The organism is Pseudogemmobacter sp. W21_MBD1_M6 (assembly GCF_052119585.1).
In the GTDB taxonomy this organism is placed as follows: Bacteria; Pseudomonadota; Alphaproteobacteria; order Rhodobacterales; family Rhodobacteraceae; genus JBGQOJ01.
The window spans coordinates 1-57,671 of record NZ_JBGQOJ010000021.1 but is presented as its reverse complement, the minus strand read 5'-3'; the positions used below and the strand labels follow the sequence as shown (position 1 = coordinate 57,671).

Here is a 57,671-nt window from a genome sequence, read left to right as displayed (position 1 = left end):
TTATAACATAAACATCGCGGGTGACGGCACGCTGGCGCTTTACACAGGCGCGGCCGGAGAGACGGCTGTCGCGACGTCCTTGACCTATGCCTACAACGGGGCCGGAACGATCATTGAGATTGCGATTCCGAAATCGGACTTTTCCACGGTTCCCTCGGCTCTCAGGCTTTATGCAGACGTGAATGATACCGTGCTCTTGCCAAATAGTACGGCCAGTTACGCCAATACGAATTTCTTCGTGTCGGCCCATGCCGTGACGACCGGCCCCGAGATGCGCGTCGCGATTGTTTATTCGGAAACCTCGGCGAATGCGTTTTACGATCTGACAAACTATGGCCAGTTGTTCATGTCCGCGCAAAACCAGGCGATGCAGGCCGGTATTCCCTTTGACGTTCTGTCAGAGGCGGACCTGACCAACGTCGACAACCTGATCGGCTATGACGCGATTATTTTCCCCAGCTTTTCGCATGTGAACAGCGCCGATCTTTCGGCAATCACCGCTGCCCTGACGATCGCGTCGCAGAATTACGGTGTCGGGCTGATCGCCGCTGGCAACTTTATGACCAACGACGAGACAGGCGCGGCCTTGCCCGCGACCTATGCGCTGATGAACGCGTTGCTTGGGGTCGGGTACAACGCCGGATTTGGCAGCACTGATGGCGTCCAGTTGGTGGCGACAAATGCGGCCAACCCGGTGCTTGACACCTATGCTGCGGGCGAGGTCGTCGGGGATTATTCGAACACTGGGTATCAATATTTCTTCGACACGACCGGCACCGGCGAGGTTCTGTTCAGCCAGAATGTCACGGGTGCCAATGCCGGCACCTATGACGCCGTAATCGCAACCACCACGTCCGCACGCAACGTCCATTTCGCGAGTGAGGCCCTGCTGGGCAACAACAACATTCTGGGCGAGGTGATTGACTGGGTGGTCAGTGGCAATGAAATCGACGTCTCGCTGGCGATGACGCGCGGCACGTCGCTGTTCTTTTCGCGCACAGACATGGACCAGTCGCAAGTGTCGGGTGAAATTCTGTCGCCCGGTATTTATGACGCGATGCTGCCGATTATCGAGAATTGGTATAACACCTACGGGTTTGTGGGGTCTTATTACATCAATATCGGGGCGGACGCGCCGGGGGTCGGCAACGACTATACCGATTGGGCGGTGTCGGGGCCGTTCTATGAGCAGTTGCTTGCGCTGGAAGGCGAGATTGGCACGCACAGCTGGACCCATCCCGATGACACCAACCTGTTGGTCGCGGATACGCCAGCGATATCGGCCGCGCTGGCAAAGCTTGATCCGCAGACTTTGGACCTGTCCGTTCTGGATGATACGGAAAAGGCGCTGTTGCTGACCTCTTTCACCTTCCAGTTCGAATATTCCAAGCGAAAGATCGAACAGGAACTGGGCATCATCACAACCGGAACGGCCGTGCCCGGCGCGCCTGAAAAGCTGGACGCATCGCAGCCGATCATCCAGTTTTTCGATTACATGAGCGGGGGATATTCGGCAACCGGCGCGGGGTTTCCGGGGGGCTTCGGGTTCCTGACGCCCGCATTGGACGACAAGGTCTACCTGGCCCCGAACATGTCGTTCGACTTTACCCTTGTCGGGTTTCAAATGTTGACGGCAGAGCAGGCGTCCGCAGTCTGGGCGGCGGAATATGCCGAAATCCTAAGCCACGCGACAACGCCGATCATCGCCTTTCCGTGGCACGATTACGGCGTGACGAACTCGCTTAACGATCCAAACCAGATTTACACGCAGGCCATGTTCGAAACGATCATTGCGCAGGCTGCGGCGGATGGAACGGAATTTGTAACCGGCGAAGAGCTCGCCTCGCGGATCGAGAGCTTTTCGAACAGCACGCTGAGCGTGGCGCGCAATGGCAATGTCATGACCGCCACGGTCGGGTCGTCCGATGCGGGCTCTTTCGCGCTGACCGTCGGGGATGCAAACACGGTCATTTCAAGCGTGGCAAACTGGTATGCCTACAACGGCAATCAGGTGTTCCTGCCATCCCTTGGTGGCACCTTCGAGATCACCACCGGCCTGCCCGTTGCGGATGTGACGCATATCACCGGCCTTCCGACACGGGCCGATCTGCTAAGCCTGACGGGGGACGGTGGCGACCTTGGCTTTACCTTCAACGGCAAGGGCAATGTTACGGTCGACCTTCGGGCGCAATCGGGCGAGTCCATTGTCATCACCGGCGCGGATGGCGTGACATTGGTTGATGATCATGTGACGCTGGCCTTCGATGCGGTGGCGGATCACACGGTTATCGTCGATTACTCGACCGGCACGGCCCTGGTGGGCACATCGGGTGGCGACATTATTCTTGGCGGAAATGCGTCTGAAACCATAACCGGCAATGCTGGCAACGATATCATCGGCGGCGGCGGCGGGCAGGACAGCATTCAGGGTGGCGCGGGAAACGACGTGATCTCGGACAGTGGCGGCGCTTCGGTTTCCGGCGGTTCGGGGAATGACCAGGTCATCAGCCTGACAAATGACAGCACCCTGACGGACGAGCAGGACGCAGGCGTCAGCGCGACCTCTCTGGCGGTGAACGACGTCTATGTCGGGGGGATCGGGGCGGATACGATCCGGGGATTCAACGGCAACGATATTCTGATCGGCGACGCCTCTAAGAACTTCGGCGGTAATGACGTGATCGACGGCGGCATCGGCCTTGACCTATTGGAAGGGCGCGGCGGGGCGGATGTGTTTATCTTCCGCGAAAATGACAGCCAAGTCGATGACGGCACCGGCACCCTTGTCATAATGGGCGGCGGCGATGTGATCGGCGCGTTCGATTTCGGCACGGGTTTCGGCGCTTCGGTTATGGATATTACGGCAGTGACCCCCGTGGGTGCCGATTTTCAGGTTGGGCTGGATAAGGTCCAGTTGATCGGTTTTACAAATGCCGCCGATATTCAAAGCAATCTGGGGAGTTACCTGACCGAGGTTGCTGGCAACGCCGTGTTCGAGGATTCAGGGACGCGGATCACCTTCTTTGGCGTGACCGTTGCCGAACTGTCGATTGATGATTTCACCTTTATATAGAGGCCATAATTTTATGACGTATTTTATTGAACACCTTTCGCCGCGCGGATTTCTCAAGGCCATTGCAGTTGGTTCCGTCGGGGTTCTGTCGGCATGCGGTGGCGGCGGGAACCCGTTGGGAACTGGCGGCACCCCCGTTGCCCTGACGGGAACGGTCGATGTTCTGGCGCTGGACAATGGAACACTGACGCCATCGGCGACGCAGGGTTTGTATGATGCGGTTGCCGACACGGTCACGATTGCGGGCACGACGTATCCTGTCGACCGCAACGGCAACCTTTATTCCGGTCTGATCGAGGGGGGTGCACCCAATCAGGTCGGAATGATCCAAACGCCCGTCGCCTCTATGCCGACGATGGGGACCGCCAGTTACACTGTCGGAAAAGGGCGCGCGTTTGTGACCGATGCGGTCAATGGAACGGCCTATGATGTTACAATGTCAGCGACGCTGAATGCTGTGTTCAGCGGCGTCGGGGCGGGCGTGGACCTGGCGATGTCCAACCCCGCTGGGACGCAGATAACAGGCCAGACCATTGTTCCCTATCCAGCTGGCGCTGGCGGCACGATTACGGTGAACGATATGGCAATCTCGGGCGCGAGTTTCACCGATGCGCCGGGAACAACGGTGTCGGTCGCCGGATTTGGAGCAGGTGGTATACTGATCCAGGACGGTGTGACCGTCACGCTGAATGCCTTGGGCAACTTCGCGGGCCCGTCGGCGAATGAAGTCGGCGTTGTCGGCGGCGTCAGGGATTTAAACACAGGCAACGAGGCTGTGTTCAACGCCATTGCGAGGTAATGCGGCATTAAGGTAATGCGATCAGCCCACCCGTGAATTTCGGGCGGGCTGCACCATAGGCGCCTTCCGGTCTTAGTGGTTGCCCCACGGTCCGTGGTGGGCGCCCGTTTCGCCGATCCGCTCAAACCCGTGGGCGCCGAAAAAGTCGCGCTGCGCCTGAATCATGTTTGCGGTCGACCGGCCCGTGCGCATGATGTCGAAGTAGGACAGGGCGGCGGACAACGCCGGAACCGGCAGGCCGTTGGTCATGCTGGTGGCGACCACGCGGCGCAGCGCGCCGTGGTTCGCCTGTAGCAGGCCTGTGAAAAACGGCGCGAACATCAGGTTGCGGTCGGGCGCGTCGGACAGCGCGCTTGCCATGTCGTTCAGCATCGACGAGCGGATGATGCAGCCTTCGCGCCAGACGCGCGCCACCTCTGGCAGGGGCAGATCCCACCCGAAGGCGGGGTTGGCGGCGGACAGCAAGGCGAAGCCCTGCGTGTAGCACAGGATCTTGCCCGCGATCAAAGCGGCCTCCAGATCATCCAGCGACAGCGCATCTGCGGCAAGACGCTGTGGCGCGGCCCCGAACAGCGCCTCGCCCTCGGTGCGGGTGTCAAGCTGTGCGGACAGGTTGCGCGCGGTTACGGCGGCCTCGATCACGGGGATCGGGGCAGCCAGATGCTGCGCCTCGATCGCGGTCCAGCGGCCTGTGCCCTTTTGCCCCGCGCGGTCAAGGATCACATCCAGCATCGCCTTGCCGGTTTTCGCGTCGGTTGCCGCGGCGACCTTACCGGAAATCTCGGTCAGGTAGGATTGCAGCGGGCCCTTGTTCCAGCGGTCGAAGGTCGCGGCGCAGTTTGCCGCGGTCATGCCAAAACCGTCACGCATGACGCCGTATGCCTCTGCAATCATTTGCATATCGGCGTATTCAATGCCGTTGTGCACGGTTTTGACGAAATGCCCGGCCCCGCCCTTACCCATCCATGTGGCGCAGGGGGTTCCGTCGTATTTTGCGGAAATCGCCCGCAGGATATGGGCAACGCGGTCCCAGTGCGCCTTGTCGCCGCCGCCCATGATCGATGGGCCGTGCCGCGCCCCTTCTTCGCCCCCCGAAACGCCGATCCCAAGAAACGGAACGCCTGCGGTTGCGGCTTCTGCCGCACGGCGGTTGGTGTCGTTGAAATTGGCGTTGCCTGCGTCGATGATCAGATCGTCTTTGTCCAGAAGCGGGCGCAGGGCCGCGATCTGTTCGTCCACGGCTTCGCCTGCGGGAACCATCAGAATGATCGCGCGGGGCCTGGCGATTGAGGCGATCAACGCCTCCAGTGTGTCGCACGGTGTGATGCGCTGGGCCAGATCCCCCGAGGCGTCAAAGAAGGATTTTGTTGTCGCGGTGGTGCGGTTGAATACGGAAATGGCAAAGCCTTTTTCCGCAATATTCAACGCAAGCATCGCGCCCATTGTGCCCAGGCCGATCAAGCCGATTTCGGATTTAGTCATGGGTGGTTCACTCCTGCACGGTTCGGTTCAATCGAATGCGGCCGGTCGTCGTGGTGATGCACCGCGGTTAACGTCTATCCCCGCCTTGGACGAAATTGTATACCAAACGGGGTGTCCTTGCGCTCGGGATTAACCTGCCTGACCGCGTGATGCAATCCACCCCGAAGTCTGGGGGTTTGATCCGGCGTGCCTGCCACGCAGCGGCTTTGACGCTTTGTTGGATTTCCGCCCTTGACTGCACAGGCGGGCCATACAGATAACTGTCACACTTGGCACCACAGCCAGACGAATACGGAGATACGCGGTGACGGCTGACGGCCCTTCAAATGATCCGGTGGCCCCGCGTGCCCCTGTGGCCGCGCGGTTGATCGTGCTGATGGGGGTCGCGGGATGCGGAAAGTCGTCTGTGGGGCTGGCCTTGGCCCCGCACCTGAACTCTGTCTATCTTGACGGTGACGACCTGCATCCGCCCGCGAACATCGCCAAGATGAGCCGGGGACAGCCGCTGGTGGACGATGACCGCTGGCCCTGGCTTGACCTTGTCGGGAACAGGTTGCGGCAACAAAAAGGCCCGATCATCATCGGGTGTTCTGCCTTGCGCCGCGCCTATCGCGACAGGATCAGACAGGCGGCAGGCGGGGCGGTGACGTTTATTCACCTGAACGGCAGTCGCGCGGTGATAGAGCGGCGCATGTCGGCACGCGCAGGGCATTTCATGCCGGTGGCCCTGCTGGACAGCCAGTTCGCAACGCTGGAGGCACCAAGCCCGGACGAGCCCGCGATCAGCGTCGAGATCGACCAGCCGATGGAGGCGATCCTGACCGAGATCCTGGATCTGCTTCACAAGGATCGGGACATTCCTGCAACGCTTTGATCCCGCAGCTTTTTTAGATTCCCCTTTTTTGGCTTGGTGCGTATTGTGGTCAAAAGGCTTCGTCGCCACGCGGAATTTTCAAGTAGCAAGTAACATGAATAGGGCCATCCAATGATTGAAGCGCTGCGACTGTGCCAAGAACAGAATTTGGATTTCAAGGCCTTGTTCCGGTTTCAATATATCCTGTCCCGTAAAAAATGTGATGCTCCCGGAATGAACCATAGGGCGGTCGGGCGTCACCATCTTTACACGGGGCAATCGGTTCATCTTGCCAATTTACTGGACGGCAAGGGGCAGGCGATCGGTGTCGTGATCGGGATAGCGGTCGACCGGACGGGGCTGATCGAAGGGGATTGGACCATTCCCGGCATCGACGCAGATCTGCCGGATTTTTTCGACCGGTTCGAGGCTTATATTCGGGATGTCGCAGGGCGCTATACCTTCGTTTTGACCATCGGAACAGAAGAGCGTGTCTATGGCGATCCCGTCGGTATGAACGGGCTGGTCTATCATCGGGGCGCCGCGCGCGTTGCGTCATCGCTGCACCTTTGCCTTGATCGGGAAGTCCGGGAGCATCCTCTGTACGATCATGCGCGGATGGAAAAAACGGGCGGAAAATACTCGCTGCTGCACACGCGCGACGCAGAGGTGCGGCGGGTGAACCCGAATTTTTATCTGGATTTGGACAATTTCCACGAAACACGGTTCTGGCCGCGTGACGAAGTGTTCCATCATGATCCGGCGGATTACAGTCGGGTGGTCGATGAAATCATGTCAACCACGCGCCATGTTGTCGGGGCCATAGCCGACCGCTTTACTTGCGCGATGCCGGTTTCCGGCGGGCGGGACAGTCGGCTTTTGGTTGCGATGTCGGGCGATCAGGCCACTAAAATCGAACAGATTTATACACATATCACAAATTACTCGACGCGTAAGGACGCCGGGGTGGCGGCGCTGGTCACGCAGGAACTTGGTTTGCCTCACGAAGTCCATTCGTGGAGAGATTTTGCAAAGAAGCAAACACCCGACGAGTTGGCTGAAATGCTAAAAGAGTTCCGGGTGTCGGCGGGCACCAAAGCGGCCTTGCCCAACGAATTGCAGTCGGGTGTGTTCAACGCGCTGACAGACGGCGCTGTGATGCTGCGCGGGCATCAAACAGATTTGCTACGTGCGGTTTTCGTTGTCACAACGGACAAGAAAAGGTGGAAGAACTTTTTTTGGCAGGTCCGCAAACTTGGAATACTGCCGGGCAAAGATTTCGATGCTGTTCAATTCGCCCATTTCTTACCCGACTACGAGGCGTGGTTGAAAACCTTGCCGCGCAATGCGCTGAACAAGCAGATAGATTTCATGTTTCTCGAACTTTACTATTCATCCACGTTGGGCGTCACATTCCCTGCGCTATCGCGCAACTTCTATATGTCCCCGTTCAACAGTCGCCGTCTTATTACGCTGGCATTGGGATTCGACGACGATTACCGGGTCAATGAAGGGCCGGTCCGTGATATTTTGGAACGGGTGAACCCGAAGCTGAACACGATCCCCTATGCCTATGAGTTTTCCGATATGAAAGCGCTTGAGAGCGATGGTTCGACGGCCGATGAGGCCACCCGTGAGATGCAGGGCAGTGCCGCGGTGAACGTCGGGCAATAGAACCAGTGCGGGCGGCTTCTCTCTTATCAATGTGCAAATTTGCGGATGACGCGGCGCAAAATAGTCGCATTGTGCAAATTGCTGGCATGTTGAAATCTTTTGCTATAAAAAAACTCCGATGACTTACGTCATCGGAGCATTGGTCATAGAAATCTTGAGGCACCACCACTCACGAAAGTGTCTCAGGGAAGAGGTAATAACCTAAGACTACGGCAAGTATAAAAATTGTCAAGATTGACAGCTTTCGAGCGGACTATTTAATCGAGAGATCGGCAGTACGGGGTGTATTTGATGGACAAGTTCAAAGAGATTTTCGAGCTTCGCGCGATCTTGATGCGAATGGAACGTGACGTTGGGCTTGATGGCCTGACAAGTGCGGAAAAAGATGTATTTCTGGCTGTGCAAAGCCTTTCCGCAAAAGTCGGTGCCGTGGTCGCGTCGAACGAGATACGAAACCATCAGAATGTAAGATCCCTGTCACAGGCGACGTATCATCGCATATTGCGAACGTTGCTGGAACGCGGGCTGCTGGGGCGCGCTGCCGGGTCCAAGGCAAATTCTTACGTTGTCACGGCGGGTCGAATCTGAACTTTGTTCGGCGACGACACCATCATGCTATGGTTTTTGTAATATTGTGGCGATTTCGAACTTGAAGTCGTGATCGTTCGGTTCGGTTGGTTTGCATAGTTTGACCCGCCTCGGTCATGTCGGGCCTGATTTTTTATAAATCCAGAGTTGTCAGGATGATCCGATCATGAGGGAAGACCACAACATAGCGCCGTCGTGCAAGCCAGTGACCGGAAAAACGAATTCCGGTCTTTTGATCTGGTTCAGGGGGGGGGCGGGCAAGGCCGTGATGGTCGTGCTTGCCTATGCCCTGTGTCACGGTGCGACTGCGCTATTTGTATACCCCCTTCAAAGCTTTCTTCTGGCGGATATTACTGTCTTTGCAAGTCTGGTTTACCTGCCTCATGGCGTCAGGGTGCTTTCCACGTTCTTTTGGGGGTGGAAGGCGGTGCCCGTTCTGTTTGTCGCCGGCCTGATCTCGGACCTTGTTTTTATGCCCGCGGGTGTACATCTTTATGATGAGCCGACGATTTATATTTCACTACTGGTGGGCGCGGCATCCGCATTCCTCGGGTTCGAAGCCCTGCGGTTTCTGGGTCTGAACTATTACTCCGGCCAGAATCGGGCGATGAATTGGACGCAAATTGTCAGTGTCGGCATTGTGGCATCGCTTTTCAACTCGGTCGGGCAAAGCATAACATTCAGCGGACGAATTCTGCCCGAGGATGGAGTCGCCACATTTGTGACCTATGTCATCGGTGATGTCGTGGGGCTGGTCGTGGCGATGTTTGTGCTGATGTTGATCTTCAGGTGGATCCGTTTCGCAACCGCACCCGAAGGGACGTGACCCGCATATGTGGTGGGGCAACCATTGAACACCCCTGCGGATTTGACCCTGTGTAGAATGGAAAACGGCGGCCCGGGCATTACCCGAACCGCCGTTTCCAAATTCTTGACTGACGGAATGTTCCGTCAGGACCAGCTTACGCCAGTGCGAGATCGCCAGCAGATTGCTTGCCGTCACGACCTGTTTCCAGCTCGTACGTTACTTTCTGGTTGTCGTCCAAACCGGACAGACCTGCACGCTCGACAGCAGAAATGTGCACAAACACATCGTTGCCGCCGTTGTCGGGCGAAATAAAGCCGAAGCCTTTAGTAGAGTTGAACCATTTTACGGTGCCGTTTGCCATCCGTTTATCTCCTGATAACTACCACCCGCAAAACGCGGTGGCCTTGGTGCAGTGGGATCTTAATTTGAAAACCGTCCATCTGCAGTAGGCGTCGGAGAATTCGGTGAAAGATTACTTCACCCCCCTCACATAGCCTTGAACGGGGGAAATACAACCCACAGAAACGATTTAGGCCGTATGTTGCCATATTACTTGGTCTTTTCCGGCAAGGTTTGTGCCAACCCCCTATTTGAAAAGGGAATCCGCCAGAAGCCGCACAACCGTTTCTTGATTGAGAAACCCCGTGACAGGCAGGTCGCGTGCCTGTTGATACCTGCGGATCGCGCGGCGCGTGTCGTCGTCGAATGCGCCATCAACTGCACCGGGCCGCAACCCGACCGCATCAAGCCGGTTCTCGATCAGTTTCTGCGTCTGGATGTTCAGGCCAAGCTGTTCTTCGACACGGCGGGCGGCGGCGTTGGTGTCCGCGTTGGATTTTTCTGCGGTCAACGCATCAATCCGGGCCTGCGCTTCGTCGGAAAACGCGCCATTGGGAAAGGCGGCAAGATATGCCCGATAGCCTTCTTCGGACCCCGCTGTTGCGGCCGCATCCCAGGCTTGCCGGTCTTGTGCAGCAGCGGCGGCGCGCTTGTCATCCTCCAGGGCATCAAGCTTGATCTGCGCCTCTTCGGCAAAGACCCCGTCGGGAAAACGTTTGACATAGGCCCGCAATCCGACCTCGTCCCCGGCGGCGCCGGTGTCCTTCCAATAGGCGCGATCCAGACGTTCCTGTTCGATGCGGCGCAGCTCTGCCTCGGTCTCCAGTTCGGTCGCGCGGCGTTGCGCCTGTGTGTCCAGGCGGTTGATTTGTTCGCGGGTCAGAAAGCCCGTTGCGTCGAAACCGTTCTGGCTTTGCCATGTCGAAATCGCACCGCGCGATGCGGGGCCGAACAATCCGTCAATGCCGCGCGGGTTGATGTCCAGAATGGACAGGTCGCGCTGGATCTCGCGCCGCTGGTCCCGTGTCAGCCCAAGCGCGTCTTCGGCAAGCCGCGCCTGACGGTTTGGGTCATTGCGGATTTCAGCCATCAGGCGGTTCGCGTCCGCGGCATGTGCGCCATCCGGAAACCGCATGAGGTAATCCTGATATCCGGCGATCACATCGGCGCGCTGCGCCTCGTCCCAGGCTGCCTGCTCGTTGCTGTCTGGAACCTCTGGCTTTGCGGGGGTGGTCCGCACGCCCTCCAGAAACCGGTAATCCTCTGGCAGGTAACCCTCGGCCTGCAAACCCTGGCGACGCGCCGCCTGCACCGTGAGGGAAAGCGCGGGAAGGGCAATGGCGTCTTTGGCAAAAGAGGCAATGGCGCGGGTGCCACCTTTGAAAACAGTGACGCCCTGCGGTATGCTCAGGCGGCCCAGACCGCGTTCCAGATAGGGGCCGGCAGAGACGCCCGCGTCATCATCATCTGCGACCAGAAGAAGGGCGCGCCCGGGATGCTGCTTCATGACCGCCAGCACGGTGGACAGCGCCAATGCCTCGGATGGCAGGCGTGACAGGCCGGGGGAGGCAGGGCTATCGACCCCCAATAGCCAACTGTCTTGAGAACTGTTCAGAAACCGCCCCGCAAGGACGACAAGAATGCGGTCCGCCTCGGTCGCGCCCGCAACGAATTGCTCGATCGCGTCCACAAGTTCAACGCGCGACGCATCTGTGCGGCCAACCACGTCAAAGCCCAGACCTTCGAATACCGGCGCCGCTGCGACAACATCGGCACCCCCCCGAAGATCCCGTTGCGCGGCGTATTCGGCGTTTCCGATGATCAGCGCGATATCCGCCCCAAAAGCCGGACCGCACAGGATCATCCACGCGGCTGTCGTCCATAGGAAACGCGTCATCATTGTTTCTCCCCCCTGATGCCCGACGCAAGACTGCGCGCCAGAGCAAGTCATAATTCCAGATCATCGTAACATGGATTGTCCGGGGGGCACGCAGAAGTGTTGGCGGCTGGCGATGTATGGCCACCGAGGGGGCGGGGCCAGCCGAATTGGGTTACTTCATTTTTTCGCCTTCGCGGACTTCTCTTCCTTGGTCAGCTTGTTGTTCCAGCTGTTGTTGCTGATCCCAAGCTCGCTGGGCATGGGTTTGGTTTTGCCGACACTGACATTTCCCCCTTTTTCCAGATACTGTTTTATCAGGTCTTCATCGGTATTCTTTTTGGGTATCTGTTTCATCGTCGTGACGCTGTCCTTCACTTCTCTGTTTCAGGCAGACCTAGACTATTGGTTTATCTTGCCAATGTCTGCCGACACCGGCATTGGTAACGATTATACGGGATCAATGACACACTGTTATGAAACCGGCCCCGCGCATTCAGGCCGGGTTTTGCCGAAGGGCCGCCAAATGCCACGCATCCCGCCTTTTTCAATGCTTCATATGCTATGCGGTTGCAGATTCCCATGCTAAGATGGGGCATCGAAAAGAGGCGTATTCTATGGCTTCAAATGGCATTTCGGTCCTTGTCGGCACCACAAAGGGGGCGTTCCTGATTTCTGGCGGGGGCGACCGTAGCAATTGGGCCATCACAGGCCCGCTGTGTGATGGATGGCCGATCAACCACTTTATCGGCGACGCGGCCACCGGAACGCTTTGGGCGGCTGGTGGCGGCGAGTGGCACGGCGCCGGGGTCTGGCGGTCTGAAGACGGCGGCGAGAGTTGGGACATCGCGAAGCTTTCCAAAGGCACTGTCGATGACTGGGCCGCGACTGATCCCGACTTTGCGAAGATGATCGGCTGGACCGATGCGCCGCTGCCCTTTACCGATGAATTCTCCAGTGTCTGGTCGCTGTGCCACGCGCACGGGGTTCTTTATGCGGGCACAAAGCCGGCCTGCCTTTTGTCCAGCAGGGACGGTGGTGCAAGCTGGGAGCGGGTGCAGGGGCTGACCGACCATCCCTCTGCGAACAGCTGGAACCCCGGTGCCGCAGGGCTTGTCTTGCACAGTATCGTGCCCGCCCCGGACACCCCCGAAAAGCTGTGGGTCGGCATTTCGGCGGCGGGTGTGTTTGCAACCGAGGACGGCGGAGCAACCTGGGAGAGGCGCAACCGTCTTTCAAACGCGGAACCCTGTGCGCAGCACGACCATCCTGCCGCACCACGCGACGGGGAAATCGGCCACTGTGTTCACAACATGGTGCGGGCGCCCGGCCAGCCCGATCTGCTGTATCAGCAGAACCATCACGGCGTCTGGCGGTCGACGGATGGCGGTCGAAGTTGGGAAAACATAACCGACGGTTTGCCATCCACCTTCGGCTTTCCGGTCCGGGTGCATCCGCGCGACCCCGATACGATCTGGACGCTGCCGCTCAACGGTGACAGCAGCGGGCGCTTTCCCCCGGACGCGGCAGCGGCGGTCTGGCGCTCTCGCGATGGCGGGCAAAGCTGGCAGGCCATGCGCCGCGGATTGCCGCAAGAGGGTTGTTTTTTCACCGTGCTTCGTCAGGGCATGGCCGGGGATACGCGCGACCCGGCCGGGGTTTACTTCGGCACCAATAGCGGTTCCGTATTCGCAAGCCGTGACGAGGGGGAAACCTGGGAAGAAATCGCGCGGCACCTTCCGACGATCCTTGCCGTCGAGGTGCTTGATCGCGGTTGAGGTTTGCGGCCAACACCAATGCCGCAGGTCTTAGGCACTTTTCTTCTGAACGTTCCGGTGGCAAAACAGGCGCATGTCGAAGAAAACCCTGAACAAAGACAATTTGACGGCTCTTGGCGCGGATCGCCTTGCCGATCTGTTGCTGGAGGTCAGCACCGGCAGTGCAGAAATCAAGCGGCGTCTGCGGCTTGAACTCAGCCACAACCTTGGCCCGGAAGAACTTGCGCGTGATGTGCGCAAACGTTTGGCGTCCTTGCGCAAATCCACCAGTTTTATTGGCTGGCGAAAGCGCAAGGCGCTGATCAAGGATCTGGCGACGCAGGTCGGGATGATCACCGAAAAGATTGCGCCGGATAGCCCGACAGAGGCGTTCGATCTGCTGTGGCAGTTCATCGAACTGGCGCCGTCTGTCTACCAGCGGGTGGACGACAGCCGCGGCGATGTGGGGGATGTCTTTCGCGGCGCACGTCTGCAGTTCGTGGATATCGCGCCGCGCGCCGTTCTTGATCCGAAGGCGCTTGCCTCGCGGGTTTGGGACGCCATGCAAGGCAATGGATACGGCGAGTTCGACGGGATCATCGGCCTGCTTGCGCCCGCCATGGGGGATGCGGGCCTGAACCACCTGAAAACGCTGGTGCAGACCTTTGAGGATGCGCCTGTTCAGGACGAACCGGAGGAACACGCCGCGCTTCGCTTTTTGCGTGACTTGCGAAGTGCCAGCGGAACCTACGCCGCCGATCAAAAAACGCGGCTTGTCAAACTGTGCCGACAGGAAATTGCAGAGGCGCAGGGCGATACCGGCGCCTATATCGCGCAGTATTCAGAACAAGACCTGCAACGACCGAAGGTTGCAGCAGAGGTGGCCGAGCTTTTGCTTGCCGGGGGACGCGCGGACGACGCGTTGCACATATTGACCTGCGCCGACCAAAGCGGCAGAGCGGTCGGGCAGGCGCAATGGGACGCCAGCTATATCGCCTGCCTGATCGCGCTTGGCCGGTTGGATGACGCGCAAACGCACCGCTGGGCCTGTTTTACCCGGACGTTAAGCCGCCAGCACCTGTGCGACTACCTGAAGGTCTTGCCCGACTTCGACGACATAGACGCCGAGGACAGGGCGAAGGCGCATGCCTTGACGGCTCCGAACCTGACAGCGGCGCTGTCCTTCTTTCTTGACGGGTCCGATCTGATAAATGCCGCCCGCCTGATAGAGACGCGGGCGGAAGAACTGAATGGCGATCTTTACCACATCCTGACCCCAGCGGCAGAGGCCCTGCGCGAACGACATCCACTGGCGGCTGTCCTGCTGTGGCGCGCGATGATTGATCATTCTCTTGCCGAAAGCCGGACCACCCGCTACGGGCATGCGGCTGATCACCTGATGGATTGCGCCGCTCTGGACGCTGGTATCCCCGACTACGGGCGGTTCCTGCCACACCAAAAATATCTGGAGGCGCTGCGCACCCGACACGACAGAAAAGCGTCATTCTGGGGCCGGGTCACATAGACGATAGCCGGCTCTTTGCGGCACGTTGGGCTGCGATACCACCGATGCGGTTCCTGGCGCCTTGTTGGCCCGCCTACACCCCGTAATAGGCGCGATACCACGTGACAAACTGCCGGACGCCATCGCGGAATTCGGTGTGCGGGCGATAGCCGGTCAGGGTCTGCAACAGGTCTGCATTGGCCCATGTCGCGGGCACATCGCCCTTTTGCATCTCCATATAATTGCGGATCGCGGGTTTGCCGATCTCGGCCTCGATCGCCTCGATGAAGTCCATCAGACGCACCTTGTCAGAGTTTCCGATATTGACCACGCGGTAGGGGGCCACGGGCGACAGGCTGTCACCGGCGGGAATATCTGCGGGTGTTTCGGGGCGGACGGGGGCCGCGTCGATCAGCAGGCGGATGCCACGCACAAGATCCTCGACATAGGTAAAATCGCGGAACATGTCGCCATGATTGTAGATGTCGATCGGGGTGCCATCAAGGATGCCCTTGGTGAATTTGAACAGCGCCATATCGGGGCGCCCCCACGGCCCGTAAACCGTGAAAAACCGGAACATGGTTGTCGGAAGGTTCCACAGATGGGCGTAGGAATGGCCCATCGCCTCGGCGGCCTTTTTCGTTGCGGCATAGATGGTCAGCGGCGTGTCGGCCTTTTCCGTCTCGATGAATGGCATCACCTCGTTGGCGCCATAAACGGACGAGGTCGAGGCCATCAACAAATGCCGCACCTTCAGTTTGCGCGCCGCCTCCATCACGTTGAATGTGCCGACGATATTGCTGTCAATATAGGCGCGGGGGTTTTCCAGGCTGTAGCGCACACCGGCTTGTGCCGCGAGATGGACAATCACATCGGGCTGGAATTCCTCGGCGGCGCGCCACAGGGTCTCGTTGTCTTCCAGCTGTGCAATGGTGGCGGTAAAGCCTTCGTTTTGCAGCAACATCTGGTGGCGGCGTTCCTTTAGCGTCACGTCGTAATAGTCGGACATGCCATCAAACCCGTGAACGCGAAAGCCCTCGGCAAGCAAGAGCTTGGCAAGGTGAAAGCCGATAAAGCCCGCCGTTCCCGTGATCAACACCCGTGTCATATCAAACCTGCCGTCCTGCAAAAAAGGGGGTAAGCACCTTTCGCAGGTGCCCGCCGGTGTTGGTCATTCGTGTCAGTCTGCGGCCCGCGTGAACCCCGATTGGCCGACGCCGATATAGGCATCAAAACCCGCCGATTTGACATCTTTCGCAGCGTAGATATTGCGTAGATCGGCCATGCGGGGGGTCGCCATCTTTTTCGCCAACCGCTTCAGATCCAATGCGCGGAATTCGTTCCATTCTGTCAGGATCACCAGAATGTCGGCATTCTGCGCCGCCTTATAGGCATCGTCGGACCAATGAACGCCGGGCAGAAGGGCCTCTCCCTCGCGCTTGCCTTGCGGGTCCACCACGCGCACCTTCGCGCCGCCGCCGACAAGGGCGGGCACGATGGTCAGGGATGGCGCGTCGCGCATGTCGTCGGTGTTGGGTTTGAAGGTCACGCCCAGAACGGCGATCGTCTTGCCGTTCACCGAGCCGTCGCACAGATCCATGATCTTGTCGATCATCCGGCGCTTGATCGCCTCGTTGACCTTGATGACCGTCTCGGTGATCTGCATTGGCACCGCATGTTCCTGCCCGATCCGCGCCAGCGCCTGCGTGTCTTTCGGAAAGCAGGACCCGCCATAGCCGGGGCCGGCGTGCAGGAATTTGTTGCCGATCCGCCCGTCAAGGCCAAGGCCCTTGGACACTTGTTTCACATCCGCGCCGACCTTTTCGCACAGCGCTGCGATTTCATTGATAAAGGTGATTTTGGTCGCCAGAAATGCGTTGGCTGCGTATTTGATCATCTCGGCGCTTTCCAGATCGGTGTAGACCACCGGAAAGTCGCGCAAGAACAGCGGGCGATAGATGTCGCCCATCAGATCTGCCGCGCGGTCTGTCTGAATGCCGACAACCACGCGATCCGGTCGCATGAAGTCGTCGATGGCCGCGCCCTCGCGCAGGAATTCCGGGTTCGAGGCAACGTCGAAATCCGCCTGGGGGTTGGCCTTGCGGATGATCTGCTTGACCTGACGGTTGGTGCCAAGCGGCACGGTGGATTTGGTCACAACGACAGTATATCCGGTCAGCGAGGCGGCAATTTCCTCGGCTGCGGCATAGACGAATGTCAGGTCCGCATGCCCGTCGCCGCGCCGTGTCGGCGTGCCCACGGCGATGAATACTGCGTCGGCCTCTGCCACGGCGGCGGCCAGATCGCCGGTGAACGACAGGCGCCCCGCCGCCACGTTTTTCGCCATGAGGTCCTGCAAACCCGGCTCATAGATCGGAACCTCTCCCTGCTCCAGCATCGCAATTTTCTGGGGGTTCTTGTCGACGCAGATCACGTCATGGCCGAAGTCAGAAAAACAGACCCCTGAAACAAGCCCCACGTAACCTGTTCCAATCATTGCAATCTTCATAATTCACGTCCCGCTGTCCGAAGGAAAATAATTAACAAACCAAGGTGTATTTTGATCGGGATATAAAAGCCCGGACATCCCTGATCCGCAGGGGATACCAAGGGCAGGCGGTCAAGCCAATATGTTTGTTCTGTCCGGTCAGGTAAAAAGGCCACCCTGAACGAGCGTGCGGAGTTGCATCGGCGGTCGGGTGTGGCGCATTAGGCATTCGGGGCGAAAATGGGCCGTGCGGACGTCGGACATCCCGCCTCAACTGCGCCCGTATTTATCCTCGAACCGCACAATATCATCCTCACCCAGATAGCTGCCCGACTGCACCTCGATCAGTTCCAGCGGGATCTTTCCGGGGTTTTCCAGTGCGTGGATTTCACCCAGCGGGATATACGTCGACTGGTTCTCTGCCAGCAGGATCGTCTCGTCGCCCCGCGTCACCCGTGCGCAGCCACGCACTACGATCCAGTGCTCGGCGCGGTGGTGGTGTTTTTGCACCGACAATTTCGCGCCGGGGTTCACCGTTATGCGTTTGACCTGATAGCGCTCGCCGATGTCGATGCAATCGTATTTGCCCCAGGGGCGGTAGACCTCGCGGTGATGGTCCAGTTCGGGGCGGTCCTGCGCGGTCATCTGCGCGATCAGGCCCTTTATCTCGGCCACCCGGTCTTTGGGGGCGACGAACACGGTGTCTTTGGTCTCGACCACGACCATATCCGTCAGGCCGACTGCGGCCACCAGACGGCTGCCCGCATTGATGTAATTGCCCGACCCGTTCAGGCTAAGCACATCGCCGATTTCGCAATTCCCGTCGCTGTTCTTGTCAGACGCATCCCACAACGCGGCCCAGGACCCGATATCGCTCCACCCCGCATCCAGCGGCACAACGACCGAGGCGCTGGTTTTTTCCATCACGGCATAGTCGATGGATTCCTCGGGGCAGGCCAGAAACGCCGCCTCATCGAAGCGAAGGAAATGCAGGTCGCTTTCCTTGCCGGCATAGGCCGCGCGGCAGGCGGTCAGGATGTCGGGGCGAAACGACTCCAGCTCTGCCAGATAGCGGCCGGCGCGGAACAGGAAAATACCGCTGTTCCAATAGTGCCCGCCCTTGGCGATATAGGCTTCGGCGGTGGCAAGATCGGGCTTTTCGACAAAGGCATCGACCTTGAACGCATGGCTGTCAGGAACCGCTGCGCCCCGACGGATATAGCCATACCCGGTTTCGGGGCGGGATGGCGTGATCCCGAAGGTCACAAGCTGATCCTTCAGGGCCAAGGGCAGGGCGGACCCGACCGCCGCCGCAAAGGCATCCGCATCGTTGATCTTATGATCCGCAGGCATCACCAGCAGGACCGGATTGCTGCCCTTCGACACGGCCTCTAGCGCGGCCAGTGCAATGGCCGGTGCCGTGTTTCGCCCCGCAGGCTCCAGCAGGATCAACGCCTTGTCCTGCCCGATCTGGCGCATTTGTTCGGCGGCCAGAAACCGCGTTTCCTCGTTGCAGATCACAAATGGCGACGTGCAGGGCAGGGTGCCGATCCGCGCCACCGTTTCCTGCAACATGGTCGTGGTGCCGTCGAGGCTGAGATATTGCTTGGCATAGTGTTTACGCGACAGCGGCCAAAGCCGCGTGCCGGAGCCCCCCGCAAGAATGACAGGCAAAAGGCTGGTCGTGGTCCCGCAGGGCGGCATGGTCACTTGGTTAACCTCTTACCTTGTCGTGATAGCCGGTGGACCGGCCATGGAATGATAAGTACTTCTTTCCAAGGGAAAACTTAACATCAGATTAACGTTGTTGGACCCAATGCCAAGCACGATGGTCTTATGATCCGGGGGCATCCGCCGTTTCACCGAATGTGAATACGATGTCACCCTTCAATAACCCCAGCGCAACCTCGGCCACCTTCTGCACGTTTGCTTCGGCGTCATAGTTGGCGGCCAACCCGAAATACCCCTTGTCGATCATTCCTTCGTGGGACCGTGCGAACAACGCGCCTGCGTCTTTTTCCAGTGCGGCATGGTCAATGCCCGCGTCGGCAATCGCGGCAAGATCAATCCCGTCCTGATATTTATAGATGCCCGGCAGGGATTGATACCACGCGGCACCGAACACAACGGCAGGGCGACCTTTGCGAATGGCCTCCCAGCCGGCTGTGCCTGTAACCGTCGCCACAAGCCGCGCGTTTTCTGTCAGTGCGGCGGTGTTCGCGCTGGATGGTAAAAACCGCACCGAGCGGATGCGGGACATGCGGTGAAAGAACATCGGGCCCCGCGCAAAGGCGCCCTGCTTGGGGTTCTCTTTGACGTAGATTTCCCATCCCTCGGGCAGGTCTCTGGCCAGGGTTTCGATCATCAACACCTGGTCCCGATACCGACCGCCAAGCGAAGATGTCGTCATCTCTGGTTGCAGGTGCAAAGGGACATAGATGTAGGGTTTGGACAGATCGAATTCGGTCTTTTCGAACTCTGCCAGATGTTCAAAATATGCCAGTTCATTCGTGTGGAAAAACCTGGCGAACGGATCGCGCCAGTCGGGCAGGTCTTTGTAAATGCGGTCAATCCGGCGCAATGTCTTCGCGATGTACACCGGGTCGAGCAATTTCAATGGCTGACGCCTGACAACATAGGTCAGAAAGCTGGCCACGGCGCGCGCCGTAATCCGGCCCCGCGCGCTTTCTTTTTGCCAGGCGTTGTTCATATAGAAAAGCTCTGTTCCGGCTCCCTTTTCAATCGGGAATGGCGCGGCGTCCATGCCGGATGGATCAAAACATCCGAAATCCTCGATGCGGGGGGTGGAAAAGAACGTGTCCGGGAAAAACTGGCTGAGAATGACGGTCTTCACCCCCAATGACCGCGCGACGTCATACATGATGCTGTCATAGGCAAGATGGGGGACGTCGAAAAACAACGCGTGGGTGATGCCTTCGTCTATGATTTTACGGGCAAAAACATCGCTTAGAATGTGATAATAGTCGATGTAATCCTGTATGTTCTGCAAGTTGTGCGATCGGTAGCGATAGGTCGAAGAGCTGCGCTGCAACTGATCAATAGCGGTTTCCAGTAGCCGCTGAAAGCCGGGCGACGCGATAAGCGCAAGATTGGCACCGGTCTGCGCGTCACCGTCCATGATGTGGCCGCGCGTACCCTTGCGCACCTCCATGCGGGGGATGCATGGCGCTTCGAAGTCGGCGTCTGTATCGCCCATATGCAGGCCAAGCTGCACATCCGGCCCGGCCAATTCCAGCAGGCGGTCAAGGAAGCGTTTTCTGTATCCACCGCGGGCATCGCATAGCAATCGTATCGACATGGCAGGGTCCGGGCTTTCTTCGCAATTCACACAGGGCACCGTAACGGGTGCGCATTTGTGTAGCACCTAGCCCCATCCGGGCGCCATGGCGAAGATTTTCCATCACCTGGCTGTATTTCGGCGGAAGAGCGTGTCATATATTTTTCACTATGGTAAATCCGATCCGGTTTGTCCTACGAAGGGTCAATGCCTGCGTTTGAAAAGAAGAAGATTACTGATGTTCGAAAATTCCACCATTCTCGTTACCGGCGGCACAGGGTCGTTCGGCAACAAATTTGTGCCCATGACTCTGGAAAAGTATAAACCAAAGAAAATCATCATCTTCTCGCGTGACGAGATGAAGCAATGGGAAATGGCCAAGAAGTTCCAGAACGAGGACCGCGTCCGCTTTTTCATCGGCGATGTGCGCGACCGTGACCGTCTTTACCGCGCGCTGGACGGCGTTGATTACGTTGTGCATGCGGCGGCCACAAAGATTGTGCCTACGGCGGAATACAATCCGTTCGAATGCGTGAAAACCAATGTGATCGGCGCGATGAACCTGATCGACGCCTGCATCGACAAGGGCGTCAAAAGGGTCATCGCCCTGTCGACGGACAAGGCTTCCAGCCCGATCAACCTTTACGGCGCGACCAAGCTGACGTCCGACAAGCTGTTCGTTGCGGGCAATTCTTATGCTGGCGAACATGGCACACGGTTCGGCGTCGTGCGGTATGGCAATGTCATGGGGTCGCGCGGGTCGGTCATCCCGTTTTTCATGTCCCTGCGAGAGACCGGCGTGCTACCGATTACCGATGATCGCATGACCCGCTTCATGATTTCGCTCGACGAGGGTGTGGAACTGGTCTGGCATGCGTTCGAGGATATGGAAGGTGGCGAGATCTATGTGAAAAAGATCCCGTCGATGAAAGTGACCGACATCGCGCGGGTGGTGGCCCCCGAGGCCAGGCAGGACGTTGTGGGCATCCGTCCGGGCGAAAAGCTGCACGAGCAAATGGTCGGATTCGAGGATGCGCCGTTCACCTATGAATATGATGAACATTTCAAAATTCTTCCGGCGATCAACAATTGGGCCACAAGCCCGAAGCGGATCAAGAACGGGCGCAAGGTGGCCGAAGATTTCACCTATGCAAGCGACACCAACCCCGAATGGATGGATGACGCCGCGCTAGAGGCGTGGATCGAGGATCACCGCGCGAATATCGGGACAATCTGATGATCCCTTACGGTCGACAGGACATTACGCAGGCCGACATCGACGCGGTCGCTGCGGTTTTGCGTTCGGATTTCCTGACGCAGGGACCGGCCGTTCCACGGTTCGAGGCGGCCGTCGCGGCCAAAGTGGGGGTGGCCCATGCGGTCGCCGTCAACAGCGCGACCTCGGCGCTGCATATTGCCTGCGTCGCGCTTGACCTTGGGCCGGGTGATCTTTTGTGGACCACGCCGGTCACCTTCGTCGCCTCTGCAAACTGCGCGCTTTATTGCGGTGCCGATGTGGATTTCGTCGATATCGACCCCAGAACCTACAACATGTCGGTCGCCCGGCTAGAGGAAAAGCTGATCGCGGCCAAGACCGCAGGCCGTTTGCCCAAGATCGTCGTTCCCGTCCATCTTTGCGGGCAATCCTGCGACATGGCCGCCATTGGTGCGTTGGCCCAAAAATACGGCTTCAAGGTGATCGAAGACGCCTCGCACGCGATCGGCGGCTCTTACAAGGGCGCACCGGTCGGAGCCTGTCAGTATAGTGACATCACCGTGTTCAGTTTCCATCCGGTCAAGATCATCACAACCGCCGAAGGCGGAATGGCGATGACCCGGAACGCCGAACTGGCGAACCGCATGGCGCGCCTGCGCAGCCACGGCATCACCCGCGATCCGTCAGAGATGACGCAGGCACCGGATGGCCCGTGGTATTACCAGCAGACAGAGCTGGGCTGGAACTACCGCATGACCGATTTGCACGCGGCCCTCGGGTGCAGTCAGCTTGACCGGCTGGAGACCTACGTCGACCGGCGTCACCAGATTGCGGCGCGGTACAACACGGCGCTTGCCGGTCTTGCGCTGGATGTGCCGTGGCAGCAACCCGACACAAGATCCGCACTGCATCTATATGTCATCTGCCTGACGGATTCGACCAGGCACAGGGCCGCCTTTGACGGTCTGCGCCAGCGTGGCATAGGCGTGAACCTGCACTACATCCCGGTTCACCTTCAGCCCCACTACCGCAAACGCGGCTTCGGCCCCGGCGACTTTCCAGAGGCAGAGCGCTATTATTCACGTGCGATCAGCATCCCGATGTATCCGACAATGACAGACGCCGATCAGGACGAGGTCGTAAATATAGTTCGGGAGGTTGTTTAGGTTCGCGCCCGACGGCAGTCTGCATGTCGACATATTTTCCCGCGATCAAAGCCTTTGAATAGACTCAAGGGTGCGTTGATCCCGTCGGTGTCAGACGTGCCCCATCGGTGAAGGTGGCCAAGCGACAGCTTTTGCCAGAGCGTTGAAACGCCGTTGTCAAAGCGGAAAGATCTGAAACTTTTTGCATAAAAGCGCAGAGTTGAAATAATATGGTCGTAAACACATGAACACCCGCATAGCACTTGGATCGGCCAGCTTCGGGATGCCTTACGGCATATCAAATACATCCGGTCGCGTGTCCGAGGCCGCCGTTGCGCAAATCCTTGCGGTTGCGCGGGCGCAGCAAATCGACACCATCGACACCGCGATTGCCTATGGTGACAGCGAAGACACGCTGGGGCGGGTCGGGGTTGGTGGCTGGAACCTGATTTCCAAAGTGGGCGGCGTTCCGGCAGAGGTTGACGATGTGGCGTCATGGATGCGGGGCATGGTCAAAGGCAGCTTGTCGCGCCTGAATGTGCCAAAGCTTCACGGGCTTTTGCTGCACGATCCCGAGCAGCTGACCGGCCCAAAGGGGCAAGACATCGCCGATGCCCTGAAGGTGCTGCAATCCGAAGGGTTGACCGACAAGATCGGTTATTCGATCTATGATCCGAACCGGCTTCCGGCCTTCCTTCAGGTGTGCCGGCCCGACATTGTGCAGGCTCCGTTCAGCATCCTGGACCGGCGCATCGTCGCGTCCGGTTGGGCGAAAACCCTAAAGGACAGCGGCGCCGAGGTGCACACAAGGTCGGCGTTCCTTCAGGGCCTGTTGCTGATGACGCCGCAGGATCGCCCGCCAAAATTTGCCCCGTGGTCTGTGATCTGGGACGAATGGAGCCGTTGGCTGGAAGAGACCGATCTTTCCGCGCTAGAGGCCTGTCTGAGGTTCGTATCGATGCACGATGTGATTGACCGGATCGTTGTGGGTGTGGACAAGGCCGCGCAACTCGCGCAAATCTTGCAGATGTCCGACGCGCCATTGCCCTCGTTGCCGAACTGGCCGGACGCGGGCGATATGGATATCCGGCTTATCAACCCTTCGCATTGGAACTCGCTGTGAAAACTGTTGCTCTTGTTCAGGCCCGTATGGGGTCGTCCCGTCTTCCGGGAAAGGTGATGCGGCGTGTTGGCGGCATTGCGATGATCGAACTGGTCCTGCGTCGCCTGTCGCGCACAACCGAGATTGACGAAATCATTGTGGCCACCTCGGATGATCCCAACAACCGCCCGCTGATTGCGCATGTTCAATCCCTTGGGTTTGGCGTGGAAACCGGAAGCGAAACCGATGTTCTGGACCGCTTTCATCGGGCGGCAAAGGCGCGCGGCGCGGATGTCGTTGTGCGGATCACTGCGGATTGTCCGCTGGTGGATCCGGCGATCGTGGACCGGATGGTGCGGGACTATAAGGCGCTTGGCGTCGATTACCTGTCGAATACCGCGCCGCCGTCTTTCCCCGATGGTCTGGACGTCGAGGTGTTCAGCTTTGCCGCGCTTGACCGCGCCTCGCGCGAGACGAACAGTGCCTACGACCGCGAGCATGTCACGCCCTACCTGCGCGGCGAAGGTTTCCGCACGGCGGGCATAACAAACGCGCAGGATCTTTCCCATCTGCGATGGACCGTGGACGAGGCGACAGATCTTGACGTTATCCGCAAAGTCTACGACCAGTTCCTGCCGGATATCCATTTCACATGGACCGATGTTCTGGACCTTCAGGACACCAAACCAGAGCTGTTTGCCGGCAATGCCGCCATCGCTCGTAACGAAGGAGCGACTATGGGCCGTGGTCAGAAGCTTTGGAAAAGAGCCAAGCAGATTATTCCGGGCGGAAACATGCTTTTGTCCAAAAGGTCGGAAATGTTCCTGCCGGACCAGTGGCCCGCCTATTTTAGCCGTTCAAAAGGCTGCACCGTCTGGGATCTGGACGGTCGCGAACTGACCGACATGAGCCTGATGGGCATCGGCAGCAACATTCTGGGCTATGGTCACCCCGAGGTGGACGATGCCGTGCGCGCCGTGATCGATGCGGGCAACATGAGCACCCTCAACTGCCCCGAAGAGGTCGCCCTTGCCGAACGCCTGATCACCCTTGATCCCTGGGCCGATATGGTGCGGTTCGCCCGTTCCGGAGGAGAGGCCAACGCGATTGCCATCCGCATCGCCCGCGCAGCCTCTGGCCGTGACGGGGTGGCTGTTTGTGGCTATCACGGCTGGCATGACTGGTATCTTTCGGCCAATCTGGGCGATGACGACAGCCTTGCCGGGCATCTTCTGCCGGGCCTTAGCCCCGAGGGTGTGCCAAAGGCACTGCGCGGCTGTGTGCATCCGTTCAACTACAACGACTTTGCGGCACTGGAGGCCATTGTGGCCAAAGGAACCGTCGGAGTGATCAAGATGGAAGTCGTGCGCAACGCCGAGCCGGAGGATAATTTCCTTCAGCGCGTGCGCGATCTGGCCACCAGGAACAACATCGTTCTTGTCTTTGATGAATGCACATCCGGGTTCCGCGAAACCTTTGGTGGATTGCACAAGAAATACGGGGTCGAACCCGACATGGCCGTCTATGGCAAGACCCTTGGAAACGGCTATGCGATCACCGCCGTCGTCGGGCGTCGCGCCGTGATGGAGGCAGCGCAATCGACCTTTATCAGCTCTACCTTCTGGACAGAGCGCATCGGGCCGTCGGCCGCATTGAAGGCGCTGGAGGTCATGGAACGCGAAAAGCCATGGGAGACAATTACGGCCATCGGCACGGACATCCGCCGCCGCTGGCAGGCGTTAGCAGATAAACACAGCCTGACGATCACCCATTCGGGTCTGGCGTCGCTGGCAAACTTCGCATTCAAAAGCGAAAAGGCCCTAGCCTATAAAACGCTATTGACGCAGGAAATGCTGGAAAAAGGCTATCTGGCGGGAACAAGCGTTTACGCCTGCACCGCGCATACGCCTGACGTGGTTGAAACCTATTTCGACCAACTCGATCCGGTTTTTGGCCTGATCCGCGAATGTGAGGACGGGCGCGATGTGATGACGATGCTTAAAGGGCCGATCTGTCACGGGGGCTTCAAGAGGATCAATTGATACAGGGGGCGACCATCTGTTTTCGCTGCGATGCATCTGTCGAGATCGGCACCGGGCACGTCATGCGTTGCCTGACTCTGGCGGATGCGGTGCGACAGGCGGGGGCGCACTGTCATTTCCTGTGCCGTGATCTGCCCGGCAATCTGATCGACGCCATTTCGGCCCGTGGGTTCAGGGTGCATATATTGCCGTCCTCGGGTGCGGACGAGGTCACGCCGACGGGCGACCTTGCCCATGCCGCGTGGTTGGGTGTCAGTTGGCAAACCGACGCGTCAGAATGCGCCGGCATTCTGACGCAGTTGCAGCCTGACTGGTTAATCGTTGATCACTACGCCCTTGATGCCCGCTGGGAAAAGGCGGTTTTGCCCGACGGCGCAAGACTGATGGTGATAGATGATCTGGCCGACAGGGCGCACATCTGCGATCTTTTGCTGGACCAGAATCTGGGGCGCAAGGCGGCGGATTATGACGGTCTGGTGCCTGCGCATTGCATCCGTCTTATCGGACCTGCCTACGCTTTGTTGCGTCCTGAATTCGCTTGGGCGAGAGAGGCAAGCCTTGCGCGGCGCAACGATGCCCGGTTGGATCATATCCTTGTATCCATGGGCGGAATCGACAAGGACGACGCGACCTCTCAGGTCTTGGCGGCGTTGGCGGCAAGCCCCTTGCCGCAGGCCTGCCGCATCACCGTCGTCATGGGCCGCAACGCCCCCTGGCTGGACAGGGTCCGGCAGGTGGCCCGGTCGATGCCCCGACCGACCGGGGTCGTGGTCGAGGTGGCCGATATGGCATCCCTGATGGCAAGCGCCGATCTGGCGATTGGCGGGGCGGGCGGCACATCGTGGGAAAGATGCTGTCTTGGCCTGCCCAGCCTGTTGCTGGTGCTGGCGGACAACCAAGCCCCCGCCGCGCGGGCAATGGAGGACGCAAAGGCCGCCGTCCTGTTGGGGGACATTCGCGCCGACGGGTGGCAGGACCGGCTTTGTGACGCGATTGCGCGCCTGTCGTCGCCGGTCGGGCTGGAACCACTGACCCGCGCCTCGATTGAACTGGTCGACGGGCGCGGTGCCCTGAAAGCCTGCCGGAACATCATGGTGCCTGCCATCTTTGCGCGACGCGCAACCGCGCAAGACGCCGAGCGCATCTTTGACTGGCGCACAGCAGGCGACGCCGCGCGCTACTACAGGAATGCCGGCACGCCGAAGTTCCCGGATCACCTTGCCTGGTTGACGGCCGCATTGACCGACGAGCGCCGCATTTTGCTGATCCTGCAAACGGAAGATGCGCCCGTGGCCCATGTCAGGTTCGACAGGCTCAAGGACGATCATGACGCCGCATCGGTCGGCATCTGCATCTCTCCAGACTGGCGGGGCAAAGGGCTGGGGCCGTCCATTCTTTGCGCGGCATTATCCTATGCCAGAGGCGAAGGCATATCGCGGTTCGACGCAGAGGTGCATCTTGCCAATAGTGCTTCGTTGAAGCTGTTCGAGCGTTGCGGGTTCGAAATGCTGTCCCAAGACACGGATTTCCGGCGTTACGGGCTAACAAGATAACGAATTGTCTTTTAAAGTATGCGCAGACCGCTTTGCGACAGATGGAAGAATAGTGAAATGGAACTACAGATTGCCGGACGCAAGATCGGCGCTGATCACGCGCCCTATGTCATTGCGGAACTGTCCGCCAACCATAACGGCAATTTTCAGACGGCATTGCGCCTGATCGAGGCGGCACAGCGCACCGGCGCTGACGCGGTCAAGATCCAGACCTATCGCCCCGATACCATCACGCTGGACAGCGATGCGGCAGAGTTTCGGATAAACGACGGTCTTTGGGCGGGGCGCACCCTGTTTGAGCTGTATGAGGAGGCGCACACCCCCTGGGACTGGCACAAGCCGATGTTCGAACATGCAAGATCGCTTGGCATCACGATGTTCTCGTCGCCCTTCGATGCGACGGCGGTTGATCTGCTCGAAGACCTCAACGCGCCCGCCTACAAGATCGCCTCGTTCGAGGCGGTGGACCTGCCGCTGATCCGCTATGTGGCCGCCACGGGAAAACCGATGATCATTTCCACCGGCATGGCCGACGCCGAGGAAATCGGCGAGGCGATCCAGGCGGCCCGCGACGGCGGCTGCAAGGAACTGGCGATCCTGCATTGCGTCAGCGGCTATCCCGCGCCGGCGGGCGATTACAACCTGCGCACAATCCCCGACATGGCCCGGCGTTTCGGCGTTGTGACCGGCCTGTCCGACCACACGCTGGACAATACCACCGCAATCGCCAGCGTGGCCCTTGGCGCGGCCATCATCGAGAAACACTTCACCCTTGACCGAAGTGGCGGCGGGCCGGACGACAGCTTTTCACTGGAACCGGCCGAGTTCACCCAACTGTGCGAGGGCGCGCGCACTGCGTGGGACGCCATCGGTCAGGTGGACTATGGCCGCAAGTCAAGCGAGCTGGGAAATATCAAGTTCCGGCGGTCGCTGTATTTTATAAAAGACCTGCCCGCCGGTTCGATCATCACGCCCGACGCGGTGCGCAGCGTTCGCCCGGGCTATGGCGCGGCACCCAAGTTTCTGGACCAGATCATCGGCAAGCGGGTGACGGCGGATACACGGGCGAATACGCCAGTCGTGCTTGCCGACCTGAAGGACATAAATGCCTGACATGACGCAGTATGAAGGCGCTATCACCTACGCCCTGACAAAAAGCGGACTGGATGCCGTTTTGCGGACGGACGCGCCGGAAAGCTGGGCCGCCGTCTGGGCGGCTTTGCCCTACCGGCCTGTGTTAGGCGGCGCGGCCAGTCTTGACTATCAATATGCATATTTCCGTGGTGCGGGATGGTCCATGGCTGACATCAGTCTTGTGCTAAAGCTGGATGGAAAACCCTGCGGGCTGTGGCCGCTTTCGCTTGGCGGACCTGCCGGAAACATCCACCTCTCAAGTGTCGGCGCCCCGGTTGCACCGCCGGTTTTTGTATCCGGCCTTTCCCCGAAATCCATCAAGAGAATTATATCAAAGGCCATCTTGATGCTGAAACAGCTTGGGCTTTTGATCGAAAACCCCTTGGTAATGGCGGAAGAGTTCCACCCGCCCGCGCCAGATCAATTCGGGGCGACGCTTTGGCATCAGCAGCTTCTTGCGAACGGGGCGACGGTCGGTCTCAAGCATGATCTGTATGTCGAACTTGGCCCGGATCTGGCCGACATACGCCTGAATTTCCGCAAAAGCTATCGACCGTTGATCAATGCCGGACTGCGGGAATGGTCTGTTTTCAAGATGGATCAGACCAACGCCAGCACGGATGTGTGGCACGCGTTTCGGCAGGCTCATTTCGAGGCCGCAGGCGGGCGCGCCACCCGTGCCGAGGCAACATGGGATCTGCAATATCAGATGGTGCTGTCCGGTGATGCGTTCCTTGTCGGGCTGCGCAATCCGTCGGATCAGCGGTTTGTCGGCGGCGGGTTCTTCCAGTTCACCCGCGACGAGGGCGTCTATGCTGTCGGGGCCTATGACCGCACGCTATTCGACAAACCCCTTGGCCACGTCGTGCAGATGACCGCCATCGAGGAAATGAAGGCGCGCGGTATCCGGATTTACCGGATCGGGGAACGTGCCTTTCCGCAGGATATTCCGGCGCAAACCGATAAGGAAGTTGCGATCGGGTTCTTCAAGGAAGGCTTTGCCAGCCACATGACATGCAGAACGGTTTTCACCCTGCCGGTCGTGATCTGACATCACATTCGATCCAATCCGCCGGATGCGGCCTGATTTGCTCTCGTCTGGCGCACAATCGCACCTCGTCCTTCCTTGCCTGCCCCCACATTCTGTGGCACACCGGATATTGACCGAAACTAGACGAACGAGTTTAGTCCATGACCGACTATCAAAACCGACGCACTGTTATGGTGGACACTCAGGTCCGCCCTTCTGATGTGACCAAATTCCCGATTATCGAGGCGATGCTGGCCGTCCCGCGCGAGGCCTATGTGCCTGCGGCAAAGCGTGAAGCGGCCTATGTGGGCGAAAATATCGCCCTTGGCCGGAACCGTGTGCTGCTGGAACCCAGAACGCTGGCCAAGATGCTGGATGCGCTGGATATTCAGCCGGACGAACTGGTGCTTGATCTGGGGTGCGCCTACGGATACTCGACCGCCGTTATCGCGCGACTGGCGCAGGCCGTCGTCGCCGTGGAAGAGGACGAGGGGATGGCCGCCGATGCCCAGCAGACCCTGTCCGAAAATGCGGTCGACAATGCGGCTGTCATGCAGGGTGCAATGACAGCGGGCAATGCGAAGAACGGCCCCTATGATGTAATCGTCGTGCAAGGCGCGGTCGAGCAGGTGCCGCAGGCGCTGTTGGATCAGTTGAAAGACGGCGGTCGGATCGGCTGCATTTTCATGGAAGGAGCCCTTGGAATTTGCCGGATAGGGTATAAGATCGACGGAAATGTGACCTGGCGCTTTGCCTTTAACGCAAGCGCGCCTGTCGTGCCCGGATTTGAACGGGAACGTGCCTTTGTTTTGTGATATCATTGAATTTTGATAAGCCATCTGCATCGATCCAGACGGGGGAAGTCGGAAAAATGGAAATTTCTTTGAAAAAGTATTTGGGAGTCGCCGCTGCCGCTGCGCTCTTGCTGACTGCACCTTTAGCGCGTGCCGAAACACTGACCGATGCGTTGATCGGGGCCTATAACAACAGTGGCCTGCTTGAACAGAACCGCGCCTTGTTGCGCGTCGCTGACGAGGATGTCGCGATTGCGATGTCGGCCTTGCGTCCGATCATCAGCTATTCGGTCGGCGCAGGGTATCGCACCCCCACCCAGACCGATGACTGGTCCAGCACCGCCGCTTTGTCGGCGGAACTGACAATCTATGACGCCGGTGCCTCGCGTCTGGCGATCGACGCGGCGAAGGAAACCGTGCTGGGAACCCGTGAACAGTTGGTCAGCGTCGAGCAAAACGTTCTTCTGCGCGCCGTGAACGCCTATATGAGCGTTCGTCGCGACACGGAAATCGTGGACCTGCGCCAGAACAACGTCCGCGTCATCACCCAGGCTCTTCGCGCGGCCCGTGATCGGTTCGAAGTGGGCGAAGTGACCCGCACCGATGTTGCCATCGCCGAATCCAGCCTGGCCGCTGCCCGCAGCGGTCTGTCGTCCGCACAGGGCGCTTTGGCGCAGTCCCGTGCGGAATATCGTGCCGCGGTTGGTCGTGCGCCCGGCCAGCTGGCCTCGCCGCCCGCCCGTCCGAACACGGCGAAATCCCTTGATGCCGCCACGGCCGCCGCCGTTCGCATGCACCCCGATATCCTTGCCGCCCAACGTCAGGTTACGGTGTCGGAGCTGAACATCCTGCGCGCCAGAACCGCGATGCAGCCCAAGGGCACCATCGGCGCAAGCGTTTCTGTCGATGACAACCGCGACACGACAAAGTCGCTGCAACTGACGCTGTCCGGCCCGATCTATCAGGGCGGGCGTCTGTCGGCGCTGACCCGTCAGGCGATGGCACGTCGCGATTCTACGCGTGCGGCGCTTTTGCTGACCAGTGTGAATGTCGCCCAGAATGTCGCCAACGCATGGGCCGGTCTTGATGTGTCGCGCTCTGTCCTCAGCGCCAGCAACGAGCAGGTCTCCTCGGCGCGCCTCGCCTATCGCGGCGTCAGCGAAGAGGCGACGCTCGGGGCACGCACGACCTTGGACGTGCTGAATGCGGAGCAAGACGTGCTCGACGCCGAAGGCTCGCGTATTTCTGCGATCACGGATCAATATGTCGCGACCTATCAACTGCTGGCCTCAATGGGTCTGCTGACGGTCAATCATCTGGGGCTGGGGATCAAGACCTACGATCCTGCCGCATATTATAACCTTGTGAAGAACGCTCCGGCGATCAGCATGCAAGGGGCCCAGCTTGATCGCGTTCTGCGCGGTTTGGGGAAAAAATAGATTTCCCGCAATCGGTTGTTAGAATCCTCAAGCGCGGTTAAACTGCGTTTGAGGAACGAGCGGGAAGCACAAATGTCCGAGCCAGTCAGCAATGCAGAGATAGAGGATGTCCTGTCCTCGATCCGTCGTCTTGTCTCTGAAGAGGACAAGAAATTCCGGGTTCCCCCGCACAATGAGTCGCTCGGAATGGACAAGCTGGTTCTGACCCCGGCCCTGCGAATCGCCAAACCGCAGTCGCAGGAACCCGAACCGCCCGTTGCGGACGAGGCGGGTCTTGTCATCGAAGATGATCTTCTGTTGAAGGATCTGGAACGCCGCGCTTGGGCCGATGGCGCCTGGGCCGATGCAAAGCAGGACGAGGCCGGGCAGGACGAGGTCACTGCCGCCGAAACCCCTGAGCCACAGCAGACGCCCGAACCCATGGTCACGCTAGAGGCAAAGATCGCAGAGCTTGAGGCCGCGATCAGTGAAACCAGCGGCGACTGGGAGCCGAACGGCGACGAAGAGCCAACCTCGATTTACCACGATTGGGAAGACGCAGATCACCCCGACGAAGAGCCCTCGATCATGGCCGAGCAAGACTTCAAAGAGGTCGAGGCGACCGCCGACTTTGACGACATCGCCGCAGACGAAGACGATGTGGCCATTGGCGGCCTTGGTCTTGGCCCCGAAGACGCCGTGCTGGACGAGGATATGCTGCGTGATCTGGTGTCGGAAATCGTGCGTCAGGAACTTCAGGGCGCCTTGGGAGAGCGGATCACCCGCAACGTCCGCAAGCTGGTGCGCCGCGAAATCCAGCGGGCGCTGGCCGTCAAAGACTTCGAATAGCCGCGGGCGCGACGTCGCCCGCAAGGGCGTATAGCGCATCCAGATCCATATGTGTTTCCAGATGTGTGGCCAACGCGTCCAGAACCGCCTCGACATCCGCCGCATAGGTCAACCCGCTGCTTTCGCCTCCCAGTTCCGCCAGATAGGCGGCGCGGAACGCGTCGGACGTGAACAACCCGTGCAGATAGCAGCCCCTGACCAACCCGTCGGCGGATGCGGCCCCTTCGGATCGCCCCTCGACCTGCAACCAGGCCCGCGCGCGGTCGGGGCCATCGGTCTGCCCGATGTGGATCTCGTACCCCTGCACCGCATCACCGGTCGGCAGGTATAGCGCCTTGGTCAGTGCCAACCGCTTCTCCGGCTTCATCTCGGTCACGACATCCAGCAGGCCCAGCCCTTCGTGCCGTCCCGCCTGTCCTTCGATCCCGTCCTCGTCGATGATCGCCGTGCCCAGCATCTGATAGCCGCCGCAAATTCCCAGAACATGACCGCCGCGCCGCACATGCGCCTTCAGGTCGATGTCCCAGCCCTGCGCGCGGAAAAACTGCAAATCCGCGATGGTTGACTTGGTTCCGGGGATCAGAACCAGCGCCGCATCGCCGGGCAGGGGGCGCCCCGCCTCGACAATCTCGACCGTCACGCCGGGTTCGGACGACAAAGGGTCCAGGTCGTCGAAATTCGCAATGCGGTTCAGTCTGGGCACCGCAATCTTAAGCGCGCCGCCTTTGGTGCCGGCAATATCCATCACATCCTCTGCGGGCAGGCGCCAGGCATCGGCGAACCACGGCACAACCCCCAACGAGCTCCAGCCGGTGCGCGTCGCGATCTCAGCCAGTCCCGCGTCGAACAGGGATGGATCGCCGCGAAACTTGTTGACCACAAAGGCCTTGATCCGCGCTTCGTCCTCCGCTGGTAAAACCGCCTGTGTTCCAACGATCTGCGCGATCACACCGCCGCGATCAATGTCACCGACCAGAACCACCGGAACGCCCGCCGCCTCGGCAAAGCCCATATTGGCAATATCGCCGTCGCGCAGGTTGATCTCGGCGGGGCTTCCGGCGCCCTCAATAATCACCAGATCACACGTTGCGGCCAAGCGGTGAAAGCTTTCCAGGACAGGCGCCATCAACGAGGGCTTCAACGCGGCATAGTCACGGGCCTTGACCGTGGCGATCCGTTTGCCCTGCACGATCACCTGCGCGCCGACCTCGCTTTCAGGCTTCAGCAGCACAGGATTCATATCGGTCAGCGGCGCCACACCCGCCGCCAGCGCCTGCAACGCCTGTGCGCGGCCGATTTCGCCGCCATCCAGCGTTACGGCTGCATTGTTCGACATGTTCTGCGGCTTGAAGGGCATCACGCGCAACCCGCGGCGCAGGAACGCGCGCGCCAGGCCGGCCACGATCATCGACTTTCCGACGTTGGAACCCGCGCCCTGAATCATGATTGCTTTTGTCATCGCCGCCCACCCCCGCATGTCCGCCTGTTATGCAGGGGCGGGCAGGGATCGAAAAGCCCTGACATGATACAGGCTTCTTTATACAGGCTTCTTTTTGGCTTAAATATCCTCGCGCGAAGCGCAAAACCCGAGTGTCCGACAGGACGCGAGAGATCGGCGTGGCGCGGAACGCGCTGCCTTTGGCCTGATCGGTCAGCGCAGCGCCCAAAGAAAAAGCGCGCCCCCCAAGGAGACGCGCAAGTCTTCATCATCAGTCGATTGTTTAAGCGGCTTCAGCCTGCTGGCTGCGGCGTTCGCTTTCCTCGCGCGACAGCGCGACAGAGGTGCGGATGCCCTTGCTTACAAAATCCATTAGTCCGGTGACCACGCGCTCGTTCGGGTCGATCCCTGCGCAGGACAGAACCTCGCGGCCATCGCGCGAGCGGGCCCAACGTGCGATCTGTTCCGGGCCATTGCCGTATTTCTTGTCATCAGCAATCGCATCATCAAGTGCTGCCAAGACCACGGCAGCGAACAGTTTTTTAGCGCGCTGGCCCTGCTCGTGGTTGAATGCTGTTCCGTCGACGAAATCTCTCATCTCGCGTCCTTTTATTCTTGCTCTTGCATTTGCGGTGTGGAGCCTTGTATGGCTTATTTGAAACGATTCGGGTGACTGATTTTGGAATGCCTCCTATGCGTCCAGCGCATAGCTTGTCTCCTGTTTGCACCCGATCTAGTCTGCTTGCTCCTGTATTGTCCTCAATATATAGGTGCTGACAATTACCGATCAACCTTCTGACATGGTTTTGACACATGCCTAAAATCAACGGAAACGAAATCCGCCCCGGAAATATCCTGGAACACAACGGCGGTCTGTGGATCGCGGTCAAGTGTGACCACGTAAAACCCGGCAAGGGCGGGGCCTTTGCACAGGTCGAGATGAAGAACCTGCGCAACGGGACAAAACTGAACGAACGCTTCCGTTCTGCCGACAAGGTAGAGCGTGTTCGGCTGGAGCAAAAAGACCAGACCTTCCTGTATGAAAACGACGGAATGCTGGTGTTCATGGATTCAGAGACATACGAGCAGTTCGAAATCCCCGCCGATATTCTTGGCGAACGGCGCCCGTTCCTTCAGGACGGGATGATCGCCGTCATCGAATACCACGAGGACGAAGCGCTAAGCGCGACCCTGCCGCAGAAAGTGACCTGCCGCATCGCCGAGACAGAACCGGTGGTCAAAGGCCAGACCGCCGCAAACAGCTTTAAGCCCGCGATCCTTGACAACGGTGTGCGCATTCTGGTGCCGCCCTTCGTCGGTCAGGACGAGGACATCATCGTGAACACCGAAACGATGGAATACGCCGAGCGCGCCTGAGGCGCGACCAACATCACCCAAAATCAGGCCGCCCTCAGGGGCGGCCTGTTTCAGTCAGGGCTGTGTCAGCAGGCTGACCTGAGCATCGCCCGCAACCATCCCGTCGCCTGCACGGTCGAACCGCAGATAGGCGATGGCCTTCCCCCCCGATTGGGTAAAGATCTGGCCGACCGCCTTGCCCTCGCGCAAAATCCCCGTTCCGTCGGGGACTGGGGCGCTGATCGCGACAGTGGCAAAGCCCTTGCGCAGCTCTGTCTTGTGCTTCATCCGCGCGGTCACTTCTTGCCCGACGTAACAGCCCTTGCGGAAATCGACGCCGTGCAGACGTTCGAACCCCGCCTCCAGAATATAGGTCTCGTCGGGGATCAGCTCGATTCCGGTTTCGGGAATGCCATGCGCCACGCGCAGCGCATCCCAGTCGGTCACAGGCTCTTCGCCAACCTGCGTGCCATACATCCGCCAGCCAAGGGCCGCCGCACGCGGATCGGCAAAGGCGCCTTCGGGGCGATCCCCGATCCCGCGACAAACCTGCAGGTCAGAGGGCGCAATCACCACATCCGCCCGCAACTTGTACATAGACAGCCTGCGGATCAGCCCGTCGGCCAATAGGTCCTTCACATCCAGCAGGATCGCATCGCCGAGCCTGACAAGAAAGAAATCGGCAAGGTATTTGCCCTGCGGCGTCAGGACCGCAGCATAGACCAACCCGCTATCCATGCCCTTGACGTCATTGGTGACAAGGCCCTGCAAGAACTCTTCGGCGTCCTTGCCTGTGATTTCGAACAGGCGCCGGTCGGTTGTGCGTTCAGCGGTCATTTCATGGTCCCTCTCTGGATGTCCTTGTAATATAGGACATCGGGACAGCGGCAACAGGGCCGGCTTCGGGGAAATCCACATGCGCGCACCGATCAGTGTCATCGTTCCGACCCTCAATGCCTGCGGTTGGCTGCCGGCATCATTGGCCTCGATGATCGAGGGGCTGGATGCGGGCCTGATCCGCGAACTGATCGTCGTGGATGGCGGATCGACGGATGGAACGGTCGAGATGGCAACCGCCGCCGGGGCAGAGGTTGTGACCACGGGCTATGCGGGCGCGACAGAGGCCGCCAAAGGGGATTGGCTGTTGTTTTTGCAGCCGGGGGTGCAGTTGCGGCAGGGATGGGCGCAGGTGGTTCTGGACCATATCACTCATAAGGGAACCGCCGCATATTTCGGGACGACAGCCCGGCGCGGTCCGGTCCGTTGGCTTGCGGGGCTGTTTCGCGCGGTGCCGCCCCATACCGCGCTTCTGGTGCCATCGGCCATGGCGCGTTCGGGCGGGGCCGAACTGCACGGCACGGCGCTGTGCCATGCGCTGCGTGGCCGGTTGCAGCCGCTTGACGCGGTGGCCGACGCGGTGCGGCGCTGATTACTCTTCCAGCGACCGGAATTGCAGGTTGTACAGGTCGCTATAGGCACCGCCTCTGGCGATCAGCGCATCATGGGTGCCTTGCTCGATCACGCGGCCCTTGTCCATCACGACGATCTTGTCGGCATTCTGGATCGTTGACAGGCGGTGCGCGATGACCAGCGTCGTGCGGCCGACGCTGAGCCGTTCCAGCGCCCCTTGCACCACGGCCTCTGATGCGGCGTCCAGTGCCGATGTCGCCTCGTCCAGCAACAGGATCGGGGTATTGCGCAACAAGGCGCGGGCAATCGCCACGCGCTGCCGTTGACCGCCCGACAAGGCAGAGCCGCGCGGGCCGACGGGTGTGTCCAGACCGGTGGACAGCTTGGGCAGAAAGTCGGTCACATGGGCATCCCTGATCGCGGCCTGCAACGCCTCTTCGGAAATATCGGTGCGGCCCAGCAGAATATTCTCGCGGATGGTTTCGTCGAACAACAACGCGTCCTGTGTCACGACCGAAAACATGCCGCGCAGGTCGCCAAGGTTGAAGGCGTCGATCGGCACATCGTCGATCGCGATCATGCCGCCCATGGGTTCGACCAGACGGGTCAGCACGTTGAACACGGTGCTTTTGCCTGCCCCGGACGCGCCGACAAGTGCTGTCGTTTTGCCGGCCTCGGCGACAAAGCTGGCACCGTTCAGCACCGGCATGTCGCCATAGGTCACCGACACATCGCTCAACATAATCGCGGGCGCATGCACACCTGCCTTTTGCGGGTCCAGCGGGGCGACAATGGTCGGGCTCATGTCGAACAGGGCGCGCAGACGCTCCAGACCGGCCGCCGCCGATTGCCACAACCCGCTGATCCCGCCAAGGCGGCGCAAGGGTTCAAAGGCAAGCGCCATCGCGGTAAAGAACGACATGAATTCGCCCACGGTCTTTTCCCCGGCGATGATTTCCTGCCCGCCATAGATCAGCACCCCCAGAAAGCCGATGCCGGTCATCAGGTCGATCAGGCCGGGAATCAGCGCCCGCCCCAACGAGGATTTCACCTCTGCCGAGACACGCTGTGACATCAGCGCGCCATAGCGGCCCGCCTGATAGTCCTCTTGCGCGTTCAGCTTGATCGGGCCGATGCCGTGAAACACCTCATCCAGACGCGTCGACATCTGGCCCGCGATTTCCCGTGCGTCCCGCGCCCGTTCGCGCACGAACTTCTGCACCAGAACGCTGGGCAGGATCAAAACCGGAATTCCGACCAGCGCGATCACCGTCCACTGCCAGTCGATCCAAAGCGCCACACCGAACAGGGAAATCAGCGCGACGATATCGCGCCCCGCGCCGGTGATGATCGCCGACCAGACGCTGTTGACGCCCTGCACATCGCCCTGCACCCGCTCTATCAGATAGCCGGGCGGGTTGGTCTGATGAAACTGCATGTCCAGCGTCATCAGATGCCCTAAAAGGGCGTTCTGCACATCTGCGGCGGTCTTTTGCGAGATGACCGTCAGAACCACCTTCTGCCCGACGCTGCTGAACGCGCGGATGAAAAAGATCGCAAGGATCGACAGACCCACCCACCAGATCGCATCGGCGTTGCCGCCCACGAAGACCTCGTCGAACATGGGTTTCAGCACATAGCTGAGAACCCCCATCATCGAGCCTTCCATCGACATCAGGATAATGGCCACAATCAACCACAGCCGGTGCTTGACCAGATAGCCGCGCCACAGCCACATGAACAACCCACGGGAATTCTGCGCCGCGTCCTCTGGAAGGTTGGTGCTCACGGCGCTGACGCTCCTTTGGCTTCATAGCTGGCCCGCACAAGGGCCGGATCGTATTCGGTGCCGATCCACTCTTCCAGACTGATCGGGCCTTGGGCGTTGCGGGCCTCGTACATATCCAGAATATGATCCAGAATGCCGGTCTTGGTGAACTTCAGATGCAGATAGCGCCAGTGCAATTGCTTGCGCGCCTCTCTCATCGGGACACCTTCGATGATGTTCAGATACATCACCGCTGCCAGACCGGCGCGGTCGGCGCCTGATTTGCAATGCATCAGAAACGGCTTCTCGATGGTGCGAAAGGCGTCGATGACGTCCAGCATGTTCTGGCGCGGCGCCGCATGACGGGCGCTCAGGCTGCAATGTATCATGCTGATGCCATGCTCGGCGCAGGCCTCGGTTTCCAGCAGATAGGGGCTGGCGATCACTTTGCCGCGCAGGCTGAGGATCGCCTTGATCCCCATCGCCTTATACTGCGCAACCCGTTTCGGAGAGGGATGGTTTGATCGGTACACCCCCGGCGCAATCTGGTCGAGGTTGCTCCACAGCGCTCTCAGAAAGGCGTGATCGACCAGATTGAAATGCCGCCAAGCCGCCCGTCTGCGGGCTGGATCGGACAGATCGGTGCCTGTCGCCTCCTTCAGCGAATGTTCCCAGGCTTTGTGTTTCCGGTCGAGGGTCTTGAACAAACTCACAGATCTATTCCTTTTCGTCAGCCATGGCATCTAAGGGCAAAGCGGCCCTGTGGCAAGGTTGCGCGCAGGGAATTGACGTTGGTCAGGGGGCGGAATAGGTCATGAACAGTGTCATCCAAGGAACACCATTATGTCGCTTGCAAACGGTCGCCAGTATCTTGCCATTCCGGGCCCATCGGTCATGCCCGACCGCGTTTTGCAGGCGATGCACCGTGCCGCGCCCAACATCTATACCGGCCAGTTGGTCGACATGACCGCAAGCCTGATCCCCGACCTGAAGGCGGTGGCGCGCACCCGTCACCACGTTGCGGTCTATATCGCGAACGGCCACGGCGCATGGGAGGCGGCGCTGTCCAACACCTGTTCGCGCGGGGATCGCATATTGGTGTTGTCCACGGGCCGGTTCGCGCTGGGGTGGGCCGAGATGGCCACCATGATGGGCATCGACGTTCAACTGGTCGACTATGGCAACCGCAGCGATATCGACATGGATCAGGTGACGCAGGCGCTGGCCGCCGACACAGACCACAGGATCAAGGCGGTCCTGTGTGTGCAGGTCGATACCGCAACCTCGGTGCGCAACGATATCCCGGCGCTGCGCGCGACGATGGATGCGGCGGGCCACCCGGCGCTTTTGATGGTTGACTGCATCGCCTGCCTTGGATGTGACCGCTTCGAGATGGACGACTGGGGCGTCGATCTTATGGTCGCATGCAGCCAGAAGGGGTTGATGACACCTCCCGGCATGGGCTTTGTCTTTTTCAATGACAAGGCGGACCGCGCCCGCGACACCGCAAATTGTATCAGTGGCTATTGGGATTGGCGGCCCCGGATGGACCCGAAAGCCTTCTCCAATTACTTCTGCGGGACCGCGCCGACGCACCATCTTTACGGGCTGCGCGTCGCTTTGGACATGATCGTCCACGAGGAGGGCATCGAGGCCGTCTGGGCCCGCCACGCCAAACTCGCCCGCGCGGTCCACGCCGCATTGGAAACCTGGGCGCAGGACGGCCCGATGTCCCTGAACATCACCGATCCCGAAAAGCGCAGCCATGCGGTCACCTCTGTGCGCATCGGCGCGCCACAGGGCACAATGCTGCGCACCTGGCTGACCGAAAAGGCAGGCGTCACGCTGGGCATCGGCCTTGGCATGGGAACGCCGACCGATCCCATGGCCGACGGGTTCTTCCGCATCGGGCATATGGGCCATGTCAACGCGCATATGGTGCTTGGCACCCTTGGCGCGATAGAGGCAGGCATGACCGCGCTGGATATCCCCCATGCAAAGGGCGGCCTGAACGCCGCCGCAAGGGTCGTGTCAGAGGCCTGACCAGCCCCTTCTTTGTTCTAAAAATATCCACGGCGCGACAGATCCCGCCGTCGCGCCGTGAGTATTTGGACCGAGAAGAACCGGATCAGTTTGCGTGGGCTGCAAGCCATTTGTTCATCCACACAATTTCGGCCTCTTGCGCCGCAATGACAGTTTCGGCAAAGGCGCGGACCTCTGGGTCAGTGCCGTATTGCAGCACGATCCGGGCCATATCGACAGCGCCCTGGTGGTGCGGCACCATCCCGCGCACAAAATCGACATCGGCGTCGCCTGTCAGCGGCTGGCCCATGTCGCTGTGCATTCTGGCGTTCGCCGCGTCGAAGGCCACAGAGGAGGGCGCAGCCTGATCCGGCACCGTGGTCATCATATGGCCGGTATGGTCGGGTTCTGTCGCAAGGGCGGCTGTCGCAAAAAATGCGAGGCCGAGTGTCAGTGCTGCAAGGCGCATGGGAATATCCTGTCGGTTTGATTGCCAGTATGGTTTCGCCCCTTCCAGCAAGGGGAAGGCAAGTCACGTCGGCGTGAGGGCCCTTCGTGCGGCATCCAGCGCCTTTGGCAAGGCGGCGGCGAACAGGTCAAGATCGGCATCGGTGCCGCAAGAGACGCGGATGCAGCGGTCTTGCGGCGCGACGAATGGCATCCGCACAAAGATGTCCTCGGCGATCAGCCCTGACAAAACAAGGCGGGCAAAGGCACCGTCCTGCCCGCAGTCTATCGCGACAAAATTCGTGGCCGAGGGCAGCGGGGACAGGCCGTTCGCACGCGCGATCATGGCGATCCGGTCGCGGGCGGCAGCGACCTGTGCGCGCACATGGGCCAGATACTGTTGATCCTGAAGGGCGGCCAATGCTCCTGCCTGTCCGGTCCTGCCCATCCCGAAGTGGTTGCGGATTTTGTTGAAGGCCATGATCAGCGGGGCCGCGCCGATGGCATAGCCCACGCGTGCGCCCGCAAGGCCGTGCGCCTTGGAAAACGTCCGCATCCGGATCACGCGTTCGTCTTGCGGGCTTAGTGCGGGCGCTGTGCCCTCTGGCGCGAATTCTATATAGGCCTCGTCGAGGATCAACAGGCATCCGTCGGGCACTGCGTCGATCATCCGCTGGATCACGTCCGCGCTGTGCCACGTTCCCATAGGGTTGTCGGGGTTCGCGAGATACAGCAGCTTTGCCCCTGTCGCAGCCGCCCTGGCGATCAGCGCCTGCGGGTCCTCGTGGTCGCCCGCATAGGGCACCTTGTGCAGCACACCGCCAAAGCCCGCGACGTGGAAGTTGAACGTGGGATAGGCCCCGTCAGAGGTCACGACCGCATCGCCCTGACCCACCATCATCCGCGCCAGATAGCCCAGAAGCCCGTCGATCCCTTCGCCCACCATGATGTGTTCCGGCGCGATGCCGTGGTGTGCGGCCAGCGCCATGCGCAGATCATGGCTTTCGGGGTCGCCGTACATCCAGGCCTCGCTGGCGGCGGTCTGCATCGCGGAAATCGCGCGGGGCGAGGGGCCATAGACGCTTTCGTTTGCGCCAAGGCGTGCGGCAAAGGGGCGGCCGCGTGCGCGTTCCTGTGTTTCCGGTCCCACGAAGGGAACAGAGGAGGGAAGCGTTTGCACAAGCGGGGTGTATCTGGGTCCGGTCATGGGGCCGACAAAACCGCAAATCTGCGAGGGCGGCAAGCCCTTCCTGCGTGGCGGTGTCGGGGGGATGGGTTTTCCGGCGGCGCCCCCCATTATGCGGGGAGCGCCGGGGCGGTTTTGCTGTGTCAGCCGATTTCGGAAAGACGGGCCAGCGCGGCCTTGATCTTGGAGGCTTCGTCTTCGCCCTGGGTCAGCCGCTCGCGGTTTTCTTCGACCACTTCATCGGGGGCGCTGGCGACGAATTTGGGGTTGTTCAGGCGGCCCTTGATGCCACCCAATTCCTTGGTCAGCTTGTCTAGCACCTTGTCCAGTCTGGACTTTTCCTCGGCCACGTCGATGATGTCAGCCAGCGGCAGCGCGAAGGTGCCGCCTTCGACAGCCAAGGTGATGCAGCCCTTGGGCAGGTCGGTGACATGGGTCAGGCTTTGCACCCGCGCCAGCTTCAGTATCAGCGCCTCGGAGCGGGTCCATGCGCCTTGCGCGGCCTCGTCCAGACCCAAGTGCAGCATGTCGACCTTCAGTCCGGCGGGCACGTGCACTTCGGCGCGGGCGCTGCGGATGGATTCGATCAGGCCGATCACCCAGTTCATTTCGCGATCCGCATTTTCGTCAATCAGATCAGCGGCTTGGTAGGTGGGCCAATCGGTGTGGACCAACATCTTTTCGCGCGTCGCGGTGGTGTTCCACAACTCTTCGGTGATGAAGGGCATGATCGGGTGCAAAAGGATCATGCACTGGTCCAGAACCCATGCCAGCGTGGCGCGGGTTTCGGATTTCACCGCGTCGTCGCCATCCAGCAGCAGGGGCTTTGACAGCTCTACATACCAGTCGCAGACCTTGCCCCAGACAAAGGCGTACAGCAGGTTGGCGGCGTCGTTGAACCGGTAGTTTTCAAGGGCGGCATCGACTTCCTGACGAACCCGTCCGGTTTCGCCGATGATCCAGCGGTTGACGGTCTGAAGACCCTGCACATCGGATGCACATTCGATGCTCAAAGTATGCGCAGTGTCGGTGTAAGTGTCGTTCATTTCGGCAAAGCGGGCGGCGTTCCACAATTTGGTGGTGAAATTGCGATATCCGGCGATGCGCTGGGTGTCGAGTTTGAGCGCCCCCCCGAGAGAGGCCATGGCGGCATTGGTAAAGCGCAGCGCGTCGGCGCCGAATTCGTCGATCAGGTCCAGCGGATCGACGACATTGCCAAGGGATTTGGACATCTTCTTGCCCTTGGCGTCGCGGACGAGGCCGTGCAGGTAGACGGTTTTGAACGGAATCTGCTGGACGACCGAAAGCTGCATCATCATCATCCGCGCGACCCAGAAGAACAGGATGTCGGTTCCGGTGATCAGGGTCGATGTGGGGAAGTATCTTTGCAGCTCGGGCGTGTCCTCGGGCCAGCCGAGGGTGCCGATGGGCCAGAGGCCGGACGAGAACCATGTGTCAAGGACGTCTGGGTCGCGCTTGAAAGTAACATGAAAGTCATCGCCGCTATGACCATAGCTAGTCACATCGCTTTCCGAGACGGTGACTACTCCTTTGATGCCGAGCGCAACTTTGATTTCCGTCTGAACTTTTCGTGCCCCGTCCTTGAAAGAGGTCTTGCAGAAGCTCAAAGGTTCGCCTGATTCAACATCTGGCCACGCCTTCATTTCCTCGATCGATGGCCCATACCAAACCGGAATCTGATGCCCCCACCAAAGCTGGCGCGAGATGCACCAGGGTTCTATGTTTTCCAGCCAGTGGAAATACACTTTTTTCTCGCGCTCGGGCAGGATCTGGGTGTCGCCGTTGCGCACGGCGTCGATTGCGGGCTGCACGATTTTGGCGGTGTCGACGAACCACTGATCGGTCAGCATCGGTTCGATCACCACCTTGGATCGGTCGCCGAAGGGCTGCATGATTTTCTTGGTCTCGACGAAGGGCACAAGGATCACGTCCTCGTTGCCGTCCTCGTCCTTGACGGTGGTTTTGGTCATCACGGCCAGACCTTCGGCGGTGATGGCGTCGATGACCCGTGCGCGGGCCATGAAACGGTCAAGGCCGCGCAGCTCTTCCGGCACCAGATTGATGGCGTCGGTTTCGGCCTCTGTCAGGGTGCGCTCGCCCTTGGCCACGGCAATGGCGGTGGCGGCAGCCTCGGCATATGGGGCGCCGTCTGACCGCATCGCGGCTTTCGTGTCCATCAGCCGATAGCAGGGAATTCCGTTGCGCTGGGCGACGCCGTAGTCGTTGAAGTCATGCGCGCCGGTGATCTTGACCGCGCCCGAGCCGAAATCGGGATCGGGGTAGTCATCGGTGATGATCGGGATCAGGCGGCGCTGTGCCTTGGGGCCAACGGGAATTTCACACAACATGCCGATGATCGGCGCATAGCGGGCGTCGCCGGTGTGGACGGCGACAGCCCCGTCGCCCAGCATGGTTTCCGGGCGGGTGGTGGCGATGGCGATATAATCGCGGGTCTCGCGCAGCGTGACGGTGCCGTTCTCGTCCTTTTCGACGTAGTCATAGGTGGCACCACCCGCCAGCGGGTATTTGAAGTGCCACATGTGGCCGTCGACCTCGGTGCTTTCGACCTCGAGATCGGAAATCGCGGTTTCAAAGTGCGGATCCCAGTTGACCAGCCGCTTGCCGCGATAGATCAGGCCCTTTGCATACATCTCGGTAAAGACCTTGATCACGGCAGTCTGAAAGTTCGGGTCCATGGTGAAGGCGTTGCGCGACCAGTCGCAGGAGGCCCCGAGGCGCTTGAGCTGGTTGATGATGGTGCCGCCGGATTGCTCTTTCCAATCCCAGACCTTTTCCAGAAAGGCCTCGCGGCCCATGTCGCGGCGCGGCGGCAGGCCGGCCTTGGCCAGGTCGCGTTCCACGACCATCTGGGTTGCGATGCCGGCGTGGTCCTGTCCGGGCTGCCACAGCGTGTCGAAGCCGCGCATCCGGTGCCAGCGCACCAGAATGTCTTGCAGGGTGTTGTTGAACGCGTGGCCCATGTGCAGGCTGCCGGTGACGTTGGGCGGCGGGATCATGATGCAGAAGGGGTCAGCGCCGGGGCGGGCATTCGCGCCCGCCTTGAAGGCGCCGGCCTGTTCCCATTTCGCGTAAAGGCGCGGTTCGGCCTCGGCTGCGTCGAATGTCTTTTCCATTGCCATCAGGCTGCGTCCCAACTGAATTACAGGTTTACCCGATCATCTAGCGAAGGACGCGCCAAAGGGAAACCCCGTCTTGGCGGGTTGGGTTCAGACGGCCCATCAGACGGCACGGTCGATCTTGGTCGAGAGGTGGATCAGGCTCTCAGAGGAGCGGACGCCGGTGATCGACCCGATGGCGTCCAGCGTTTCGTCAAGATCCTGCGTGGTGCTGGCCGAGATTTGCAGGATCAGGTCGAAGCGGCCGCTGGTGGTATGGGCGACCTCGACCGCGGGGAAGGTCTTGAGCCGTTGCAGGACGGCAGCGGTGGAGCGGGGTTCTATGGTGACTAGGGCCGTGGCGCGGATGCGGCCCCGTTTGCCTGCCTCGCCCAGTTTCAGGGTGTAGCCGGCGATGATGCCGCTGGTTTCCAGCCGTTCCTGCCGGGCCTGTATGGTGGATCGTGCGACGCCCAGACGGCGGGCAAGGGTGGCGACGGACATGCGGGCGTCCGCGCCGAGTTGGGCGATCAATTTGCGGTCAAGGTCATCCATATCGTCACCATTTTCGTTATTATGACAGATAAAACACCCAAAATAACCATTTTGCCAAGCGAATTCGTTCATCCTTTGGGTCATCCTGAATACGAGGCAGATCACAAAAGGTGACGCGATATGAGCAGACCCAGACCCCATTGGAGCGATCCGGCGCATTACCTGCGGTCCCGCCACCCCGATACCCCTGTGCTGTTCTTCCGGCCCCATGTGCTGCACGACACGGCGCGGGCGTTTCTGGCGGGGTTCGACGGGCTTGTGACCTATGCGGTCAAGGCCAATGACACGGTCGAGGTGCTGGACAACCTGATCGCGGCGGGGATCACCGGGTTCGACGTGGCGTCGCCGCACGAGATGCGGTTGGTGCGGCGGTTAAGCCCGACGGCGGCGCTGCATTACAACAACCCCGTGCGGTCACCTGCGGAACTGGCGGTGGCGCGGGCTGCGGGCGTTGTGTCTTATTCCATCGACGATTGCGCCGAGCTGGACAAGCTGCTGGCCTCTGGCCCCGCGAAGGGGATCGAGGTGGCGGTGCGGCTGAAACTGCCGGTGGCAGGGGCGGCCTATGATTTCGGGGCGAAATTCGGGGTGCTGCCGGATCATGCGGTGAACCTGTTGCGCCGTGTGGCGGCGTTCGGGTTTGTCCCCGCGATGACCTTCCATGTGGGCACGCAATGCGCCGACCCACAGGCATGGAACAGTTACATCCATGCGGCGGCGGATGTGGCGGCGCGGGCGGGTGTGACGCTGGCGCGGCTGAACGTGGGGGGTGGGTTCGCATCGCACCGCACGGGGGCGGCACCTGATCTTGCGTCGGTTTTCGCGACGATCCGTGCGGCGGTGGCTGCGGCCTTTGGCCCGAACCCGCCCGCCCTGGTCTGCGAGCCCGGTCGGGCGATGGTGGCGGATGCCTATACGCTGGCGGCCCGCGTCAAGGCGGTGCGGACGGGCGGTGCCGTGTTCCTGAACGACGGGATATACGGCAGCCTTGCAGAGCTGGCGCAGATCGGCGTGACCGACCGGATCACCGTTCTGGCGGCAGACGGGGCGCAGCGGCGCGGGCCGCGGCGGCCTTGTGTCGTGTTCGGGCCGACCTGCGATTCCCTTGACCGCCTGCCGACAGAAATCCCCCTGCCTTCCGATCTGGCCGAGGGCGACTATGTGCTGTTCGACGGTGTCGGGGCCTATTCCACCGCAATGGCCACGCGGTTCAACGGATACGGGCAGGCGGCGCTGATAACGCTGCAAAACGGTCCCTAGGGTCTGGACAGTCCGCCGCCGCCCGCTAGTGTTCACACGGCACAACACAAAGGGGCGCGTCATGGAAAAGTTCGGGAAAAGCCAGCCGGTCAAACGGGTAGAGGATGTGCGGTTTCTGAACGGACAGGGCCGCTATGTCGATGATATCGCGCCTGAAAACGCGCTTTATGCCTATATGTTCCGGTCCAGCGTGGCACATGGCGATATTGCCGCGCTTGATCTGAGCGACGCCCGCGCGGCAGAGGGCGTGCATCTGGTGCTAAGTGCTGCCGACCTGGAAGAGGCGGGCATGAACATCGGTATGACCGGTGTGCTGGTCCCCAATCGTGACGGCACCAAGGGGGCGGCGCCGATGCGGCCGATGCTGGCCAAGGGTCGTGTGCGCTATGTGGGGGAACCTGTGGCGCTGGTCGTGGCGGACACGCTGGCGCAGGCCAAGGACGCGGCAGAGATGATCGGCTTTGACGTGGATGAATTACCCCCCCATATCGCGCTGGCCAAGGGCGGGCCGCTGATCCACCCCGAGGCCCCCGACAACATCGCCTTCGATTTCGCGTCGGGCGACGAAAAAGCGACAGAGGCCGCCTTTGCCCGCGCCGCGCACCGCGTTTCGCTGTCGATCACTGACAACCGCGTCATCGTCAACTCGATGGAGCCGCGCGGCTGCTACGCCGAATGGGACGGAACGCGCCTGCATCTGTGTTTCAACGGGCAGGGCGTCTGGAACATGAAGGGCCAGTTGAACGACGCCTTCGGGTTGGGCGCAGACAACATCCGCGTGACAAACCCCGATGTCGGTGGCGGCTTTGGGATGAAAGGAATGGCGCACCCCGAGTATTTCTCGGTGGCGCAGGCGGCGCGGGCTCTGGGGCGTCCGGTGCGCTGGATGTCGGAACGGACAGAGGCGATGCTGTCGGACAACGGCGCGCGCGATCTGGTGTCCGTGGGGGAACTGGCGTTTGACGAGGATCTGAAGATCACCGCCTACCGCATCACCTCGACCTGCAATCTGGGGGCCTATAACAGCCAGTTCGGGCAGGCGATCCAGACCAATCTGTTCCTGAAGGTTCTGATGGGCACTTATGATGTGCAGACCGTATTCATGCACACGACGGGGGTTTACACCAACACCGTGCAGGTGGACGCCTATCGCGGGGCAGGACGGCCCGAGGCGATCTATGCGCTGGAACGGGTGATCGACTATGCCGCGCGGGAACTGGGCGTCGATCCCTGGGAGTTGCGCCGCCGGAACTTTATCCCTGCGGCGGACTTTCCGTATAAATCCGCCACGGGCGAAATGTATGATGTGGGCGATTTCCACCGTGTGCTGGGGCGGGTCGAGAGCTTGAGCGACAAGGCGGGCTTTGCTGCGCGCAAGGCGGCGTCGGCCAAGGACGGCAAGCTGCGCGGGCAGGGGCTGTGCTATTACATCGAGGCCATTCTGGGCGATCCTGCGGAAAGCGCTGCGGTTGAGTTTACCGAGGATGGCGGGGCCAGCATTTACGTCGGCACACAGTCGAACGGGCAGGGGCATGAAACCGTCTATGCCACGTTCCTGTCGGACCAGACCGGCATTCCGTTCGATAGGATTACAGTGGTGCAGGGCGACAGCGACCGCATCGCCACGGGCGGCGGCACGGGCGGGTCGCGGTCTGTCACGGTGCAGAACAACGTGACGCTGGTGACGGTGGCCAAGATGATCGAGGCGCTGACGCCGTTCGTGGCCGGGGAAATGGGGGTGTCCGCCGAGGCGGTGCGCTTTGACGACCTGCAATTCCGCGCCGAAGGGTCGAACATGACGCCGACCCTGCTGGAGGTGGCGGAGATGGCCCGCGCCAAGGGCCGCGTCGATCTGTTGCGCCACGAGGCGCGCGCGACCCTTCCCGGACGGTCCTACCCCAATGGCGCGCATGTGGCCGAGGTCGAGATCGACCCCGAAACCGGCGTTGTGAAACTGTTGAAATACACGGTGACCGATGATTTTGGCAACCTGATCAACCCGATGCTTGCCGAGGGGCAGGTGCATGGCGGAATCGCGCAAGGCTTCGGTCAGGCGGTGACGGAACATGTGGTGTATGACGCCGACGGCCAGTTGTTGACCGCGACGTTCATGGATTACGGGATGCCCCGCGCCGATGACCTGCCGATGTTCACATTTACGACAGAGGCAGTGCCATCGACCGCCAATCCCATGGGAATGAAGGGCTGCGGCGAGGCGGGCACGGTCGGCGCCCTTGCCGCCGTCGCAAATGCGGTGTTGGATGCAGTATGGGATCAGGGGGTAAGGCAGGTCGATATGCCGTTTACCCCGAACCGCGTCTGGGCAATTTTGAATGACCGAAAGAGTGCCACTGAGTGACAGGATTTTAGGCTGGTTCGGACGCCGGCCTAAACATGTGCATTCGGGGCCTGCGGTTGTGCGCGGCCGGATGGATCATGTGATCATTCTGGACGGCACGATGTCGTCGCTTGCGCCTGGGCAAGAGACCAACGCCGGCCTGACCTACAAGCTGCTGCGCAGCACGGCCAACGGCGCGCATCTGTCGATTTTGTACGAGGCGGGGCTGCAATGGCGGGACTGGAAAAGCACCTATGACGTGCTGACCGGACGCGGCATCAATCGCCAGATTCAGCGCGCTTACGGGGCCTTGGCATCCAGATACCGCCCCGGAGACCGGATTTTCCTGCTGGGGTATTCGCGCGGGGCCTATGCGGTGCGCTCGCTTGCGGGGGTGATCGACAAGGTCGGGCTGGTCCGGGCAGAGCAGGCGACGGCGCGCAATATCCGACAGGCCTATCGCCATTATCAGGATGGGCCGGAAACCCACGGGGCGCGGGCCTTTGCCGAGGTCTTTTGCCACGAGGACGTGAAAATCGAGATGGTCGGGGTTTGGGATACGGTCAAGGCGCTGGGCCTTCGGTTGCCGTTCTTCTGGCGCTACGCAACGGTGAAGCATGCGTTCCACAACCACCACCTTGGCCCGTCGGTGCGCCACGGGTATCACGCGCTGGCGATGGACGAGACGCGCGAGGCCTATGCTCCGGTGATGTGGATCTGCCCCGAGGGATGGAGCGGCGATATGGAACAAGTCTGGTTTCGCGGCACCCACGGCGATATCGGCGGGCAGATCGACGGAATCGAGGTGTCGCGGCCTTTGGCTAATATCCCATTGGTCTGGATGCTGGAGCGGGTCGAGCGCTGCGGTATCGCCCTGCCTGAGGGGTGGGCTGCGGCGTTTCCCTGCGACCCCGCCGCCCCTTCGATCGGGCGGTGGCAGGGGTGGAGCAAGCTGTTTTTGTCGCGCCGACGCCGGATCATCGGGTTGGATCGGTCGGAATCACTGCATTCCACCGCACAAAAAACGCGCATCAGCCAGCGCGCGTTGTCTGACCGGCAACGGGTCTAGCGCCCCGAGAGGCGCATGGCCTCCCTTTGCGATTACCGAAGCACGAAGGCCAGAAGGGCCAGACAAAGGATGATATTTACGATCCGGATGACCAGAGAAACCCGTTGGCGCATGGACATATGCCTGAACGGATCAATCATAGTCGAACCTTTCCGACAGAATGCGGTTGGACGGCGTACCGCGGGCAATAAGGTGCTCTTCAACCACATCCATCATGATCGCCGGACCGCACAGCACAAAAAGCCATTGGCGGAATTGCTCTGGCGTCAGGATCCGGTCCAGCAGCATAGCGTCGATGACGCCGGTCTCCCCCTCCCAGTTTTGTGGTGGTTCCGAGAGGACATAGGTGACCTCTTGCCCGTCCAGTTCCTTGCGGCAAATGATCTGTTCCTGCCGACGGTTGCCATAGACCAGCCTGATCTTGCGCGGATCACCCGTCAGGCGCATCTGCCGCAGAATGCCCAGCAACGGCGCGATGCCCACACCGCCCGCGACCAGCACGATGCCCGGTTCGGTTCGCCCCTCGACCGTAAGGCTGCCATAGGGTCCGTCAAGATAGGCGCGGGTTCCGGGCGTGATCTGGTCAAGCGTGCCGGTGAAATCCCCGAGCTCCTTGATTATAAAAGAAACATCCGGTCCAGAAGCCGGTGCAGAACTGATGGAAAACGGGTTTACATGCAATGAATACGGGCTGTGCCCGACATTGAGCCAGACAAACTGGCCGGCCTTGTAATCCATGCCGGCGTGCCCGTCAGGCGCAAGCGTCAGCCCCCATTGTTTTGGCGACAATCGGGCGATCGACGCGACGCGCCATCTTTTTGCGCGTTGGCGAAGCGGCGCGATCAGGTAGACATGAAGAAGCGATCCAACCGCAATGCCGGTCATCGCCAGCCAGAACCAGGCCATCACAGGGAGTGCGCCGTAGCGCCCGGCATAGGTCGCATGATGCAACAGCAAGAACGCAATCAAAAGCGCGCCGATGCCGTGCATCAGGCGCCATGTCTCGTATTTATAGTCCAGTTGCGTGCGGCCGACCGCCAGAAGAACAAGGCCCGGCAAAAGCACAAAAGCGGCAATGCCCGTGGCAAGATCGGAAAAATCGGTGGTGATCGTCAGTTGGCGGGTTGTATCCCAGGGCCGTGTGCCGCCCGATGGCGCGCCTGTGTACAAGAACGGGTGCAGCAGCGCAAAACCCAATGCAGTGCGCGCCATGATCTGATGGAACCGCATCGTCAAGTCCATGCCGATACCGTTGGAAATGCGTTTGAAACGGCCTGACAGCACGAACTCTGCGAGGATCATGGAGAAGGCCAGCATCCCGATCCCGGAGGCAAGTTCGTGGCGAAACGGGCGCGGTTCCCCCCCGAATTTCCACGACAAGATCAGGGGTGCCAAAACAGCCAGAAGATAAAGAAGGACAAGAAAAAGTGGTTTCATGCGCTCTGTTTGGCCGCATTTCCGGCATGTCACATTGAGGTATCTCAAGGGGCCCCCGGAAAACTTCGGCCCTGCGGGATTTATGCTGGCTATTCGGGGGCCGCTATGGCGTCCCGTCGTGTCTCTTTGAGAACCGAAACGATCGAGGCTGCGGTTTTCCTTGCCATATCAATCGGGTCGTATTCGGCCAGAAGCGGGGCATAGCCCCGGTCGACCATGCCGGTGTATGATTTCCGGCTCAGGCGATCGAAGGCAGTAGCAAGCTTGGCCCTGTCCGGTATGAACAACAGCGCGGTTGCCAATGTTTCAGCGCCTTGCCACTGATGAACGCCCGGCAGATCATGATACCAGGTCACGCCAAAATGTATGACGGGTTTTCCCATCAACAGCGCCTCCCATCCGGCGGTTCCGGTGACGGGTGCAACGCATTGCGCGTGCCTGATCAGATCGAATGACGGCACGTCGGCAGGCAAATAGCGAACATTCGGCATCGCGTTCAGTCGACGGTAAAAGCTTTCCCCACGCATATGACAGGTTTGCTTGGGGTTTTCCTTGGCGTAAATCAGCATGCCTTCGGGAAGGGCGGCCGAGAGTTCCTCCAGGGCGAGAAGTTGATCGCCAAATCGAAGGCCAATCGTGTCGGTGGTCATTTCCGGTTGCAGGCCGAAGGGGAAATAAATGAATTTTTCGTTCAAATCGAAATCAGTCTTGGCCTTTGAGCTTTCAGAAACAAGCCTGTATCGATCGGACGCACTGTTTATGCGATAAATGCTTCGCGTGAGAGACTTGGATTTCCAGATAAATTTTAAAGTAATAGTCTTGATGAAAATCTTCAGGCTCTCAGCGGCGATTTGTTTATTGTATTGAACGCGTGCATTTCTCTTGATGTTGCTTTTCATGTAGAAAGGTTCTTCAGGCGTTTCGGCAAGTGGAATCGTTTGATTGCAACCGTTTACGGTCTTGAACACGCCGTAATCTTCGATTTCCTTCATAATCCAGAATTTTTCGGGGAACGGGCTTTGATGGCAGATTAATATCTCTAATCCCATTGCCTTGGATAATCCGTATAGAATGAACAAAGACCCTTCGTGCGGAAAATTGGAAAACACGACTGTTGTGATGCGTTGGCGTCGCAACACATCATAAAAGAAATTTGCAGCCATGTGGAAAATGTTGTCCATCGCATTCCAGCTGCGCAGCACGGAATATTCAAGAAAGTTATTCCGTGTGAAGTGGCGGCGGAACGTATCAAAGTCATTCAAGAAAATGGTATTTCTCAAATCACTTGGCAAAAACACCCCTTGGGTGGACTTATGTCAAACTCTCTGATGTCGGCGTGCATATGTGTTTCGACACCCGCATCAAAAGGCTTTGCGCCCTTGTGCGGTGCCCTGATCCAGGCGCCGCATTCAATGCCTTGGTTCAACAGCGCTTCGCATTCTTTATCAGGAAAGCCGACAAGAAATATGCGCTTTCCGGTCAAGGTGTCGGCTGGGCCTGTCATGGAATGTCCTTTGGGTAATGATGTCACATACAAACTGGCGCAAGCTCTAATTCAATCTTGGGTTGCCGTAAATGCGCGGCAACACGCTAGTCGATTTTCATAATGATGCAGGTGGTTGATCCGGTGGCGTAAAGCTTGCCGTCATTGACGCCGCGGACCTCGCCCACGGCGACGCCGGTGGAGCGGCCCGTGTGCTGGGTTGTGCCGATGGCCTCGACCTGCATTCCCAGAGGGATCGCGCGGGTGATGTTGATCTTGTATTCCAGCGTTGTGTAGACCGAGCCTTTGGGCACCATTGTCATCACGGCGCAGGCCATGCAGCTGTCCAGGATCGTGCCATACCAGCCGCCGTGCACCGCGCCCTGCGGATTGGCGCTGTCAAAGGTGGGGGTGCCGCGAAACGCCACGCGGCCTTCCTCGACCGAGTGCAGCGAATAGTTCAGCGCCGCGGCAATGGGCGGGCGGGGCAGATCGCCCGTCAGCATGCCTTGCATGAAGGCAAGGCCCGACATCGACAGGGTTTTCGCGCGATCGGGAAGGTCTTCTGCGGATTTAGCGGTAAAGTGCCCGGCCATAGGTCCCTCTGGATTTTTGGCCAAGATTAGGCTGCGATCCGGGTAAGCGCAATGCGATCAGGCGACTTCTTCGAGCGCGACCTGACTTGTGACGCCAAGGGCATGGCACACGTCGCGCGACAGATGCGGGCGGTTCAGGGTGTAGAAGTGCAGGTCTTCGACGCCACCGTCCAGCAGGTCGCTGCACAGTTCGGTGCAGATCGCGGTGGACAGAAGATCCTGACGCCCGTCGCGGATCGCGGTCTCAAACGCGTCGGCCAGCCATGCGGGAACCGCCGTGCCGCAGCGCGCCGCGAATTTCTGCACACCGGCCCAGTTTTCGATCGGCAGGATGCCGGGGATGATCGGCGCATTGATGCCGGCGGCGGCGCAGGCGTCGCGGAACCGGAAAAAGGTGTCGGCCTCGAAGAAGAACTGGGTGATCGCGCTGGTGGCACCCGCGTCGATCTTGCGCTTCAGGTAGTCGACGTCGGCCTTCTGGCTTGCGGCCTCGGGGTGCTGGTCGGGGTAGGCGCCGACGCGGATCTTGAACTTTCCGGTGTCTGCCAGCGCCGCGATCAGTTCGCAGGAGTTGGCGAAACCTTCGGGGTGGGCGGTGAATTTGTCCTGACCTTTGGGGGCATCGCCGCGCAGGGCGACGATTTCGGTCACGCCGGCCTCGGCGTAGGCCTGCGCGATTTCAAGGGTTTCGGTGCGGGTCGCGTCAACGCAGGTCAGGTGGGCGGCGACGGTCAGGCCGTAGTTCTTGTGGATCGCGCCGACCGCCTCGTGGGTCAGTTTGCGCGTGGTGCCACCCGCGCCATAGGTCACCGACACGAAGGACGGCGCCAGAGGCGACAGCATCTGAACCGTTTCCCACAGGCGAAAAGACGCGTCCAGCGTCTGTGGCGGGAAGAATTCAAAGCTGATGCGGGGCGTGGTCATGACGGTTCCAATCTGAAATCTGTTGACCCCTTATTGCAAAACCTGCGATGTGAGACAAATTCATAATATTCATCACCTATATGAGGCTGACCACATAATGCACATCGAGTTCCGTCACCTGCGCACCATTCGCGCGATCCACGAGGCGGGTGGCCTTGCCCGGGCGGCCGACCTGATGAACATGACCCAGTCGGCGCTGAGCCATCAGGTGAAGGGGCTGGAAGAGCAGGCAGGGGTTGAATTGTTCGTGCGGCGATCAAAACCGCTGAAGCTGTCTGCGGCGGGGCAAAAGCTGTTGCGGCTGGCCGAAAAGGTGCTGCCCGAGATCGAGGCGCTGGAGGATGATTTCAACGGGTTGCGATCCGGCAAATCGGGGCGGCTGCATATTGCCATCGAATGCCACGCCTGTTTCGAATGGCTGTTTCCGGTGTTGGAACTGTTCCGCCGCGCCTGGCCCGATGTGGATGTCGATATCCGGCCCGGTCTTGCCTTCGGCGCCTTGCCCGCGCTGCAAAAGGAGGAGGTGGATCTGGTGATCTCGTCCGACCCCGAAGATCTGGAGGGCGTCGATTTCTCGCCCCTGTTCGACTATTCGCCGGTGTTTGTCGCGTCGAGCCAGCATCCTTTGGCACAGAAAGCCTTTGTCGAGGCCGAGGATTTCCGCGACGAGATGTTGATCACCTATCCGGTGGACAGGTCGCGTCTGGATGTGTTCACGGAACTGCTGACCCCGGCCAAGGTCGAGCCGAAAGGCATTCGTCAGGTGGAACTGACCGCCGTGATCCTGCTGTTGGTCGCGTCGAACCGCGGGGTTGCGGTGCTGCCCGATTGGGTGGTGCGCGATGTGAAGTATAACGTCGATTATGTGACCCGCCCGCTGACCGCCAAGGGCATGACGCGCAGGCTGTATGCCGCGACGCGCAGCGATGACACATCGAAGCCCTATATGTCGCATCTGATCCGGCTTGGCCGGACAGAACCGGTAAAACTGCAACGGGCGTAAGGGGTTCGGGGTCCGGCGGCAGGCACAATCACCAGCCGCCGGAGTGTTCATATGTCGGGGCGCGATCCTAGAAGTTGAATTCGTAGGTGGCGCGCAGGCCGACATCATAGGTATCAGAGGTGACTTTGCCGCCGTCGATGTCAAAGCTGAGATTGCCACCGCCGACAGGACCGCTGACGCCAAAGCCCACGCGGGGTGCGACAAAGTCGTCTTTGCCGGTCACGGTGGATTTGGAAGACACGTAATCCACAGCACCCGAGAGGTAGGGCATCAGGCCGGTGCTGCCCAGCGGGGTGCCGGATTCAAACCGCGCACCGAGCGAGGCCTTATAGCTGTCGACCTTGTTCGAGGCGACGGCACCGCCGGTTCCGGTATAGGCGGGCTGGTCTTCGCTGTAGCCGCTAAGCCGGCCAAAGGGGCGGATCGTGCCGGTGCTGGCGGCATATTCGCCGGTCAGCGACAGACCGACCGAGGTGCGGTCGGATTTGAAGCTGGTGCCGTCGAGCTTATACTCGGGGCGGGCGTAGCTGACATAGCCGTCAAGGATCAGATCACCGGCGAAACGCGATGCGAAATAGGTGCCGATGGCGGGAGAGTCCACCTTGGCGGATTTCGTCGCATCCTTGATGTCTGTGTGGCTGAAGCCCAGCAGGACACCGGCCAGAAAGTTGTCCGAGAACAGTTTGTCCGCGCCGACCACGACATCGGCCGAATAGCCGTCGATGCCGCCGTTATAGTTGCGACCTTCGGCCGAAACCCAGGCGTTCCATTCAGTGGTTTCCATCTGGCTGCGGGCCATGTTCTGGGTCGAGACGAACATGCGGTTCTTGGTCACGGTATTGCCCGCGCCCTCGCCAAAGCGGCTCTGCGTGTTGGTGGCCATGCTGTTGAAGAACGCCTGTGTCTGGCCGTTCGCGTTCAGGTTCGACGCCGAGGAGGAGAGGTTGGAGGCTGTGGCACCGAAGGGGGTGCAGCTGACTGTTCCTGGCTCAAGCCCTAATTGGTATACGTAGATTGTTGTGATGCCCGCCGCAACAACGATGGTCGCGGGGCCCACCGGAAGAGTCACAAATTTTTGCATGCCGCCAAACTGAGAATAGGCGAGGCCAGCGCTGACGGTAACAACGTCACCCTCGTTTACAGCAATATAGACTTGAGTGTCGCTGTTGACCGCTTGGTTGTCGAACTCGCCGCAGGTCAAATTAGTACTCATGCCCGCCATTGCCGGTGCGGCCCATGTTGTCAGCGCAATCGCCGCGGCGGCTGTGATGTATCCTGATAGCTTTGGTGCTGATATCATTTTGACTTAATGCCCATGTTATGTCGCTTGATAAATCGATGGGTATAGGGCACCTCGATTTTTACGAGTTTTCAGCTCCACACCTCGGCGCTACCGGTTTGAAGGTGGCCGGAGACCACT

General features: G+C 60.0%; 48 protein-coding genes (1 of these 48 running past the window's edge). 25 read left to right on the top strand and 23 right to left on the bottom strand.

Going from position 1 to position 57,671, the window contains the following annotated elements; all coding sequences use genetic code 11:
- Both ACEN2R_RS16675 and ACEN2R_RS16670 read left to right on the top strand, forming a co-directional pair.
- Positions 1-3,073, top strand: the 3' portion of a protein-coding gene (locus ACEN2R_RS16675) for a hypothetical protein (protein WP_442043814.1). 227 nt of this gene lie to the left of the window's left edge; the window shows 3,073 of its 3,300 coding nt (coding positions 228-3,300); its start codon lies beyond the left edge, outside the window; its stop codon occupies positions 3,071-3,073.
- A 13-nt stretch (positions 3,074-3,086) separates the two neighbouring features.
- Positions 3,087-3,872 carry a hypothetical protein gene (locus ACEN2R_RS16670; protein WP_442043813.1) on the top strand — a complete coding sequence of 262 codons (786 nt, stop codon included), beginning with the start codon at positions 3,087-3,089 and terminating at the stop codon, positions 3,870-3,872.
- A 72-nt stretch (positions 3,873-3,944) separates the two neighbouring features.
- Here ACEN2R_RS16670 and gndA read toward each other — a convergent pair whose 3' ends face one another.
- On the bottom strand, positions 3,945-5,354 hold the full coding sequence (gndA, locus tag ACEN2R_RS16665; protein WP_442043812.1) for an NADP-dependent phosphogluconate dehydrogenase: 1,410 nt from the start codon (positions 5,352-5,354) through the stop codon (positions 3,945-3,947).
- 304 nt (positions 5,355-5,658) lie between these two features.
- Here gndA and ACEN2R_RS16660 point away from each other — a divergent pair, with 304 nt between their 5' ends.
- From ACEN2R_RS16660 to ACEN2R_RS16645, 4 genes are all read left to right on the top strand, one after another.
- The gene (locus tag ACEN2R_RS16660; protein ID WP_442043811.1) at positions 5,659-6,228 is read left to right on the top strand and encodes a gluconokinase; all 570 of its coding nucleotides are present in this window, start codon (positions 5,659-5,661) and stop codon (positions 6,226-6,228) included.
- Positions 6,229-6,441: 213 nt separating this feature from the next.
- On the top strand, positions 6,442-7,881 hold the full coding sequence (locus ACEN2R_RS16655; protein ID WP_442043810.1) for a hypothetical protein: 1,440 nt from the start codon (positions 6,442-6,444) through the stop codon (positions 7,879-7,881).
- A gap of 291 nt (positions 7,882-8,172) precedes the next feature.
- Complete coding sequence (locus tag ACEN2R_RS16650) at positions 8,173-8,469, top strand: hypothetical protein (protein WP_442043809.1); 297 nt, start codon at positions 8,173-8,175, stop codon at positions 8,467-8,469.
- Positions 8,470-8,635: 166 nt separating this feature from the next.
- Positions 8,636-9,295: a hypothetical protein gene (locus ACEN2R_RS16645; RefSeq protein WP_442043808.1), complete on the top strand. Its 660-nt coding sequence runs from the start codon at positions 8,636-8,638 to the stop codon at positions 9,293-9,295.
- A gap of 136 nt (positions 9,296-9,431) precedes the next feature.
- Here ACEN2R_RS16645 and ACEN2R_RS16640 read toward each other — a convergent pair whose 3' ends face one another.
- The 3 genes from ACEN2R_RS16640 to ACEN2R_RS16630 form a co-directional block, all read right to left on the bottom strand.
- Complete coding sequence (locus ACEN2R_RS16640; protein WP_442043807.1) at positions 9,432-9,638, bottom strand: cold-shock protein; 207 nt, start codon at positions 9,636-9,638, stop codon at positions 9,432-9,434.
- A gap of 225 nt (positions 9,639-9,863) precedes the next feature.
- On the bottom strand, positions 9,864-11,516 hold the full coding sequence (locus tag ACEN2R_RS16635; protein ID WP_442043806.1) for a peptidoglycan-binding protein: 1,653 nt from the start codon (positions 11,514-11,516) through the stop codon (positions 9,864-9,866).
- 156 nt (positions 11,517-11,672) lie between these two features.
- Positions 11,673-11,849 (bottom strand): hypothetical protein, encoded by a 177-nt coding sequence (locus ACEN2R_RS16630; protein ID WP_442043805.1) that lies wholly within the window; start codon positions 11,847-11,849, stop codon positions 11,673-11,675.
- Between the two features lie 260 nt (positions 11,850-12,109).
- On the opposite strand from ACEN2R_RS16630, the gene ACEN2R_RS16625 reads away from it, so the two are divergent.
- A complete protein-coding gene (locus ACEN2R_RS16625) occupies positions 12,110-13,270 on the top strand; it encodes a WD40/YVTN/BNR-like repeat-containing protein (protein WP_442043804.1) in 1,161 nt (386 codons plus the stop codon).
- A 73-nt stretch (positions 13,271-13,343) separates the two neighbouring features.
- Positions 13,344-14,774, top strand: coding sequence for a DUF6880 family protein (locus ACEN2R_RS16620; protein ID WP_442043803.1), 1,431 nt, complete (start codon positions 13,344-13,346; stop codon positions 14,772-14,774).
- Positions 14,775-14,847: 73 nt separating this feature from the next.
- Here the strand turns inward: ACEN2R_RS16620 and ACEN2R_RS16615 are convergent, their stop codons facing one another.
- The 4 genes from ACEN2R_RS16615 to ACEN2R_RS16600 all read right to left on the bottom strand — a co-directional run bounded on the left by ACEN2R_RS16615 (position 14,848) and on the right by ACEN2R_RS16600 (position 20,560).
- Positions 14,848-15,861, bottom strand: a complete 1,014-nt coding sequence (locus tag ACEN2R_RS16615; RefSeq protein WP_442043802.1) for an SDR family NAD(P)-dependent oxidoreductase — start codon at positions 15,859-15,861, stop codon at positions 14,848-14,850.
- A 72-nt stretch (positions 15,862-15,933) separates the two neighbouring features.
- Positions 15,934-17,262, bottom strand: coding sequence for a UDP-glucose dehydrogenase family protein (locus tag ACEN2R_RS16610; protein WP_442043801.1), 1,329 nt, complete (start codon positions 17,260-17,262; stop codon positions 15,934-15,936).
- 249 nt (positions 17,263-17,511) lie between these two features.
- Positions 17,512-18,945, bottom strand: coding sequence for a mannose-1-phosphate guanylyltransferase/mannose-6-phosphate isomerase (locus ACEN2R_RS16605; protein ID WP_442043817.1), 1,434 nt, complete (start codon positions 18,943-18,945; stop codon positions 17,512-17,514).
- Between the two features lie 130 nt (positions 18,946-19,075).
- Positions 19,076-20,560, bottom strand: coding sequence for a capsular polysaccharide export protein, LipB/KpsS family (locus ACEN2R_RS16600; RefSeq protein ID WP_442043800.1), 1,485 nt, complete (start codon positions 20,558-20,560; stop codon positions 19,076-19,078).
- A gap of 217 nt (positions 20,561-20,777) precedes the next feature.
- On the opposite strand from ACEN2R_RS16600, the gene pseB reads away from it, so the two are divergent.
- From pseB to ACEN2R_RS16550, 10 genes are all read left to right on the top strand, one after another.
- Positions 20,778-21,776, top strand: a complete 999-nt coding sequence (gene pseB / locus ACEN2R_RS16595) for a UDP-N-acetylglucosamine 4,6-dehydratase (inverting) (protein WP_442043799.1) — start codon at positions 20,778-20,780, stop codon at positions 21,774-21,776.
- Positions 21,776-22,921, top strand: a complete 1,146-nt coding sequence (pseC, locus tag ACEN2R_RS16590; RefSeq protein WP_442043798.1) for a UDP-4-amino-4,6-dideoxy-N-acetyl-beta-L-altrosamine transaminase — start codon at positions 21,776-21,778, stop codon at positions 22,919-22,921. Before pseB ends, pseC begins: the two co-directional genes overlap by 1 nt.
- Before the next feature lie 223 nt (positions 22,922-23,144).
- Positions 23,145-24,023, top strand: a complete 879-nt coding sequence (locus ACEN2R_RS16585; protein WP_442043797.1) for an aldo/keto reductase — start codon at positions 23,145-23,147, stop codon at positions 24,021-24,023.
- On the top strand, positions 24,020-26,044 hold the full coding sequence (locus ACEN2R_RS16580; protein WP_442043796.1) for an aminotransferase class III-fold pyridoxal phosphate-dependent enzyme: 2,025 nt from the start codon (positions 24,020-24,022) through the stop codon (positions 26,042-26,044). Before ACEN2R_RS16585 ends, ACEN2R_RS16580 begins: the two co-directional genes overlap by 4 nt.
- Positions 26,041-27,597, top strand: coding sequence for a UDP-2,4-diacetamido-2,4,6-trideoxy-beta-L-altropyranose hydrolase (pseG, locus tag ACEN2R_RS16575; protein WP_442043795.1), 1,557 nt, complete (start codon positions 26,041-26,043; stop codon positions 27,595-27,597). The genes ACEN2R_RS16580 and pseG overlap by 4 nt, the downstream gene beginning before the upstream one ends.
- A gap of 57 nt (positions 27,598-27,654) precedes the next feature.
- On the top strand, positions 27,655-28,710 hold the full coding sequence (gene pseI / locus ACEN2R_RS16570) for a pseudaminic acid synthase (RefSeq protein WP_442043794.1): 1,056 nt from the start codon (positions 27,655-27,657) through the stop codon (positions 28,708-28,710).
- Positions 28,703-29,782: a FemAB family protein gene (locus ACEN2R_RS16565; protein WP_442043793.1), complete on the top strand. Its 1,080-nt coding sequence runs from the start codon at positions 28,703-28,705 to the stop codon at positions 29,780-29,782. The genes pseI and ACEN2R_RS16565 overlap by 8 nt, the downstream gene beginning before the upstream one ends.
- A gap of 140 nt (positions 29,783-29,922) precedes the next feature.
- Positions 29,923-30,576, top strand: coding sequence for a protein-L-isoaspartate O-methyltransferase family protein (locus ACEN2R_RS16560; RefSeq protein ID WP_442043792.1), 654 nt, complete (start codon positions 29,923-29,925; stop codon positions 30,574-30,576).
- 56 nt (positions 30,577-30,632) lie between these two features.
- Complete coding sequence (locus ACEN2R_RS16555) at positions 30,633-31,994, top strand: TolC family outer membrane protein (protein WP_442043791.1); 1,362 nt, start codon at positions 30,633-30,635, stop codon at positions 31,992-31,994.
- A 72-nt stretch (positions 31,995-32,066) separates the two neighbouring features.
- Positions 32,067-32,822, top strand: a complete 756-nt coding sequence (locus tag ACEN2R_RS16550; RefSeq protein ID WP_442043790.1) for a hypothetical protein — start codon at positions 32,067-32,069, stop codon at positions 32,820-32,822.
- On the opposite strand, the gene ACEN2R_RS16545 is transcribed toward ACEN2R_RS16550, so the two are convergent.
- Together ACEN2R_RS16545 and ACEN2R_RS16540 are read right to left on the bottom strand one after the other, a co-directional pair.
- The gene (locus ACEN2R_RS16545) at positions 32,806-34,281 is read right to left on the bottom strand and encodes a cobyric acid synthase (RefSeq protein ID WP_442043789.1); all 1,476 of its coding nucleotides are present in this window, start codon (positions 34,279-34,281) and stop codon (positions 32,806-32,808) included. The genes ACEN2R_RS16550 and ACEN2R_RS16545 overlap by 17 nt on opposite strands.
- 262 nt (positions 34,282-34,543) lie before the next feature.
- On the bottom strand, positions 34,544-34,858 hold the full coding sequence (locus tag ACEN2R_RS16540; protein ID WP_442043788.1) for a DUF6280 family protein: 315 nt from the start codon (positions 34,856-34,858) through the stop codon (positions 34,544-34,546).
- Between the two features lie 215 nt (positions 34,859-35,073).
- On the opposite strand from ACEN2R_RS16540, the gene efp reads away from it, so the two are divergent.
- Entirely contained in the window at positions 35,074-35,637 is a 564-nt protein-coding gene (gene efp / locus ACEN2R_RS16535; RefSeq protein ID WP_442043787.1) for an elongation factor P, read from the top strand.
- 54 nt (positions 35,638-35,691) lie between these two features.
- On the opposite strand, the gene ygfZ is transcribed toward efp, so the two are convergent.
- Complete coding sequence (ygfZ, locus tag ACEN2R_RS16530; protein WP_442043786.1) at positions 35,692-36,453, bottom strand: CAF17-like 4Fe-4S cluster assembly/insertion protein YgfZ; 762 nt, start codon at positions 36,451-36,453, stop codon at positions 35,692-35,694.
- 79 nt (positions 36,454-36,532) lie between these two features.
- Between ygfZ and ACEN2R_RS16525 the strand changes: the two genes are divergently transcribed.
- Positions 36,533-37,045: a glycosyltransferase gene (locus ACEN2R_RS16525; protein ID WP_442043785.1), complete on the top strand. Its 513-nt coding sequence runs from the start codon at positions 36,533-36,535 to the stop codon at positions 37,043-37,045.
- Here the strand turns inward: ACEN2R_RS16525 and ACEN2R_RS16520 are convergent, their stop codons facing one another.
- Together ACEN2R_RS16520 and ACEN2R_RS16515 are read right to left on the bottom strand one after the other, a co-directional pair.
- A complete protein-coding gene (locus ACEN2R_RS16520) occupies positions 37,046-38,815 on the bottom strand; it encodes an ABC transporter ATP-binding protein (RefSeq protein ID WP_442043784.1) in 1,770 nt (589 codons plus the stop codon). It abuts the gene before it with no gap.
- Positions 38,812-39,507: a tyrosine-protein phosphatase gene (locus ACEN2R_RS16515; protein ID WP_442043783.1), complete on the bottom strand. Its 696-nt coding sequence runs from the start codon at positions 39,505-39,507 to the stop codon at positions 38,812-38,814. Before ACEN2R_RS16515 ends, ACEN2R_RS16520 begins: the two co-directional genes overlap by 4 nt.
- A 130-nt stretch (positions 39,508-39,637) precedes the next feature.
- Here ACEN2R_RS16515 and ACEN2R_RS16510 point away from each other — a divergent pair, with 130 nt between their 5' ends.
- Positions 39,638-40,837, top strand: coding sequence for a pyridoxal-phosphate-dependent aminotransferase family protein (locus tag ACEN2R_RS16510; RefSeq protein ID WP_442043782.1), 1,200 nt, complete (start codon positions 39,638-39,640; stop codon positions 40,835-40,837).
- Between the two features lie 85 nt (positions 40,838-40,922).
- Here the strand turns inward: ACEN2R_RS16510 and copM are convergent, their stop codons facing one another.
- The 4 genes from copM to ACEN2R_RS16490 form a co-directional block, all read right to left on the bottom strand.
- Positions 40,923-41,285 carry a CopM family metallochaperone gene (copM, locus tag ACEN2R_RS16505; RefSeq protein WP_442043781.1) on the bottom strand — a complete coding sequence of 121 codons (363 nt, stop codon included), beginning with the start codon at positions 41,283-41,285 and terminating at the stop codon, positions 40,923-40,925.
- A 63-nt stretch (positions 41,286-41,348) separates the two neighbouring features.
- Positions 41,349-42,470, bottom strand: a complete 1,122-nt coding sequence (locus ACEN2R_RS16500; RefSeq protein ID WP_442043780.1) for a pyridoxal phosphate-dependent aminotransferase — start codon at positions 42,468-42,470, stop codon at positions 41,349-41,351.
- Positions 42,471-42,592: 122 nt separating this feature from the next.
- Entirely contained in the window at positions 42,593-45,610 is a 3,018-nt protein-coding gene (locus ACEN2R_RS16495) for a valine--tRNA ligase (protein ID WP_442043779.1), read from the bottom strand.
- Positions 45,611-45,709: 99 nt separating this feature from the next.
- Entirely contained in the window at positions 45,710-46,141 is a 432-nt protein-coding gene (locus ACEN2R_RS16490) for an Lrp/AsnC family transcriptional regulator (protein ID WP_442043778.1), read from the bottom strand.
- A 120-nt stretch (positions 46,142-46,261) separates the two neighbouring features.
- On the opposite strand from ACEN2R_RS16490, the gene ACEN2R_RS16485 reads away from it, so the two are divergent.
- From ACEN2R_RS16485 to ACEN2R_RS16475, 3 genes are all read left to right on the top strand, one after another.
- The gene (locus ACEN2R_RS16485; RefSeq protein WP_442043777.1) at positions 46,262-47,401 is read left to right on the top strand and encodes a type III PLP-dependent enzyme; all 1,140 of its coding nucleotides are present in this window, start codon (positions 46,262-46,264) and stop codon (positions 47,399-47,401) included.
- 61 nt (positions 47,402-47,462) lie between these two features.
- Positions 47,463-49,760, top strand: a complete 2,298-nt coding sequence (locus ACEN2R_RS16480; RefSeq protein ID WP_442043776.1) for a xanthine dehydrogenase family protein molybdopterin-binding subunit — start codon at positions 47,463-47,465, stop codon at positions 49,758-49,760.
- Positions 49,735-50,808, top strand: coding sequence for a DUF2235 domain-containing protein (locus ACEN2R_RS16475; RefSeq protein ID WP_442043775.1), 1,074 nt, complete (start codon positions 49,735-49,737; stop codon positions 50,806-50,808). The genes ACEN2R_RS16480 and ACEN2R_RS16475 overlap by 26 nt, the downstream gene beginning before the upstream one ends.
- A 132-nt stretch (positions 50,809-50,940) precedes the next feature.
- On the opposite strand, the gene ACEN2R_RS16470 is transcribed toward ACEN2R_RS16475, so the two are convergent.
- The 5 genes from ACEN2R_RS16470 to metF all read right to left on the bottom strand — a co-directional run bounded on the left by ACEN2R_RS16470 (position 50,941) and on the right by metF (position 55,248).
- Entirely contained in the window at positions 50,941-52,245 is a 1,305-nt protein-coding gene (locus tag ACEN2R_RS16470; RefSeq protein WP_442043774.1) for a ferredoxin reductase family protein, read from the bottom strand.
- Positions 52,246-52,334: 89 nt separating this feature from the next.
- On the bottom strand, positions 52,335-53,537 hold the full coding sequence (locus ACEN2R_RS16465) for a capsular polysaccharide export protein, LipB/KpsS family (RefSeq protein WP_442043773.1): 1,203 nt from the start codon (positions 53,535-53,537) through the stop codon (positions 52,335-52,337).
- Positions 53,522-53,749, bottom strand: coding sequence for a hypothetical protein (locus tag ACEN2R_RS16460; protein ID WP_442043772.1), 228 nt, complete (start codon positions 53,747-53,749; stop codon positions 53,522-53,524). Before ACEN2R_RS16460 ends, ACEN2R_RS16465 begins: the two co-directional genes overlap by 16 nt.
- Positions 53,750-53,835: 86 nt before the next feature.
- Positions 53,836-54,324 carry a PaaI family thioesterase gene (locus ACEN2R_RS16455; protein ID WP_442043771.1) on the bottom strand — a complete coding sequence of 163 codons (489 nt, stop codon included), beginning with the start codon at positions 54,322-54,324 and terminating at the stop codon, positions 53,836-53,838.
- Positions 54,325-54,381: 57 nt separating this feature from the next.
- Positions 54,382-55,248, bottom strand: a complete 867-nt coding sequence (gene metF, locus ACEN2R_RS16450) for a methylenetetrahydrofolate reductase [NAD(P)H] (protein WP_442043770.1) — start codon at positions 55,246-55,248, stop codon at positions 54,382-54,384.
- Between the two features lie 97 nt (positions 55,249-55,345).
- Here metF and ACEN2R_RS16445 point away from each other — a divergent pair, with 97 nt between their 5' ends.
- The gene (locus tag ACEN2R_RS16445; RefSeq protein WP_442043769.1) at positions 55,346-56,251 is read left to right on the top strand and encodes a LysR family transcriptional regulator; all 906 of its coding nucleotides are present in this window, start codon (positions 55,346-55,348) and stop codon (positions 56,249-56,251) included.
- 67 nt (positions 56,252-56,318) lie between these two features.
- Here the strand turns inward: ACEN2R_RS16445 and ACEN2R_RS16440 are convergent, their stop codons facing one another.
- Positions 56,319-57,551 carry an autotransporter outer membrane beta-barrel domain-containing protein gene (locus ACEN2R_RS16440; RefSeq protein ID WP_442043768.1) on the bottom strand — a complete coding sequence of 411 codons (1,233 nt, stop codon included), beginning with the start codon at positions 57,549-57,551 and terminating at the stop codon, positions 56,319-56,321.
- Positions 57,552-57,671 lie beyond the last annotated feature (120 nt).

Excerpts from the sequence above, each read along its gene's own strand:
- ACEN2R_RS16670 (WP_442043813.1), top strand. The coding sequence starts at position 3,087 with ATGACGTATTTTATTGAACACCTTTCGCCGCGCGGATTTCTCAAGGCC.
- gndA (WP_442043812.1), bottom strand. The coding sequence starts at position 5,354 with ATGACTAAATCCGAAATCGGCTTGATCGGCCTGGGCACAATGGGCGCG.
- ACEN2R_RS16655 (WP_442043810.1), top strand. The coding sequence starts at position 6,442 with ATGAACCATAGGGCGGTCGGGCGTCACCATCTTTACACGGGGCAATCG.
- ACEN2R_RS16650 (WP_442043809.1), top strand. The coding sequence starts at position 8,173 with ATGGACAAGTTCAAAGAGATTTTCGAGCTTCGCGCGATCTTGATGCGA.
- ACEN2R_RS16645 (WP_442043808.1), top strand. The coding sequence starts at position 8,636 with ATGAGGGAAGACCACAACATAGCGCCGTCGTGCAAGCCAGTGACCGGA.
- ACEN2R_RS16640 (WP_442043807.1), bottom strand. The coding sequence starts at position 9,638 with ATGGCAAACGGCACCGTAAAATGGTTCAACTCTACTAAAGGCTTCGGC.
- ACEN2R_RS16635 (WP_442043806.1), bottom strand. The coding sequence starts at position 11,516 with ATGATGACGCGTTTCCTATGGACGACAGCCGCGTGGATGATCCTGTGC.
- ACEN2R_RS16630 (WP_442043805.1), bottom strand. The coding sequence starts at position 11,849 with ATGAAACAGATACCCAAAAAGAATACCGATGAAGACCTGATAAAACAG.
- ACEN2R_RS16625 (WP_442043804.1), top strand. The coding sequence starts at position 12,110 with ATGGCTTCAAATGGCATTTCGGTCCTTGTCGGCACCACAAAGGGGGCG.
- ACEN2R_RS16620 (WP_442043803.1), top strand. The coding sequence starts at position 13,344 with ATGTCGAAGAAAACCCTGAACAAAGACAATTTGACGGCTCTTGGCGCG.
- ACEN2R_RS16615 (WP_442043802.1), bottom strand. The coding sequence starts at position 15,861 with ATGACACGGGTGTTGATCACGGGAACGGCGGGCTTTATCGGCTTTCAC.
- ACEN2R_RS16610 (WP_442043801.1), bottom strand. The coding sequence starts at position 17,262 with ATGAAGATTGCAATGATTGGAACAGGTTACGTGGGGCTTGTTTCAGGG.
- ACEN2R_RS16605 (WP_442043817.1), bottom strand. The coding sequence starts at position 18,945 with ATGCCGCCCTGCGGGACCACGACCAGCCTTTTGCCTGTCATTCTTGCG.
- ACEN2R_RS16600 (WP_442043800.1), bottom strand. The coding sequence starts at position 20,560 with ATGTCGATACGATTGCTATGCGATGCCCGCGGTGGATACAGAAAACGC.
- pseB (WP_442043799.1), top strand. The coding sequence starts at position 20,778 with ATGTTCGAAAATTCCACCATTCTCGTTACCGGCGGCACAGGGTCGTTC.
- pseC (WP_442043798.1), top strand. The coding sequence starts at position 21,776 with ATGATCCCTTACGGTCGACAGGACATTACGCAGGCCGACATCGACGCG.
- ACEN2R_RS16585 (WP_442043797.1), top strand. The coding sequence starts at position 23,145 with ATGAACACCCGCATAGCACTTGGATCGGCCAGCTTCGGGATGCCTTAC.
- pseI (WP_442043794.1), top strand. The coding sequence starts at position 27,655 with ATGGAACTACAGATTGCCGGACGCAAGATCGGCGCTGATCACGCGCCC.
- ACEN2R_RS16565 (WP_442043793.1), top strand. The coding sequence starts at position 28,703 with ATGCCTGACATGACGCAGTATGAAGGCGCTATCACCTACGCCCTGACA.
- ACEN2R_RS16560 (WP_442043792.1), top strand. The coding sequence starts at position 29,923 with ATGACCGACTATCAAAACCGACGCACTGTTATGGTGGACACTCAGGTC.
- ACEN2R_RS16555 (WP_442043791.1), top strand. The coding sequence starts at position 30,633 with ATGGAAATTTCTTTGAAAAAGTATTTGGGAGTCGCCGCTGCCGCTGCG.
- ACEN2R_RS16550 (WP_442043790.1), top strand. The coding sequence starts at position 32,067 with ATGTCCGAGCCAGTCAGCAATGCAGAGATAGAGGATGTCCTGTCCTCG.
- ACEN2R_RS16545 (WP_442043789.1), bottom strand. The coding sequence starts at position 34,281 with ATGACAAAAGCAATCATGATTCAGGGCGCGGGTTCCAACGTCGGAAAG.
- ACEN2R_RS16540 (WP_442043788.1), bottom strand. The coding sequence starts at position 34,858 with ATGAGAGATTTCGTCGACGGAACAGCATTCAACCACGAGCAGGGCCAG.
- efp (WP_442043787.1), top strand. The coding sequence starts at position 35,074 with ATGCCTAAAATCAACGGAAACGAAATCCGCCCCGGAAATATCCTGGAA.
- ygfZ (WP_442043786.1), bottom strand. The coding sequence starts at position 36,453 with ATGACCGCTGAACGCACAACCGACCGGCGCCTGTTCGAAATCACAGGC.
- ACEN2R_RS16525 (WP_442043785.1), top strand. The coding sequence starts at position 36,533 with ATGCGCGCACCGATCAGTGTCATCGTTCCGACCCTCAATGCCTGCGGT.
- ACEN2R_RS16510 (WP_442043782.1), top strand. The coding sequence starts at position 39,638 with ATGTCGCTTGCAAACGGTCGCCAGTATCTTGCCATTCCGGGCCCATCG.
- copM (WP_442043781.1), bottom strand. The coding sequence starts at position 41,285 with ATGCGCCTTGCAGCACTGACACTCGGCCTCGCATTTTTTGCGACAGCC.
- ACEN2R_RS16500 (WP_442043780.1), bottom strand. The coding sequence starts at position 42,470 with ATGACCGGACCCAGATACACCCCGCTTGTGCAAACGCTTCCCTCCTCT.
- ACEN2R_RS16495 (WP_442043779.1), bottom strand. The coding sequence starts at position 45,610 with ATGGCAATGGAAAAGACATTCGACGCAGCCGAGGCCGAACCGCGCCTT.
- ACEN2R_RS16490 (WP_442043778.1), bottom strand. The coding sequence starts at position 46,141 with ATGGATGACCTTGACCGCAAATTGATCGCCCAACTCGGCGCGGACGCC.
- ACEN2R_RS16485 (WP_442043777.1), top strand. The coding sequence starts at position 46,262 with ATGAGCAGACCCAGACCCCATTGGAGCGATCCGGCGCATTACCTGCGG.
- ACEN2R_RS16480 (WP_442043776.1), top strand. The coding sequence starts at position 47,463 with ATGGAAAAGTTCGGGAAAAGCCAGCCGGTCAAACGGGTAGAGGATGTG.
- ACEN2R_RS16475 (WP_442043775.1), top strand. The coding sequence starts at position 49,735 with ATGACCGAAAGAGTGCCACTGAGTGACAGGATTTTAGGCTGGTTCGGA.
- ACEN2R_RS16470 (WP_442043774.1), bottom strand. The coding sequence starts at position 52,245 with ATGAAACCACTTTTTCTTGTCCTTCTTTATCTTCTGGCTGTTTTGGCA.
- ACEN2R_RS16460 (WP_442043772.1), bottom strand. The coding sequence starts at position 53,749 with ATGACAGGCCCAGCCGACACCTTGACCGGAAAGCGCATATTTCTTGTC.
- ACEN2R_RS16455 (WP_442043771.1), bottom strand. The coding sequence starts at position 54,324 with ATGGCCGGGCACTTTACCGCTAAATCCGCAGAAGACCTTCCCGATCGC.
- metF (WP_442043770.1), bottom strand. The coding sequence starts at position 55,248 with ATGACCACGCCCCGCATCAGCTTTGAATTCTTCCCGCCACAGACGCTG.
- ACEN2R_RS16445 (WP_442043769.1), top strand. The coding sequence starts at position 55,346 with ATGCACATCGAGTTCCGTCACCTGCGCACCATTCGCGCGATCCACGAG.
- ACEN2R_RS16440 (WP_442043768.1), bottom strand. The coding sequence starts at position 57,551 with ATGATATCAGCACCAAAGCTATCAGGATACATCACAGCCGCCGCGGCG.